Below are 55828 nucleotides of genomic sequence, written 5' to 3'. Positions count from 1 at the left end.
ACGGAGACGCTGTCGTCCTCGACGCACCGCCCGGAACCGTCCCCGTCGCCCAGCAGCACGCCCCCCGCCACCCCGAAGCCGTCCGTGATCTCCTCCCCCGCGCGGTCGCACGCCCCCGCGAGCACGTCCCCGCCCTCGTCCCCGTCCGCCCCATCGGCCACTCCCGCGGGCACGGCGAAGGGCTACTCGACGGACGGCGGCCGGATCGTCTTCGAGCTGGGCGCGGACAGCGCGAAGCTGGTGTCCGCGACGCCGGAGCCGGGATGGTCGATGCGGGTCTGGACGAACTCGACCTGGATCCGGGTGAACTTCGCCCAGGACGACGGCACGACGGTCTCGGTGTTCTGCACCTGGAACGACCATCCGCCGCAGGTCGAGATCGTGAAGTGACCGTGGAACGGCAGCCCGCCCGGAGGCCGCGATCGTGAAGTGACGTGGAGCGGCAGCCCGCCCGGAGGTCACCCGACAGCTTCTCGGCGGCCCCTCGGCGGCCTCTCAGTCGAAGGCCGAGGCGGGCGGCGGCGGTGAGGGCCGGGCGCCGGCGTCGTGCACCGCGGCCGCGCCGCCGGTGAAGTCCGCGAGCGCACGCCCGTGTTCGACGCGCCCCGGATGCGGATCGGTCGCCACCCGGCGGGTCAGCTCCGCGACCTTCGGCTTCACGTCCGAGGCGAGCAGTACGGCGTTGCCGAAGCGGCGGCCGCGGAACACGGTCGGGTCGGCGGCGAGCGCGAGCTCGGGGAAGACGGTCGCGGCGGTGGCGATCTGGCCGCGCAGATGGGCCAGCGGGGGGCCGTCCGCGAGGTTGGCCACGTAGGTCCCGCCGGGCTTCAGGACGCGGCGCACCTCGGCGAGGAACTCGGTGCTGGTGAGGTGGGCGGGGGTCCGGGCCCCGCTGAAGACGTCGGCGATGACCAGGTCGGCCCAGTCGTCCTGGATCTTCCCGAGCCCGGCGCGGGCGTCGGTGGCGCGGACCCTGATCCTGGCCTGCGGGTCCAGCGGCAGTTCCCGGCGCACCAGCTGGACGAGGGCCGCGTCCACCTCGACGATCTGCTGGGTGGAGCGGGGGCGGGTCGCGGCGATGTAGCGGGCGAGCGTGAACGCCCCGCCGCCCAGGTGCACGACGTGCAGCGGCTGGCCGGCGGGCGCGGCCAGATCAGCGATGTGGCCGATCCTGCGCTGGTACTCGAAGGAGAGGTACGCCGGGTCGTCGAGGTCCACGTGGGACTGCGGCGCACCGTCGATCGTCAGCGTCCAGGCGTGCCTGCGCTCCCGGTCGGGCACCAGCTCGGCAAGGCCCCCGTCCACCGGCTCGGAGACGTTGCCGCCGGGGCGCTCGGCGCCGCGTGCCGCCTTGCGGTCGGTTCTGCGGTCCGCGCGCTGCTTGCGGTCGCCCGCTCCGCCGGCGGCTCCTCGACGTGCCACTACCGCTCGTACCTGCTCACTGCTCATCGGGTCCGGGACCGGCCGGGACCGGCCGGGACGGGCGGGTTCCGCTCACCCGCCCCGCGGCCATTATGGGCTCAGCGGCAGTTGTCGGCCGCCTCGATCATCCGGGCGGCCTGGTCGAGCGCGGCCCGCAGCACGGCGGGGTCGGTGACCGAGATGTCGTCGCCGGGGGGCAGCAGCCAGCCGCTGCCGGAGACGGGCGGCTCGGCGGGGATGCGCAGCCCGCGGCCGTCGGTCCGCGTACAGGCGCTGCCCGGTACGTCCCAGGCCTCGGCGGTGCCGGGCGGCACCAGGAAGCCGAGGGTGGCGCACGGGCCGTCGTGGAGGACCGGGCCGACGGCCTCCTGGTCGGCGCCGCGACGCAGGATGTCCACCGCCTCCAGGCCCTGACGGGCGGGGACGGTCACCAGGTCGCAGGGTTCCGCGCCGGGAGGCGGGCCCGGCGCGGCGGGCCCCTCGGCGGGTGCCACGGGGCCGGCCGTCGCGGCCGTCGCGGCCGTCGTCGCGGTTGTCCGCGAGCCGGTCGCCGGATCGAGATGCAACAAGGGACCTCTCCTCTCATCGCCGGGCGGAGCCGGACTCCGTCGCCACATGGACCAACGCGCCGACCGCGTCAACGGCTACGGCCCCACACCGCTGCAAAGGGTGGCAGTTCATGGCGGATCGTGGGCGAGATGCCCGATTCGTCAGCAAACGCAGTGTGTGTGCCTTGTCACAACAGGTACGTTCTTGCTCCGCCGGGACACCGGAGACAAACGCCCGGCTCGCGCCAGAGAGGGCCCGCCATGGTGTCGACACGGGCAGTTCCCAACCTCGCCTTCCGGCGGCTGCGCGGACAGCGCTCCGCCGGGGAGTTCGCTGCCGCGGTACGCAGGTCAGCCCGCGAGATCGGCGAGCAGGTCGCGTGCGACGCCCGGTACATCGGACGCGTGGAATCCGGCGAGATCCGCTGCCCGAACTACGCGTACGAGCGGGTCTTCCTGCACATGTTCCCCGGGGCGGACCTGGCGGACCTGGGCTTCTCGCCGCGTGAATCGGTACGCGGCCGGGGGGCCCGGCCCGCGGCGGACGTCCCTTCGCCCCCGACTTCCCCGCTGCTCGGCAGCGGCACCGACGAGGAGTGCGACGTGCTGCGTCGCGTATTCATGACGAGCGGCTCCACCACGATGGCGGCCGCGTCCCTGAGCCTGGGCCTCGGTGGCATGACCGCCTCCGTGTCCCTGCCCGCGCAGCGCCGGGTCGGCGAGGCGGAGGTGCACGCCGTCGAGAAGGCGGTGCGCCAGATCCGTCTGCTGGACGACCGGCACGGCGGTGACGGCCTCTACCGGCGGGCCGCCCAGCCGTTGCGCGCGGCGTACGCGCTGCTCGACTCCGGGACCGCGGCCCGGCGCTCCACGGCGGACCGGCTGCACAGCGGGGCCGGTGAGCTGGCCATCTCGGTGGGCTGGCTGGCCCATGACTCGGGCCGGTTCGAGGACGCCCGTTCGCACTACGCGGAGGCGCTGGCCACGGCGCGGGTGGCCGGGGACCATGCGCTGGAGGCGCACGCGTTCTGCAACGCGTCGTTCCTGGCCCGGGACACCGGGCGCTCGCGCGAGTCCGTGCGCGCCGCGGAGGCGGGACAGCGGGCCGCCCGGCCGCTGGGCTCACCCAGGCTGATGGCGCTGCTCTCGCTGCGGGAGGCGGGGGGCCGGGCGGGGCTCGGGGACCGTACCGGCTGCGAGCGGGCGATCGGCCGGGCGCACACCGCGTTCGGGCAGGGGCCGTCCGCCGCGGACCCGGAGTGGATGAGCTTCTTCCGGGAGGCGGAGCTGGAGATGCTGGAGGCGCAGTGCTGGTCGGCGCTGGGCGACTGGTCGCGGGCGGCGCGGCACGCACGGCGTGCGACGCGGCTTCAGGATCCGCACTTCACCCGGAACCTGGCGCTGTACCGGGCCGAGCTGACCACGGACCTGGCACGGGCGGGCCTCGCGGAGGAGGCGGCGGCCACGGGCCACCAGGTGCTGGACCTGCTGGACCAGGTCCGGTCCTCCCGGATCAGGGCGATGCTGGCCGGAGCGGTGGCGGTCCTGCGGCCGCGGGGCCGGGGATCGGTCGACATCACGGACTTCCTCGACCGCCACACGGCTTCCGGCACCAAGACGTAGGGCCTGGGTACGTAGGACCTGGGCCTGGGTCGCCCGGGGCGCGCGTGCGGGACCCGCTCACCCCTGGCCCACCCAGCCCGTCCGCGGCGCGTTCGCAAAATCCCACTCACCCCGGGCCCACCCAGCCTGTCCGGCGTTTGAGGACGGAACCCTCCGGCCGGACCGGGGCGCGAAAACCAGCCCTTCCGGCGTTTGAGGACGGAACCCTCTGCCCGGACCGGAGCGCGAAAACCAGCCCGCCCGGCGTTTGAGGGCAAAGGTGGTGACCCCGGACCGGGGTACAGGGTTCCGTCCTCAATCGCCGGACGGGCTGGAATCGTTACCCCGACCGCCAGGTACAGGGTTCCGTCCTCAAACGCCGGACGGGCTGGCGATAACCGGGGCATCCGGGACCGCATCCGGGACCGGGAACCCCGTCAGGGCTACCGCTCCAGGTGCCCCGTGTCGTTCCACCGCTCCAGGGCCGGCGCCCCGTACGCCCACCCCAGCACCGACAGCGACGTCGGATCCAGCCGGACGCGCGCCGCGAACGACACGTCCTCGCCCAGCCAGCGCGCCCCGAGCGCCCGCAGGATGTGGCCGTGGGCGAAGACCAGTACGTCGCGGTCGCGAGAGCGGGCCCACTCGACGATCTCGTCGGCACGGGCCGACAGCTCGGCCAGGGTCTCCCCCTCCGGCACCCCGTCGCGCCAGATGAACCAGTCCGGGCGGATCGCCTTGATCTCGGCCGGGGTCATCCCCTCGTACGCCCCGTAATCCCACTCCATCAGCGCGTCCCACCGCTCGGCCCGCGCGCCGAACCCCGCGAGCTCGCACGTCTCGGCGGCCCGTACGAGCGGGCTGGTCCGGACCTCGAGACCGGGCAGGTCCGCCCACGGCCCCCGGTGCAGCCGCTCGCCGAGCAGCTTGGCGCCCGCGCGCCCGGTGTCGAGCAGCGGGATGTCCGTCCTGCCGGTGTGATTGCCGTTGACGGACCATTCCGTCTGGCCGTGCCGGGCAAGCAGGATTCGCGGTGCCATGTGACGGCTCTCCCTGAAACTGAGACCTCTGATCCTGGATCTGAGATCTTGGACATCGACGGGGACGGAACCGTCCGGCACGCTACGGGGGAACGTTGGGAACGGATCGTCCGGATTTCCATCATCGCGCACCCGCCCGTGAGGCAACCTGGGGGCCCGCACCGGCGTCCCACCCATCGCAGACAAATCCGAACAGCTGAGGGGTGCCGAAGGGCACCCCTGGGGGAATCGCGGCCGACCCGCACCGTACGGTTGACCGTCCGCCGTCGGCCGCATGAACACATGATGGAGAACTTCCGGATGCCGCATGCCACCACCGCGCCCGCGCCGCGACCCCGGCCCCGCTGGTGGACCGAGCTGCCGCTGCTCGCCCTGGTGTACGCGGCGTACTCGGGCGGCAGACTGCTGGTGCGCGGCGACGTGTCGACGGCCGTCGACCACGGACTGCGCATCCTGCACCTGGAACAGTCGCTCCTCCTCAACTTCGAGCACCCCCTCAACCGGCTGCTCACCGCGCACTCCTCCATAGGGATACCCGCCGACTTCGCGTACGCGTCGCTGCACTACCTGGTCACCCCGGCCGTCCTCATATGGATGTTCCGGAGACACTCGGAGGCCTACCGCAGGGCCCGCACCTGGCTGATGACCTCCACCATGCTCGGCCTGATCGGCTTCACGCTGATGCCGACCTGCCCGCCGCGGCTGCTGGCCGCCGGGCACGGCTTCGTCGACACGATGGCGCAGTACAGCTCGTACGGCTGGTGGGGCACCGAGGCGAGCGCCCCGCGCGGCATGGGCGGAATGACCAACCAGTACGCGGCGATGCCGAGTCTGCACGTCGGCTGGGCGCTGTGGTGCGGGATCCTCATATGGCGCCACGCGCGGCACCCGCTCATACGCGCGGCCGGCATCGCGTACCCCCTGATCACCATCTTCGTGGTGATGGGCACGGCCAACCACTACTTCCTCGACGCCGTCGCCGGCGCCGCCGTGATGGGGCTCGGCGCCCTGGTGGCCCGGCCCGTGACCCGCCTCGCCAACCGGGTCGCCGACGCGGTCCTGACCCGCTTCGTACGGGTGAGCGCGGCCACGAAGTCCCCGGATGTCAGTGCCGGATGCAAGACTTCCGCGGGTGAGCGAATCCCCGGCCAGCGGACCTCCTCCGCAGATCCCACCGATGCCGCGGCACCGGCCGGTCCACCTGCCCCGGCCGACGTCCCCGCCTCCGCGGGAAGAGCCGCGGGCGGTGACGCTGCGGCAGCGGCTCGCTGAGCTGAGGGGCCCGGCCGTCGCACCGCGTCCGCTGGACGCCCGCGCACTGGCCGCCCTCGCCGCGAACCCCGGCTGCAAGCGGCGCGCCCTGCTCGACGGGGCAGGCGTCGACAAGGCCGTCCTCGCCACCGCGCTCGGTTCACCGGCCGCTTTCGGCCAGTCCCAGTTCGCCTTCATGCGGGGCAACGCCTTCGAGGCCAAGGTCAAGGCCGACGGCGGTACGGAGCTGATGCGCCTGCTCCACGAGCGGCTCGGCGGGCCCGGTGAGCCGCCGCACGACGTCGCGGTGCCCGATCTGACGGCCGCCGGCCCCGAGGGCCGCGCCGCGCGCACCGCGCTGGCCCTGCGGGAGGCGACGGGGGCGGGCGGCTGGGCGTTGCTGGACCACCCGATGCTGGCCCTGGAGGTGGCGGGCTCGCCCGCCTATCTGGAGCCGGACGCGGTGGTGGTCCACCCCGACGGCACCTGGACCGTCGTCGAGATCAAGTCCTTCCCCATGATCGACGGTTCCGCCGACGCGGCGAAGGTCGGCGCGGCCGCCCGCCAGTCCGCGGTCTACGTACTGGCGCTGGAGCGGATCGCCGAGGTCACCGACGGGGCGGAGGTCGGCCACCGGGTGCTGCTGGTCTGCCCGAAGGACTTCTCCAACCTGCCGGCCGCGTCCGTCGTCGACGTGCGCAAGCAGCGTGCGGTCACCCGCCGCCAGCTGACCAGGCTCACCCGGATCGAGGACATCGCGGCGGCCCTGCCCGAGGGCACCACGTTCGACCCCGAGCGCGCCCCCGAGGAGCTGGACAGCGCCGTCGAGTCGGTCGCGGCGGCCTACGCGCCGGAGTGCCTGGCCGCCTGCGAACTCGCCTTCCACTGCCGGGGCAGGGCCCGCGCGCAGGGCGCGGTGGAGGCGCTGGGGCGCAGCGTGCGGGGCGAGCTCGGCGGGCTGACCACGGTCGGCGCGGTGCTGGCCGCGGCCGCGGGCAAGGAGGGCGATCCGGCGGATCCGACGGTCTCCGCGCTGCGCCGCGCGGCGGCCCTGCGCGCCGAGGCGCTGGAAGGCGGTCCCGCATGTCACTGATCTCCACGCTGGCCCGGCTGGAGGCCGTGGAGAGCGGCCGCGCGCAGCCGCTGGCCACGGTCCGCCACCGCCGTCTCACCGACCGGCCGCTGGTCCTGGTGCCGCTCACCACCGCCGGTGAGGCGGGCGCCCCGCTCGGCGCCCTCGTGGGCAGCGACCGGGACGCGCCGCGGCTGCTGGTCGTGGCGCAGCCGCGCGACCGGGATCTGCGGTTCGCGTTCCTCGCGGAGCTGGCCGAGGCGGTCCTGCCGCACATCGAGTCGTACGCCGATGTGATCGAGCCCGCCGAACGCAGCGAGACCGACCCCGCGACCGGCAAGAAGGTCAAGGTCGAGACCGAGCTGTGCACGGACGCCGCGCAGCTGATCGTGCCGAGCCGGGCGGGCATCGAGTTCGTCCGGCTGCTCGGCCGCTCCATGCGGTTCCGGCGCACCGCCGAGGACGACCCCGACACCCCGTATCCGGCGCCCGCCCGGGTCCCGCTGCTGGGCCGCTGGCTCACGCACTACGGCGAGCGTGCCCGGGTGCCGGGCTCCTCGCTGCTGCTGGCCGGCACCGATCTGCTCGGCCGGCACTGGGCGACCGGCCAGTCCACCCTGGAGGACCAGCATCTGGGCGCCCTGCTGGCCTGGGTCGATCCGCCGGCCGGCGAGTCCGGGGCCGAGGCCGCGTTCCGCGCCGAGCTGGCCCGGGACCGCGAGGGACAGCTGCTGTGCCCGCCCGCCGGACCGGCCACCGACCCGGACTTCGACAACCGGCTGCTGGCCCCCGCGATCGAGAAGTACGACCGTGCGCGCACCTCGCTGGCCGCCGCCGAGGACGGGCTGGCGGCCGATGCCCGGCTCGCCGAACTGACCTCGGCCGAGCGGGAGATCAGAGCGCTGCTGGCGGGCGTGCTGCGGCCCACCTGGGACGCCGTGTGGCGGGGCCTTGACCTGCTGCGGGAGCTGCCCGAGGGAGCCAGGACCGAGGACCGCTGGACCCGCGACCGCTGGTCGTTCACCGGCCACCGCGACCGGGTGCGGTCCGGGGAGCCGCCGCAGCCGCGCCGGGACGACGCGGTGACGGCGGCCCGCAAGCTCGCCTCGCGGGAGACCGCCCAGGCGCAGCTGGAGGCCCAGGAGGCGCTGGACGATCCGCTGGTGCTGGCCGGCCGCCGGCTGGCGGGCGAGGCGTTCCTCGGGGAGGTGACCGGGGTGGAGATGACGTACACCGAGTCGAAGCGCCCCTCGCCGCGCCCGCTGGTCACCGTCCGCACCGACGAGCAGCCGCACCTGGCCGACGGCGTCAAGGTCTACCGCTCGCTGGACGGCAAGCCGCAGACCGCCGAGTTCGCCGGATACGGGCCGCCGGAGGAGGGCGCCGCGCCCGCGCTGGTGCTGCGGATCACCGACCGGATGGGCCGCGGCAGGGAACCGGCCCCCGGTTCGGTGCCGGAGCCCGGTGACCGGATCGCCTGGACCCTGTTCGAGCACGACCAGCGCGGCGGCCCGAAGCTGCCGGACGCGGAGGAGACCCCGTGGACCCACGGCGGTCCGCCCGGCTCCGGTGCGGCTGTCGAGAACCCAGACCCCGTGACCCCGGAGGACCTGCTGTGACCGACGGATTCGACCCGGGGGCCGCGGCGGGCCGGGCCACCGCCCAGATCCTGGACGACACGCTGAACGGCACGGCCCGCGGCATCGTGGTGGACTCCCCGCCGGGTGCGGGCAAGTCGACACTAGTAGTCCGAGCCGCGCTCGAACTCGCCGCGGCCGGGCGCCCGCTGATGGTCGTCGCGCAGACGAACGCCCAGGTCGACGACCTGGTGGTGCGGCTGGCCGAGAAGGACCCCGGACTGCCGGTCGGCCGGCTGCACAGCAGCGACTCCGACCCGTACGACAAGGTGCTGGACGGGCTGGCCAACGTACGGAAGTCGGCGAAGGCGGCGGATCTGGCGGGGCTCGACATCGTCATCTCGACGGCGGCCAAGTGGGCCCATGTGAAGAACGTCGAGCCGTGGGGGCACGCGATCGTCGACGAGGCGTACCAGATGCGCTCGGACGCGCTGCTGGCCGTCGCCGGACTCTTCGAACGGGCCCTGTTCGTGGGCGATCCGGGCCAGCTGGACCCGTTCTCGATCGTGGGCGCGGATCAGTGGGCGGGGCTGAGTTACGACCCGTCGGCGAGCGCGGTCTCCACCCTGCTGGCGCACAATCCGGAGCTGCCGCAGCGCCGGCTGCCGGTCTCCTGGCGGCTGCCCGCTTCGGCCGCGCAACTGGTCTCGGACGCGTTCTACCCGTACACCCCGTTCCGCAGCGGTACGGACCACGGGGACCGGCTGCTGTCGTTCGGCGTCGGGTCCGACGGCTCGGCGGCCGACCGGGTGCTGGACGAGGCCGCGGAGTCCGGCTGGGGCCTGCTGGAGCTTCCGGCCCGGCACACCCCGCGCACGGACCCCGAGGCGGTCCGGGCGGTGGCCGCGGTGGTGCGCCGGCTCCTGGACCGGGGCGGCGCGGCCACCAGTGAGCGTTCCCCGGACCCGGCTCCGGTCACGGCGGACCGGGTCGCGGTCGGCACGGCCCACCGCGACCAGGCCGCGGCGGTGCGGGCGGCGCTCGCGGAGCTGGGGGTGACGGGCGTGGCGGTGGACACGGCGAACCGGCTCCAGGGCCGCGAGTTCGACGTGACGGTGGTCCTGCACCCGCTCTCCGGCCGGCCGGACGCCACCGCGTTCCACCTGGAGACGGGCCGCCTGTGCGTACTGGCCTCCCGCCACCGCCACGCCTGCGTGGTGGTCTGCCGCGCGGGCGTCGCCGAGCTGCTGGACGAGCACCCGTCGACGGAGCCGGTCCAGCTGGGCGTCACGGTGAAGTTCCCGGACGGCTGGGAGGCGAATCACCGGGTGCTGGCGCACCTGGCGGAACACCGCGTGCGATGGGGGCGTTGAGTGCGGGGGCGCGTCGGGGCGCGGCTGCCGCGAGCGGATCGGCGCACGCCCCCGTGAGCGCCCTTGCGGCGGGTTGGACAATGGAGGGTGGCCGTCGGGCCCACCTGAGGAGGAACAACCACATGGCACAACCCGAGCGGAACGAGCGGCAGCGGCTGCGCCCCGCGCCCCTGCTCTTCGAGCCGTCGGCGGCGGTCGCCGATCCCGAGCACTTCTTCGACCTGGAGTCGATGGACGATCCGAAGGAGCTGCTGAGGCGTTCCACCGAACTGGCCCTGGCGTTCCGCGCCGCGACCGACCGGGCGGTCGAGTTCCAGGCGGTCGCGGCCGCTCAGCTGGCCGATCCGCGCCGGTTCGACCGGCTCACGACGGCGGATATCGCGCGGCGGGCGGAGTGGACCGAGGACTACGCGGCGAAGATGATCGAGTTCGGCCGAAGCCTGCTGAACGCCCCCACGCCCTGACGGGCCCTGCCGGGCCCCGCCGTCCCGGCTTCCCGACCGCGGACCGGCTCCCCCGCTGCCGGGTCCGGCGCCGGCTGGTGCCGGCCGATGCCGAGGCCGGTGCTGAGGCCGGTGCTGAGGCCGGTGCTGACTGTGGGTAGAACCACTGGCATATGCCTGGGGGCAAGATACTCCTCGTCACCCCAAGCTGTCCCGGTTTCCGGCAACTCTCGGAATCCGCTCGATCACTCCCGGTAGACCTGTGTGCATGACCGCATGGCTGCCAGACGAAACGACTCTGCATCACGGCGACGGCCCCTACCGGGAAGCCGACGTCTTCGCCGTCCTGCGCCGGCAGGCCGGTAATCAGACGGCTCAGGTGACGGCGGCCGGCGCCGCCTGGCTGGCCGGCGCCGCGGCGTATCCGCGCAGTGCCCTGACCCAGTGGGAGTCGCACCCCTCCGCTCCCGGGGTCCTGCCGTGCGGCTCGTCCTTCGACGTGGTGAACGTGCCCACGCTCTTCGGACGCCGGATGCTCGAACACCTCTGGTCGGACGGTCCGGGCTCCGGACCGGTCGCCACGCACCGCGGCCGGATGCTGCTGTTCGCCTCCCCCGGGACCGCCCAGCGGCTGCCCTCGTTGCTGGACTGGGAGGAGTGGGGGGCGGGTGCCGCGTCCCGGTCCGGAGGGGACCTGGCGGGGCAGGACGAGAGCGGCCGGAAGGTGCCCCCACTGCTCTGTCACGGCACCGGTGACGCGGTGACCGTGCCGCCCCTGACCTGCGAACCGAATGCCTCCGGACCCCGTTGGGTGGTCGCCCCCGACACCCGCAGCCCCTGGCTGCCGGGGCCCGACGTACTGCTCTGGGCATGTGTGCGGGTGGCCCGGTCGGTGCCCTCGTCGGGGCCTCGTATTTCGATTTTTCCTCCCGTCGATCAGGGTGCTAAGGTCTACGACGTCAGCAGGCGCCGCTAGCTCAGTTGGTTAGAGCAGCTGACTCTTAATCAGCGGGTCCGGGGTTCGAGTCCCTGGCGGCGCACAGACACAGGAAGCCCCCTCGCGAGAGCGAGGGGGCTTCTTCGTCGTGGCCGGCCCGCCGCCGCTACGTCCCGGTGGTGATCCGGACCGTCCAGGCGCCCGAGGGGGTCCGGTCGGCGACCTCGATCGTGGTGTGTCCGCCGGGGACGGAGAACGTCTCGCCGACCCGCAGCGGGGCGTCCGCGAGCGGCGGATAGACCGACCGGTCCCAGCAGGCGTCGGTGTCGGGGTGGGTGTCGATGACATCGACCGGCCCGCCGCCCGACGGGGTCTCGTTACGGATCCGGTAGAGCAGCACTCCCTCGCCGCAGGTCGAGCGGTCGTTGCCGGTGGCGCTGCGGGCCTCGATCGCCACGGCGCTGCCCTCGCCCGTTCTGATCACCGCGAGCCGGGTCCCGATGGACGCGCCGGGCGCGGGCACGGCCGCCATCGACTCCAGGGTGACGACCCGGTCGCTCTGGATGCAGGTCACCTGCCGGTCGTCCAGCCAGCCCAGCTTCCACTTGTGCCAGCCGAAGAGATCGGGCGCGAGTCCGAACTGGCTGCCCATCACGTCCCAGTCGCCCACGTAGGTGTCCCAGTCGCCCTTGCCGTCCGAGGGCCGGTGGTAGAGGTCGGGCAGGTCGAAGACGTGTCCGGTCTCGTGGGCCAGCACGTTGTGGTCCGGCGGGTGCTGTTCGAAGACGGTGACGACGCGCCTGATGTCCGTACCGTCGGCGTGCAGCGGCCGGTCGAAGTTGACGACCTTGGTGGCGTCCGAGTCGACGCCAGGGGCGTCCGGGTCGGCGACGAGATAGACGATGTCGTACTTCGAGAAGTCCACCTCGGGGTCGGCCGCGTCGATCGCGTCGTGCAGGTAGGCGTTGCGCCGGTCGTTGGACCAGTCACGCTTTATGCCGTACCAGACCGACGGCCTGGGCATCTGGATCCACTGCTTCTCTGGGTGCGGGCGCAGGGTGAACTTCCCGTACGAGGCGCGCTGGAAGAACCTGGTGGTGGCGGGGAAGTAGTCGGAGGTGAGCTCGGCGGGGGTGGTGACGGGCCGGGCGTCGGGGAACGAGAGGAAGACCATGACCGCGTCGAGCGGATGGTCGGGGCGCGGGTAGGCGTTGTTCCACTCGTCCAGGCCCAGCGAGTGGTGGGCCTGGGTCCGGGGCAGCGCACAGGCGTCGGCCGCACCGGTTGCGGCCACGGCGGGTCCCGCGACGAGCGATGTGGCGGCGACCGCCAGGAGGGAAATCAGCCCGGCCGTCACGGCGCGCGGACTCGGTCTCACCACTCCTCCGGGTCCGTGCTGACGCGGCACATCTACCTCCGGGTGCGGGGTGCGGACGCCTGGGATCTTCAGCACCCTCCCGACCACCCTGTGGCGATTCAGGCGTTACGTCCTGTTGAGCTGCCCCACTCGGGTCAGCGCCCCATCCGCGCGCCTCCTTCACAGACAGTCACAATCGATCACCGATGCAACGCGAGAGAACAGAGCCGCGCAGAAACGATCAGTCATGGGCAAACCGGATCTGCGCGCGAATGGCCCATGCGCATCGGGCGCGGGGTCCGGAACCGTCGGGGCGCTGGAACGGCCGAGCCGCCAGCCTCTATGCTTCACCTCGCTTTCCTCCGCGCTTTCCGCCCCTGACAACGGCGCTCCACGCGGCGGGCCAGTCCGACCAGACCTGTCCGGGACAGAACTGCATGGCGGGAGCGAATGGTGAGCGCAACCTCCGATGGGCCGAGGCCCCCGGCAGGCACAGCACCCTCTTCCCCACGACCATCGGTCACGGAGCGTCATCGGTCATGGCCCACCGAGGGGCCCGCCGAAGGGCCCCCGGAGGGCGTCACCGGGGAACGCGCCCCGGACGCCACCGATGACATCGCCGCGGACGCCGCTTCGGACGCCTCCCCGGAGGCGGCCGTCTCCGGGCCGCACGACTACCGGGCGGCCTTCCGGGCCGCCACGGTCCCGATGGCCGTCGTCGACCACGAGGGGCTGATCGTCACCGCGAACGAGGCCCTGGCCGCCCTGGTCGGCATCGCCGCACCGGCGCTCACCGCCCAGTCCGCCTCCGATCTGGTCGACCTCGCGGCGGACGCCCGCACCTGGCACGCGTACCGCGAGGTGCTGCACGGCCGGCGCTCCCGCTTCCGCTGCACCCGCCGGCTCAAGCACCCCGACGGGCGCTCGATGTGGGCCGAGATCACCGTCGTACCGATGCCCGCGACGGAGGCGGGAGCGGAGGCGGAGGCGGACCGGGACAGCGGCGGCGAAGGTGACAGCAGCCGCGACGGCGGCACACGGGGAACGGACGGCGGGAACCGCCCGCCCGGCCAGGTGCTGCTCTCCGTCGCGGACGTCAGCGACCGGCGCGAGCTCCAGAAGCGGCTGCGCCATCTCCAGATGCACGACCCGGTGACCCGGCTGCCCAACCGCACGCTGTTCTTCGAGCGGCTCTCCGCCGTCCTGGAGACCTCTCCGTACCAGGACGACACCCACCCAGGACGGGGCAGGATCGGGCTCTGCTACCTCGACCTGGACGGCTTCAAGGCCGTCAACGACACCCTGGGCCACCGGATCGGCGACCGGCTGCTCGCCGCCGTCGCCGCCCGGCTCACCGACTGCGCCGAGCGGGAGGGCCCGCACCCCACCGGTGCCCCTCTGGTGGCGCGCCTCGGCGGGGACGAGTTCGCGATCCTGGTCGAGGAGTCCACCGGTACGCAGCAGCTGACCGACCTCGCCCGCAGCGTGCTGGCCGCGCTCCAGAAGCCCTTCGACCTGGCCGGGCAGCGGCTCTCCGTCTCGGCGTCGATCGGCGTGGTCGAGCGGCCGGTCGCCGGCACCTCGGCCACCGGCCTGATGCAGGCGGCCGATACGACGCTGTACTGGGCGAAGGCCGACGGGAAGGCGCGCTGGACCGTCTTCGACCCGGAGCGCAACGCCCACCGGATGACTCGCCAGGCCCTCTCGTCCAACCTCCGCCCGGCCGTCGAACGCGGCGAGTTCACCATCGAGTACCAGCCGCTGGTCGGCATGGCCGACGGGGTCGTGCTCGGGGTGGAGGCGCTGGTCCGCTGGAACCACCCGCAGTTCGGCATGCTCTCGCCGAACCGGTTCGTCGCGATCGCCGAGGAGGACGGCTCGATCGTGCAGCTCGGCCGCTGGGTGCTGCGGGCGGCGTGCCGTCAGGCCAGGCGCTGGCAGCTCGACCACCCGGCCGAGCCGCCGCTGTTCATCAGCGTCAATGTCGCGGTCCGCCAGGTCTGGGACTCCGACCTGGTCACCGATGTGGCGGAGATCCTCGCGGAGACCGGGCTCGACCCGGCGCTGTTGCAGCTGGAGCTGACCGAGTCCGCGGTGATGGGATCGGCGGGCCGCCCGCTCCAGGCCCTCCAGTCGCTCAGCGACATGGGCGTCCGGATCGCCATCGACGACTTCGGGACCGGCTACTCCAACCTCGCCTACCTGAGCCGCCTGCCGGTCTCCGTACTGAAGCTGGACGGCGCCTTCGTGCGCGGCTTCCGCTACGAGGACGGCACGCACCCCAGCCCCGCCGACGAGACGATCGTCGAGGCCATGGTCCAGTTGGCGCACCGGCTGGGCCTGACCGTCACCGCGGAGTGCGTGGAGACGGCCGGCCAGGCGGAGCGGCTGCGCCGGATCGGCTGCGACACCGGGCAGGGCTGGCTCTACTCCCGGGCGGTCGCCCCCGAGCGCATCGCCGAACTGCTCGGCGCCCGCGCGCTGGAGGCCTGAGGCGGCGGCCGCCGCCCCCGGCGGTCAGCCGGCGTCCGGGTCAGGCCCCCGGCAGCCCGTACGCGTCCGCGATGAGTCCGTAGCTGTGCAGGCGGGCGTCGCCGCCGTGGGCGTTGGCGGTGATCATCAGCTCGTCGGCGCCGGTGCGCTTGGCCAGGTCGTCGAGGCCGGTGCGGACCTCGTCCGGGGTGCCGTGGACGATGTTGACGAGCCAGTTGTCGACGAACTCGCGCTCCATCGGGGTGAAGGCGTACGCCTCCGCCTCCTCGGGCGTCGGGACCAGTCCGGGGCGGCCGGAGCGCAGGCGGAGCATCGACAGGGCCCCGGTGAGGACCTGGCGGCGGGCCTCGCGCTCGTCGTCGGCGGCCAGGGCCGCGACGCCGATCAGGGCGTACGGGGCGTCCAGGACCGCGGACGGCTTGAAGGACTCCCGGTACAGCTCCAGGGCCGGCACGGTGTTCTGGGCCGAGAAGTGGTGGGCGAAGGCGAAGGGCAGGCCGAGCATGCCGGCCAGCCGGGCGCTGAAGCCGGAGGAGCCGAGCAGCCACAGGGGCGGGCGGGCCGGGGACTGGACGCCGCCCTCGGAGGTCGCCTGGACGGGGCCGGGGACCGCGTGGATGCGGGCGTAGGGGTGGCCGTCGGGGAAGTCGTCGTCCAGGAAGCGGGTCAGCTCGGCGAGCTGCTGCGGAAAGTCGTCCGCGCCCTCGTTCAGCCGGTCGGTGCGGCGCAGGGCGGCGGCGGTGGCGCCGTCGGTGCCGGGGGCGCGGCCGAGGCCGAGGTCGACGCGGCCGGGGGCCATGGCCTCCAGCGTGCCGAACTGCTCGGCGATGACGAGCGGGGCGTGGTTGGGCAGCATGACGCCGCCGGAGCCGAGCCGGATGCGTTCGGTGTGGGCGGCGGTGTGGGCCAGGATCACGGCCGGCGAGGAGGAGGCGACGCCGGGCATGGAGTGGTGTTCGGCGACCCAGTAGCGGTGGAAGCCGCGCCGCTCGGCGAGTTGCGCGATCTCGACCCCGGTGCGCAGGGCCTGGCTCGCGGTGCCGCCCTGGCCCACGGTCACCAGGTCGAGCACGGAGAGCGGAACGGGTGCCGTTCCCTCCGCCTTGCCACGGATCTCGTCGCCTCGAATCTCGTCCACGTCCTGACCTCTCCGATGGTGCTCGTAGTCCCTCGTACGTGCCTGGTACATGCCTCGTACGTCCCGAGAACACGAACAGGAGGATGGCTCCGTTTATTCCGGGGGCGGCTCGGGACCCGCCCCCGGGACCTACTGCCCGGAGGATCCGGATCCGCGGCCGTAGGCGTTCTGGCCGTGGGCGTACTTGCGTCCGCTCCCCCAGATCCCCCGGGCCGGCGGCGCGGCCGGGGCCGGCGGCGCCTCCCGGGCCGCGAAGAGCGTGCCCAGCCTCTCGGCCCAGGCGTGGCGGTCGGCCAGGCGCAGGGCCTCCCGGACGGCCACCTGGTTCGCGGTGAGGACCGGTTTGCCGAGCAGCTCCTCCAGCTCCGCGAGGTGGCTGACCGTGCGCAGGGCCGTGTCCGGCAGCAGTACCGCGTCCGCGTCCGGGCGGTCGGCCGCGGTGACCAGCTCCTTGAGCCGGTCCGGGCCCCACGACGCGGCCTCGGCCGCCGTGGCGGCACCGGCCGCGTGGGTGACGAGCACCTCGACGCCCTCGTCCTCCAGGAACGCGGTGAAGCGCGCGGCGATCTCCTCGGGGTACGTCGCGGCCACCGCGACCCGGGCGGCGCCCAGCTTCCGTACCGCGTGGACGAAGCCGATGGAGGTGCTGGAGACGGGCACGCCCAGCGCGCGGGCGACGGCCGCGGCCTGGGTGCGGGCTCCCTGCGGGCCGTACAGGAAGCTGCCGCCGTCGCAGGCCCAGACGACGGACTCGACCCCGGAGCGCTGTAGCTCCTCGGCACCGGCCGCGAGCCGTTCGGGGGTGCCCAGTGCCCGCAGGGCGCCCTCGCGGTAGGCGTCGTCGGGGCACTCGGTGTGGTTGACGACGAGTCTGATGGTGCTGTCGAGCAGGATCTCCATCCGCGGGAAGTCGTCCTCCGCGAAATGGCCCGGGTAGAGGAAACCGACGGTCGTCATGTCCACCCTTCCTGTGGTCCGGAACTCCCCCGCCTCTGTTCAAGTATTCCCCCATCCGCCCCGGCCATCGCCCTGACCTGTTGACGGGGGCGGGAGCGGCTGCGAGCGTGGTGGTGCGCCCACCTCGGCCGACGCGGGAGGAACCGTCCCCCATGCCGGAGCCCGTCCTGCTCGTCCTGGACGCCGATCCGCCGCCCCGGCTCGGCCGGCTGGCCGGACGGGTCCGGGTCCGCCATGCCGACGCGGCCACTCTGGCCGCGCAGCTCCCCCGTGCCGATGTCCTGCTGGTCTGGGACTTCACCTCCGACGCGGTGCGGGAGGCCTGGCCGGGTGACGGGCCGCGTCCGGTCTGGGTGCATACGGCGAGCGCGGGCGTGGACCGGCTGCTCTGCCCGGAGCTGGTGGAGTGCGACACCGTGGTGACCAACGCCCGGGGTGTCTTCGAGCAGCCGATCGCCGAGTACGTGGCGGGGCTGGTGCTGGCGTTCGCGAAGGACCTCCCCGGCACGCTGGAGCTCCAGCACCGGCGGCGGTGGCGCCACCGCGAGAGCGCCCCGGTCGCGGGCTCCCGCGCCGTGGTCGTCGGCGCCGGGCCGGTCGGGCGCGCCGTCACCCGGCTGCTGATGGCGCTGGGCGTCGAGGTGGCGCTGGTGGGACGCACGGCCCGGCGCACGATCCACGGAGCGGGCGATCTGGACCGGCTGGCGGCGCTGGCCGACTGGGTGATCTGCGCGGCGCCGCTGACCCCGCGGACGTACGGGATGTTCGACACCCGGTTCTTCGGGCTGATGCAGCCCTCGGCCCGGTTCATCAACGTGGGGCGCGGAGCGATGGTCGTCGAGAGCGATCTGGTGGACGCGCTGCGCAAGCGGTGGATCGCGGGGGCTGCACTCGATGTGTTCGAGCGGGAACCGCTCGGCCCGCGGAGCCCGCTCTGGGACGTGCCCGGTCTGATCGTGTCGCCCCACATGAGCGGTGACACGGTGGGCTGGCGGGACCGGCTGGGTGAGCAGTTCGTCGCGATGTACGAACGGTGGGCGGCCGGAGAGCCGTTGCCGAACGTGGTGGACAAGCGGCTCGGCTACATCCCGGGGACCGATCCGGGCGAGTGATCCCAACCCGGCCCGTTCGATACCGATTTCGCCACCTCATTACGGACATCTGCCGATAACACCCCGTCATCTGCCGCATCCCGCAAGGAAATACGCCCCGCACACATCTCGTCGCGCTCCGCCCAACTTCGGACACGGGAAGGTCACCCTCCGGCCGCTGTTCGGTTACATGCGGGCTCTTCCTGAATAGACGTACGGGAGCGGGCAGGCGTTCACCCTGTCCGGACTGTTCGACCCTTCCAGGAGACTGCGAACCATGGCTGACTTCCCGAACCTGTCCCGCCGGGGCTTTCTCAACCGATCGGCAGCCGTGGGCGGTCTGCTCGTCGTCCCCGGCCTGCTCACCGCTTGCAGCAAGACCGGCGCCGACTCCGCGGACGGCGAGGGAGCCCTCGCCAAGCTCCGCAAGCAGGGTTTCGTCCGGGTCGCGTACGCCGACGAGGCCCCGTACGGCTACATGGACGGCAAGCAGCTCAAGGGCGAGGCGCCCGCCCTGCACCGGGAGATCTTCAAGGCCCTGGGTGTCGACGAGCTGCGGCCCACCCTCTCCGAGTGGGACGGGCTGATCCCGGGCCTCCAGGCCAGCAAGTACGACGTGGTCAGCGCCGGTATGGCGATCACCCCCGAGCGCTGCGCCAACGCGCTCTTCTCGGAGCCCGAGTTCATCTCGCCGACCGCGATGATGGTGAAGAAGGGCAACCCGAAGAACATCACCGACCTGGCGTCCGCGAAGGCGGCCGGGGTCACGATCGGTGTGATGGCGGGTGCCGTCGAGGGCTCGTACGCCGAGGGCGCCGGAATCTCCAAGGGCAAGATCAAGACGCTGCAGAAGCCGCAGGACGGCGCGGACGCGGTCAAGGGCGGCCGGGTCGACGCGTTCCTGCTGACCGGCATCTCGCTGCGCTGGCTCGCCAAGACCAACGCGGGCACCGAGGTCACCGAGGCCTTCCTGCCCGAGCTCAAGGGCGAGAAGCAGTACAGCCCCGGCGGCGCCGTCTTCCGCAAGGGCAACGAGGAGCTGCGGGACGCCTTCAACCGCGAGCTGAAGAAGATCGTCTCCGACAAGTCGCGTTACGTGAGCCTGCTCCAGGACTACGGCTTCGGGGCCACCGAACTCCCGCCCGCCACCCTGAAGACGGCCGATCTGTGCAAGGGCTGACAGGGACGGAACCCACCGCATGAGTGATTTCTTCTCCGCCTTCATGGACGATCTCCCACAGTTGCGCTCGGGTCTGTGGGTGACCCTGGAGGCCACGATCCTGGGCGCGCTGCTGGCCCTGGTGCTGTCGTTCGTCCTCGGCCTGATGTCGATCAGCCGGCTGCTGCTGTCGCGCGGCGTCTCCCGTGTGGTCGTGGAGTTCTTCCGCGGCACCTCGCTGTACGTCCAGCTGTTCTGGTTCTACTACGCGATGCCGCCGCTCACGGGGTACGAACTGTCGCCGCTGCTCTGCGGCGTCCTCGCCTTCGGCCTCAACTACGGGGCGTACGGGGCCGAGGTGGTGCGCGGGGCGATCAACTCCGTGCCGCGCGCCCAGTACGAGGCGACCATCGCGCTGAACATGAGCCCGCTGCACCGGATGCGCAAGGTGATCCTCCCGCAGGCCTGGGTGCAGATGCTCCCCTCCCTCACCAACCTGCTGATCCAGCTGCTGAAGTGCACGCCGCTGCTGTGGCTCATCTCCGCGGCCGACCTGATGACCGCGGTCGAGAAGCTGCGCAGCCGTACGGGTGAGACCCTCACCGCGTACGTGACCCTGCTGGCCTGCTACTTCGTGCTGGCGTACGCGCTGACCCTGCTGATGAACCTGCTGGAGCGCTCCGCCAAACGCCGGCTCGGCATGGAGACCGGCGGGCGCAGCCTGCTGAAGTCCCGCAGCGCCGTGACGGCCGCGGCCGCCGGAGGTGCCCGGTGAACGAGGGATTCGACTGGAACGCCGTCGGCGAGGCCCTGCCCCTGCTCCTTCAGGGGTTCAAGGTCACCTTGCTGGCCACCCTGCTGGGCACCGTGGTCGCCGCGGTGCTCGGGCTGGCGATCGCGGTCGCCGGACGGGCTCCGAGCCGGTTCGTGACCGTGCCGGTGAAGGTGGTGATGGAGTTCATCCGCTCCACCCCGCTGCTGATCCAACTCGTCGGCGCGGCTGCCGTGTTCAGTTCGGTGGAGCCGCTGTACATCGGCATCGTGGTGCTGGGCGTCCACTACGCCACGTACACCTCCGAGGTGTACCGCGCCGGGATCGACAGCGTCCCGAAGGGGCAGTGGGAAGCCTGCCGGGCACTGTCGATGTCACCCCGGCGGACCTGGCAGGCCGTGATCCTGCCGCAGGCGGTGCGCAACGTACTGCCGGCCCTCGGGAACTACGCGATCCTGATGTTCAAGGAGACCCCGTTCCTCGCCGTGATCACGGTGCAGGAGATGGTCTTCAAAGCCCGTGAGTACGGGGCCGAGCACTTCGTGTACACCGAGGTGTTCACGCTCGCCGGGGTGCTCTTCCTGGTCGCGAGCTACCCGACCTCGCTGTTGATGAGAAAGCTGGAGAAGCGCCTTGGCCACTGAACCTCTCCCCCTGCAGAAGACCGCGGCCACGGCGCCCGAGGACGTCGTGGCGGCCCCCGGTTCCAAGGACGGCGGGCATCCGCTGGTCCGCTTCGACAAGGTGGTCAAGCAGTACGGCGACCATGTCGTCCTCGACCAGCTGGACTTCTCGGTCGAGCGCGGCGAGCACGTCACCCTGATCGGGCCCAGCGGCTCGGGCAAGACCACGATCCTGCGGCTGCTGATGACGCTGGAGAAGGTCAGCGACGGCGTGATCCGGATCAACGGCGACCCGCTGACGCACATGGTCGCGGCGGACGGCTCGCTGAAGCCGGCGTCCGAGAAGCATCTGCGCGAGGCGCGGAAGAAGATCGGAATGGTCTTCCAGCAGTTCAACCTCTTCCCCAACATGAAGGTGCTCCAGAACATCACCGAGGCGCCGGTCAACGTCCTGGGCATGGACCGCGAGAAGGCGGAGACCCGGGCCAAGGAGCTCCTCGACCTGGTCGGCCTCTCGGCGAAGATCGACGCCCACCCCTCCCAGCTCTCCGGCGGCCAGCAGCAGCGGGTCGCGATCGCGCGGGCGCTGGCGATGGAACCGGAGATCCTGCTCCTGGACGAGGTGACGTCCGCGCTCGACCCGGAGCTGGTGGCGGGTGTACTGGAGCTGCTGGGCGACATCGCCCGGAACACCGACATCACCATGCTCTGTGTGACCCACGAGATGAACTTCGCCCGGGACGTCTCGGAGAAGGTGCTGATGTTCGACGCCGGGCGGGTCGTGGAGTCGGGTTCGCCCGAAAAAATCTTCACCGATCCGGAGCACGAACGTACGCGCGAATTCCTCAACGCGGTGCTGTGACCTCGGCATCCGTCGATCGCCAATGACTCTGGCATATGCCAGGCGGGTGCACCCCAGCTCGCAGAGCCGGGGTGCACCACCGAGTCGTCAACACCCGCCCCTGAACCGGCCATTGGCGGCTATCGTGAGGGCAGAGCTTGCGGTCACAACCTGGTAGGGGGAAACCGTGGCGTTGAAGCCCGAACCGACCGCACCGTTCCATTCGGTGCAGTACGCCCTTCGTGTTCTCGAAACGGTCTCCAAGCACGGCAACGGTGTGGCGGACGACCAGATCGCCCGGGAGACGGGACTGCCCGTCGGGCATCTCGCCTCCCTCCTGCTGATGCTGCGCCGCGAGGGGTACGTCGAGCAGATCACCGACGGCGCGTATGTGATCGGCGCCTCGCTGTTGCTGCTCGGCTCCGGTGCGGCGCGCAGACAGGCCGTGGAGGTCCGGCTCCAGCAGGCGCTGGTCCAGCTGCGCGACTCGGTCGGCGCGGCGGTCTACCTCAGCCGGTACGTGGACGGCGAGATCCGCGTCACCCAGTGCGCCGACGGTCCGGGCACCCCGGCGGTCAACGAGTGGGTGGACTTCCGCTCCGCGGCGCACGCCTCGGCGATCGGCAAGTGCCTGCTGACCCAGCTGGACCAGAACGGGCGCCGCGACCACATCTCGCGGCACAAGACCGCGCGGCTGACGTCGCGGACCATCACGAGCGAGAAGGTCCTCTTCTCCAAGCTGGACAGCCAGCCGGCGACGGTCCCGGTGCTCGACCTCCAGGAGTACGCGGTCGGCACGGTGTGCGCGGCGGTCCCGCTGACCGCCGGGGCGTCGGCGGGATGCCTGGCGCTTTCGCTGCCGGTCGAGGACGCGCACCGGCTGCGCGAGGCGGCGGACACCCTGAACCGGCGCGCGGCACCGGTGCTGCTGTCCCTGGCCCTTTAGGACCTGTGCCGGACACGTGTCAGAGGCACCCCTGAGGACCAGGTATTATTTTCGAGTCAGCACGCGCCGCTAGCTCAGTTGGTTAGAGCAGCTGACTCTTAATCAGCGGGTCCGGGGTTCGAGTCCCTGGCGGCGCACAGACAACGCATGAGGCGGTCTCCGTTCCACGGAGGCCGCCTCATGCGTTTTCGGCATGCGTGTTCCCGGTACGAGATCCGTTCTCCCCGTATTAGGACACGCCCTGTCCGCTACCTCCGCCATCGTGGCGTACGAGCACCGGACACGTACAGCAGCCGAAGGAAGCGGGTCACATGCCGACGCGAAAGCCCGGGAACACCAGGACCGTCCTCGACAACCGCGCCCTCAACCGCGCCACCCTCGCCCGTCAGCACCTGCTCACGCGCAGCGGTGCGTCCGTGCCCGAGGCGGTGGCCCACCTGTGCGGCCTCCAGGCGCAGGAACCGCAGGAACCGTTCACCGGGCTGTGGTCGCGCCTGGCCGCGTTCGAGCCCGGACAGCTGGACGACGCGCTGACCGGCCGCGCGGTGGTGCGCACCCACCTGATGCGCCGCACCGTCCACCTCGTCACCCGCGACGACGCGCTCGCCTGGCGGGGCCGCCACGACGCCATGCTGCGCCAGCGGGTGCTGGGCACCTACCGGCGCGAACTGGCCGGCATCGACGTGGACGAGGTCGCCGCCGCCGGCCGCGCGGTCATGGCCGACGGGCAGCCCCGCACCATGGGCGAGCTCGTCCGCACGCTTGAGGACCGCTGGCCCGGCCCACCGCGCCGCGTCCTGGGCGAGCTGCTCGTGGCAGCGCTCATCCCCATGGCCCAGCTCCCGCCCCGCGGCCTCTGGCGCCAGACCTCCGGCGTACGCAACCTGCCGTTGGCCACCTGGCTGGGACGCGACATCGACCCCCTGCCCACCGGGGACGACGATCCCGTGGGGCAGCGGCTGCTGCGCCGCTACCTCGCCGCCCACGGGCCCGCCGCGAGCGCGGACCTGCGCGCCTGGTGCGGCCTCGCCGGTCTGCCCGCCGCGGTCGGAGCCGTCCGGGATGAACTCGTCGCCTTCCGCGACGAACGCGGCCGCGAACTGCTCGATCTGCCCGACGCGCCCCGCCCCCACCCCGACACCCCGGCCCCTGTCCGGTTCCTGCCGGCCTTCGACAACGCGATCCTCGGCTACCACGACCGCGGCCGCATCATCGACGCCCGCCACCTCGGCCTGTCCGTCGCGGGCCACCGCACGGTCCTCGTCGACGGCCGCGTCACCGCCACCTGGGCCGTACGCGACCATCTCCTGCGCATCAGCCCCCTGCGCCCCCTCACCGCCCCGGAGCAGGAGGCGGTCCGCGCCGAGGCCCAGGACCTGACCGCGTTCCTGGACGAGGACATCGAGCACGTGCGGCTCGACACCGAGGACTGACGGCCAACGACTGACGAGCAAGGACTGACGACCAAGGTATACAGATGTTTTACACATGCGTACTAGACGCATGTTTTAAACGCTCGTATATTTCCTGGCATGACAACACCTACGAGCACCGCCACCCCACCCGGCGAGCGCGCCGGCCGCAGGGAGTGGACCGCCTTCGTGGTCCTGCTGCTCCCCCTCCTCCTGGTCTCGATGGACGTGTCCGTCCTCTTCTTCGCCATCCCGTCCATCGACCGGGACCTCGCGCCCAGCGCCACCCAGCAGCTCTGGATCTTCGACGTGTACGGCTTCGCCCTCTCCGGACTGCTCATCACGATGGGCTCGCTCGGCGACCGGATCGGCCGCCGCAAGCTGCTGATGATCGGCGCCTTCGCCTTCAGCGCGGCCTCGGTCGGCGCCGCCTACGCCTCCAGCCCCGAGATGCTCATCGTGGCCCGCGCCCTGCTGGGGATCGGCGGGGCGACGCTGATGCCGTCGACGATGGGCCTGGTGCGCGACATGTTCCGCGACGAGCGGCAGCGCAGCCGGGCCATCGGCATCTGGTCCGGTGCCATGGCGGGCGGGATCGCGCTCGGCTCGGTGCTCAGCGGCGCCATGCTGGAGCACTTCTGGTGGGGTTCGGTCTTCCTGATCAACGTGCCGGCGATGGTGCTGCTGCTGGTCCTGGTGCCGGTGCTGGTGCCGGAGTTCAAGGACCCGCGCCCCGGGCGGTTCGACCTCCTCAGCGTGCCCCTGTCGATGGGTTCGGTGCTGCCGGTCGTCTACGGGGTCAAGGAGAGCGCCGCCCATGGCATGGACGCGCGCAACGGGCTGATCATCCTCGCCGGGCTCGCAGTCGGCTGGGTCTTCGTCCGCCGCCAGCGCGGCCGTAGCGACGCGATGATCAGCCGGGAGCTGTTCCGCGGCCGGGGCTTCGCCGCCGGGATCGGCCTGAACGCACTGGCGTCCTTCGCGATGATGGGCTCCGCCTTCTTCACCACCCAGTACCTCCAGTCGGTGCTCGGGATGGGCACGATGGAGGCCTCGCTGTGGAGCCTGGCACCGTCGCTGGCGGTCGGTGCGGCCGCTCCGGCGGCCACGGCCGTCGCCCAGCGGACCGAGCGCGGCCATGTCGTCTGCGCCGGGTTCGTCATCGCGGCGGCCGGATTCGGGATCCTCGCCCTGTCGGGCACCGACTCGCTGTGGCTGCTGCTCGTCGGATCGGCCGTGATGAGCAGTGGCATCGTGACCGTGATGGCGCTCGTCTCGGACCTGGCGCTGTCCAGCAGCCCGCCGGAGAAGGCCAGTTCGGCCGCCTCGCTGCTGGAGACCGGGCAGGAGTTCGGCGGCGCGATGGGGATGGCTCTCCTGGGTGCGGTGGCGACCGCGGTCTACACCGCCGAGATGCCGGACTCGGCGCCGGAGGTGGCCCGCAAGACGCTGCCGGGCGCGCTGTCCACCGGCGACGGTTCGCTGATCTCGGCCGGCAGGGAGGCCTTCGTGCACAGCATGCAGTTCGCGTCGGTCGCGGGGTCACTGCTCCTGCTGGCGGGCGCCGTCCTGGCCGTGACGCAGCTGCGGCGGGCGGTCCTCTCACGCCCGTCCGGCGTCTGAGGACAGCAGCGCGGTGCGCCCGTGCTCCTCGAACTCCTCGGTGAGGGCGGCCAGGTGTTCCTCCCCGAACGGTACGTACGTCCCCTCCCGGTCCCGGCACCACACAGCGGACCCGGACCAGAATCCCTCCAGGCGCAGCCCGACCCGGTGGACCTTGTTCGTCGCCGTCACCGGCATCGCGCGCACGATCCGTACGAACCGGGGCGCCATCTTCGTACCCAGGTCGGGCTGATCCCTGAGGAACGCGGCGAACGCGGCCGGATCGAAGCCGGCCCCGTCGCGCAGCGCCAGCGCCGCCATCACCTGGTCCCCCGCGACCGGGTCGGGCACGGCGTAGACCGCCACGGCCGCCGCGTCCGCCCAGCGGGCGAGGATGTTCTCGATCATCGCGGCCGCCAGGTTCTCGCTGTCGACCCGCAGCCGGTCCTCCGTACGGCCCGCGAAGTAGAGGAAGCCGTCGGGGTCGCGGAAGAAGAGGTCACCGGTCCAGTACCAGCCGCCGCGCATCCGGGCCGCGTCCGCCTCCTCGTTGCGCCAGTAGCCCTCGAACGGGGTCCGGCCGCGGTTGACCAGCTCCCCTATCGCGGCGGCGCCATTGAGCAGCTTCCCGCCCTCGTCGAAGACCGCGGCGACCCGCTCGCGGCCCGTTTCCGGGTCGACGACGGCGAGGTCGTCGCGGTCCGAGGCCCGGCCGATCGCGCCCGTCGGGGTGTCCGGGGTCCGCTGGATCGCCGCACCGCCCTCCGACGAGCCGTAGCCCTCGACCAGCCGCACCCCGAACCGCTCGCGGAAGCGGGCCGCGTCCACGGCGCCCGCCTCGGTGCCGAAGCCGATGCGCAGCGGGTGCTCCCGGTCGTCGGGGCGCTCGGGGGTGGCCAGCAGGTACTGCACGGCACGGCCGACATAGGTGAAGTACGTGGCCCCGTGGGCGCGTACGTCGTCCAGGAAGCCGGAGGCCGAGAAGCGGCGGCGCAGGGCGACGGCGGCGCCGCCGGCCAGTGCGGGTGCCCAGTCGGCGATCACCGCGTTGCCGTGGAACATCGGCATGCAGATGTAGTGGACGTCCTCGCGCCCGATGCCGAAGTGCTCGACGAGCGACTGTCCGGCCGCGGCGAGCCGCCCCTGGGTGCAGACGGCGGCCTTGGGCGCGCCGGTGGAGCCCGAGGTGAAGTAGAGAAGCATCCGCGTTCCGGGCGCGGGGCGGCGAAGGACGGCGTCGCCCGGCTCCGCCCCGGCGTAGGGGGCGAGCAGCGCGGCGTACGCCTCGGTGTCGGCGACCAGCACCCGGACGCCCGGCAGCTCCAGGCCGTCGAGCAGCGGCAGATGGGCGCGCTCGGTGATCAGCACCCGGCATTCGGTGTGCAGGATGTCACGGGCCAGTTCGGCGCCGCGACGGGTGGGGTTGATGCCGGCGACGGCGGCCCCGGACAGGGCCGCCGCGCTCAACCACAGCGGAAATTCAGGGGTGTTGTCCAGCAGCACCCCGAGGTGCGGTTCGCTGCCCGCCGGCAGCAGATCCGCCAGGAGCGCGGCCCGTGCGGCAGCGCCCGAGGCGACCTGGTGGTGGCTGAGGACGGTGTCCTCGTGCCTCAATCCGGGCCGGTGGTCGCCCCATTGGCGCTGTACGAGCTCCGCGACGGTGCCTGCGCTCCTCATGGCGCCGCACGGTAACTGACTACACGTCAGAACTGAACATCGGAGCACGAGTAGAACGCGTTGGCCGTGTCCGCGATGTTCCAGACGCTCAGGATGATGTGCTTCCCGGTCTTCTGGGTGGGGATGGTGCCCTGCTGGGTCAGCGTGGCCGGGGGCTGCTGGTTGCCGTACGGCACCGTCATGAACGGCTGCGACTCCAGGTCGGCGCGCTTGAGCGGCTTGGTGGGGTCCCAGCCGTTCTTGGTGATGTAGTAGCGGAAGTCCGTCGTGGCGTGCCGGGCGGTGAACTGCCAGCGGAAGCTGAAGCCCTGACCGGCGGTGACGTGGGTGGCGGGCCAGTTGCCGCCACGCGGGTCGTCGAGCTGCGCGAACTCGCCGTGTCCGCCGGAACAGATCGCGCCGTCGGCGGGGCCGGCCGCCGGGAAGCCCTTGGGGCCCTCGACGCTCTGCGGCTCCCACTGGATGTTGCCGCAGCCGGTCACCGTGCCGTTGGCGCAGAGCTTCTGACGGCTGATGGGGTTGTCGGTGTAGCCGTGGCTGCTGGCGCTGCTGGTCGCGAACATCGAGACGCCCGCTACCGCAAGGCCCACCAGGGCCGCACCTGTCTTCTTACGCATTGCTGAAGCTCCTCGGATACGTGGGGGAGGTTCCATGAGCACTGCTGCGCGCGTGTCGTGCGGTCTAGACCAAGGCCTAGATTATTGACGGATCATGAACATGTCCAGACCAATGGGAGTTCGATTCCGGTTGGCCCCGGAAGAGCCCGCCGAGCCGTCTCAGACACTGTCCCCACCACCGCGTCCGGTGTAGAAGGCCACGGTCAAGTCCTTCACCAGAGACTTCCGTTCGTAGTCGTCGAGTTCCACGAGCCCTCGGGCGGTCAGCCGGTTGACCGTGTCGTCCACGGCGTCCACCACCGAAGTCAGCACGCTGTCGCGGTGTTTGGCGTCGATGGCCGCGACCCGGCACCGCTGCATCGCCGCGGCCACCTCCGGCGCGTACTCGATTCCGGTCGGCTGCGCGGAGTACACCTCGACGCCGACCGGCTCGCAGTCCGCCTTCAGCATCCGGGTCAGCGCGTCGCCGACGGCCTCGGCGTTGCGCAGGGTGTGGGCGTCCTCGTGGAAGGCGTCGGCGGGCAGCTGGGAGAGGACCCGCGCCATCGCCGCCTCGACCTGCTCCCGCAGATACTCCTCGTGGTCGGCGATCCCCAGCGTCGCCCGCGCGGTGTCCTTGACCCGCCACACGACGAGGACGACGACCCGCAGCGCGGTGCCGTTGGCGTCCACCGCGGGCAGCGGTTCGCTGCGCCAGTGCCGCAGCCGTACGTCGACCCGGCGGCGCAGCAGCAGCGGGCTGACCCACATCAGTCCGGTGCGCCGCACGCTGCCGCGGTACCGGCCGAAGAGGGTGAGCACCCAGGCGTACCCGACCCGGCCTCGGGTCAGGCCGCCGAGCGCGAAGAGCACCGTGGTCAGCAGCAGGGCGAGTGCCGCCCAGGCGCCCAGGCCGATGCCGTCGTACGGCCGCGGGCCGAGCCCGAGCCGGGCCGGCACCCCGCCCGGCAGCGCACCCGTCCACCACAGGACCCCGCCCGCGGCGACGAGCCCGCCGAGACCGGCGAGCAGGGCGGCCCAGCCGGGCAGCGCGGGGCCGGGCCGTTCGTGCAGCCGCGGGTCGGCGACCGGTGCGGGCCGGGTGGAGGGCCGCACCTGCGGCGACCGCGGCACCGGCGGCCGCCGGAAACCGGCCGTCTGCTCGATCCCGGCCGCCCTCCGCACGACGGTCGCGGGCAGCGCGGCGGCGTCCGCGGCGACCTCGGGATCGTCACGGAAGAGCAGGTGCACCGGGATGGAAGCGGTGCGCTCGTTGGCGATGACCGAGTGATGCCGGCCGGAGTCCACCCGCACCTCGGTGCGGAGCTCGCCGGTGTCGGCGCCGCCGAAGGACAGCGAGAGGGAGGGCGCGGCGTCCCGGCGGGCCGGGGAGAGCTCCGGCCCGGGGAGGAACGGAGGACCCGCCAGGGCGGGTTGCCCCGGATGCCCCGGATGCCCCGGATGCCCCAGTTGTTCCAGTGGTTCCAGCCGTTCCAGTGGCTCCAGTGGCTCCAGCGGTTCCAGATCGTGCACGTCCTCGCGCACCTCCTCACGTACGTCCTCGCGCACCTCCTCACGTACGCCCGAATCGGTGGCCGCAGCAACGGCCGGGGCCGCGCCCGACACCGACACCGACGCCGAGGTCGCGCCGAACGCGGAGCCCCCGCGCTCGCCCTCGCCCGGCATCAGGTCGAGCACCAGATCGACCACGGACCCCGAACCGGGCCCCGACGCCGACCAGCCCAGAGGACGCCCGGTCACCGCGTCCGGACCCGGCCCGTCCGGACCCGGCGGGGCGTCCGCGCGGGCCGACGCGTCCGCGTCGCGCCCCGGCCGGTCCGGTACGGCCCACTCCCGCACCGGGAGCGCCCCGTACCTCTCCTCGCCGTTCTCCGGGTTCGCCCCGTTCTCCGAGGTCTCCCCGTTCTCCGGGTTCCCGGAGCTGTCCGACACCGTGGATCGCATTCCCGCCTCCGTCATGTGCGTCGTGATCACGCGAAGAGTCGCCGCCAGGTCTCCGGACCCGGATAGCCGTCGGCCTCCGCACCCCGCCAGCCCTGCGCCTTCTGGAAGGCCTCGACATTGCGCCGGTCCGCCTCGGTCCACCGGGGTCCGGGGCCCGACACGTAGTACTTGCCGTATCCCTTCTTCACCAACTGTTTCCCGAGCCTGTCGACATGGCTGTTGGACTGACCCGACCGGAAATAGCCCCGTCCGGGGAAGGCGGGCACGGCGGTCGAGCCGCCCTGGCCGGTTCCGCCCGCCGCGGGGATGTCGCGGCCGGTTGCGGTGGTGAGCAGGCGCCAGGTGTCGGGGCCGGGGATGCCGTCGGCCTCCTTGCCCTTCCAGCCCTGGGCCTTCTGGAACGCCTGGGTCGCCTGCTGGTCGGCGCTGCCCCAGGCGGGGCCGGGGCCGACCTTGTAGAAGCGCTTGCCGCCCCGCCCGACGAGCAGCTTGCCGAGCTGGGTGACGTAGGCGTTGTTCGCACCCGGACCGAACTTCCCGGCCCCCGGGAACGTCGTCGTCGAGCCGCTGCCGCCGGTTCCGGTGTTCAGCCCCTTGTAGCGGTACGCGACGTAGCTGCCCGAGTTGGACCAGTACGCCATGGGCGTCGTCTGCTTGCGGGTGTGCGGCGAGGTCTGCTCGTACGCCGTGTAATGGGTGTGCGTGGAGTCCGTCCAGCCGCCGAAGATCGTGACGTGCGAGCCCTTCGCGGGGTCGGCCGGGTTGTGGAAGAGCAGGATGTCGCCGGGCTGGAGATCCTCCCGGGCGATCCGCGTGCCGTACGAGGCGAGGCTGCCGGTCCACTCGTTGCCGGCCAGGTTCCAGGCCATCGACACATAGCCGGAGCAGTCCTGGCGGTACCCGTCCGACCAGTACTTGCTCATGCTGTACGGGACCTGCGCGGTGACCCACTTCTTCGCGCGGTTGATGATGTCGGCCCGGCTGGTCGTGCGCAGTACGGGCGCACTCGCCTGCGAGGCCGGCGGGCCGGAGGCCCCCGCGCCCTGCAACGGGCCCGGTCCGCCCTGCGGGCTCTCCGGTCCCGGGTCGGCCGGATCGGCCGCGTCCTCCGGTTCGGCCGGCATGACCAGGTCCGCCGGAACCGCTCCGGCGGCCGGAGCGGGAGCGGTCACCGGATCCGGATCGGCCACCAGGGCCGGATCGGTCACCGGGGCGGGGTCGGCCGCCGCGGTCGCCGCTTCCGCGAGACCGGCGCTCAGCACCACTCCGGCAGCGGTGACCAGCACCAGCGCGCGCCGCGCGCCGTGCGCGGCCGGATGTCCTCCCTGCCGCGTCGGCAGTGCCGCGGCTGCGGTTCGCCGTTGTACGGCGCACCCCGCACAGGTGCAGTCGATGGCGGGTACGTACTCCTCGAAGGCCGGCACAGTCATGCGATTCCCTCCGCAGTCGTCAAGATCTTTGGGCGCATCTGTACGGGCGTCAGTGTCTCAACTCTCCGGACATATCGCATTTTGACGGATAGAAGAGAAAAAACGACCATCCGACAGGCCGGGACAGCGGGGAAATGGTCGGGACCACCACCCCGGATCGGGTAGAGTTCTCCAGGTCAGCAGGCGCCGCTAGCTCAGTTGGTTAGAGCAGCTGACTCTTAATCAGCGGGTCCGGGGTTCGAGTCCCTGGCGGCGCACGCAAAGTCAAGGCCCCCTCACCACGCGTGAGGGGGCCTTGTCCGTTCTCCGGCATCTCGCACAGACACCTCACAGTGAATACCTTGCTCACGCACAGCTCACTCACACCCGACGGACAGTCACCGATTGGTCACCCGGCGGTGCGAGAGTGCTTCGCGGTCACCCCAGTTACCTCCCATTACGCCCCGGCGCCCCCTCGCCGCAAGGGCCCCACAAATCGTGCGTATGAGCGGTTAACCACCCGTTTCGCCCTTGCGGTCACCGCTCGGGTCGGCCAACCTGTCTGGGGCCACCGGCGCCAACCAGGCCGATGGCCGGAGCAGTTGGGGGCATGTGAGGGAGATGTTCCGGTTGTGCGCGTGGTGAGGTGGGGGCCTCGCACACGAGCAAATGCCGAACAGGCATCATGCAACCGGAAGGGTGCCGTTCCGTGTCTCAGGAAAGGTGGCCCGCCACTGAGCCGTCGGTCGCGTTCCAGGGGGGCACGCGGCAGGCGAAAGGACCGACCGACCACGCAGCCCGCCTGTGTGCAGGGGGATGAGCCATGACGTCGACGCCGCCAGGCGCCCGGCAGAACAACGACCCTTCCCGGACCACGCAGCTCCGGATACCCCCGCAGCTCCGGCCCGGGGGCCACCGGCGGCGCCCGAAGAAGGAGCTGCCGCGCTACGACTACGAGCACTACAGCCGGCTCGCCGGGCCACTGACCCAGCCCGATCCGGCCAAGCCGTACACCGTGCGCTACCGCTCGCTCCTCTCCCAGGAGCCGCACCGGATACGCGCGGCACTCCTGCTGGGCGCCGCGCCGCTCGTCTCGCTCGGCCTGTTCGCCTGGCTGATGCAGCCCGAGCACTGGACGCAGCGCGACCCGAACCTCAAGAACGACACGCTGCTGATCCTCGACATCGTGATGCTGGTGTCGATCGGTCTCATCGAGCTTTTCCGTACCCTGAATGTTCTCTCCAACGCACACGCCACACTTGTCGCACGTGATCCGGTGCCGGTCGTGCCGGAGAACGGCACCAGGGTCGCCTTCCTCACCTCCTTCGTCCCGGGCAAGGAGCCCCTGGAGATGGTGACGAAGACCCTGGAGGCCGCCGTCCGCATCCGCCACCGCGGACTGATGCACGTCTGGCTGCTCGACGAGGGCGACGACCCCGCCGTCAAGGAGGTCTGCCAACGCCTCGGGGTGCACCACTTCTCCCGCAAGGGCGTGGCGCGCTGGAACCAGGCCAAGGGCCCGCACCGCGCGAAGACCAAGCACGGCAACTACAACGCCTGGCTCGACGCGCACGGCGACACCTACGACTTCTTCGCATCCGTCGACACCGACCATGTCCCGATGCCCAACTATCTGGAGCGGATGCTCGGCTACTTCCGCGACCCGGACGTCGGCTTCGTCATCGGCCCGCAGGTGTACGGCAACTACGACACCTTCGTCACCAAGGCCGCCGAGTCGCAGCAGTTCCTCTTCCACGCGCTGATCCAGCGCGCGGGCAACCGCTACGGCGCCCCGATGTTCGTCGGCACCAGCAACGCGGTACGGATCTCGGCCCTCAAGCAGATCGGCGGTCTGTACGACTCGATCACCGAGGACATGGCGACCGGCTTCGAGATGCACCGCGCCCGCAACCCGCGCACCGGCCACAAGTGGCGCTCCGTGTACACCCCGGACGTACTGGCCGTGGGCGAGGGCCCGACCGCGTGGACCGACTTCTTCACCCAGCAGCTGCGCTGGTCGCGCGGGACGTACGAGACGATCCTCAAGCAGTACTGGAAGGGCGTCTACTCACTGCCCGTGGGCAAGCTCTTCAACTACACCATGATGATCATCTTCTACCCGATGTCCGCCATGAACTGGATCCTCGCGGCACTCAGTTGCGCGCTGTTCCTGGGGATGGGCGCCTCGGGTGTGCAGATCGACCCGGTCGTCTGGATGATGCTGTACGGCAACGCGTCCGCGCTCCAGATCGGCCTGTACATCTGGAACCGCCGGCACAACGTCTCGCCGCACGAGCCCGAGGGCTCCGGCGGCCTGGCCGGCATGATGATGTCCGCGCTCTCCGCGCCGATCTACGCGCGCTCGCTGATGGACGCCGTGCTGCGCCGCAAGAGCTCGTTCGTGGTCACGCCCAAGGGCGACTCCTCCAGCCCGGACACCCTCTTCGGGACCTTCCGCATCCATCTCTTCTTCATCCTGGTCTTCGGCGGCTCGATCGTGGCCTCGTTCGTTCTCGGCCACAGCCACCCGGCGATGCTCACCTGGGCCGCACTGGCGCTGCTGATCACCGCGGCGCCGATCTTCGGCTGGCGGTACACCGTGCGGGCGGAGAAGAAGAAGCGGCGCGCGGGACCACCGCCGCCGAGCGGCCCGCCCGCCCACGCCCGGCAGGAGAAGCCCGGCTGGGACGGCAACGAACAGACCATGCAGATCGCCCTTGGGGGACGTAAACCATGAAGTACCGTCCGAGCCGCCGTACCCGCCGCATGGCGATCAGTACGGCGGTGGTTCTCGCGCTCGCGGGAGCGAACGGGCCGTGGCTGTACCGCTTCAGCACCGAGCGCTACCACGACTACAAGATCAACAAGTCCGATTACAAGGCCGCCAACGGCCACTGGGACTTCCTGGACATCCCGTCCGAGTACAAGATCAACACGATCCACGCGGCGCTGCTGCACACCGGCAAGGTGCTGCTCGTCGCGGGCTCGGGCAACAACCAGAAGAACTTCGACGCGAAGAGCTTCCGGTCGGTGCTGTGGGACCCGAAGACCAGCGAGTTCAAGAACATACCCACGCCCAAGGACATGTTCTGCGCCGGTCACACCCAGCTGCCCGACGGGAAGCTGCTCATAGCCGGCGGTACGAAGCGGTACGAGAAGCTCAAGGGCGACGTCACCAAGGCGGGCGGCCTGATGATCGTCCACAACGAGGACCCGGACAAGCCGATCACGCTTCCGGCGGGCACCAGGTTCACCGGCAAGGGCAACGGCAAGACCTTCGTCACCAAGGACCCCGTCCTGGTGGAGAAGGCCAAAAAGGTCTTCGACAAGAACACCGGCGCGTTCCTGCGCAACGACCCCGGACTCGGCCGGATCTACGTCGAGGCGCAGAAGTCCGGCACGAAGTACGAGACGGGCACCGAGGACAACTACCGCATCGCGGGCCTGTCCGGCTCCGACACGCGCAACGTGTACGGGATCGCCCAGAAGCTCGCCCTCGACAAGAAGGACTTCCAGGGCATCCGGGAGGCCTTCGAGTTCGATCCGGTGGCGGAGAAGTACATCACCGTCGACCCGATGAACGAGGCCCGCTGGTACCCGACGCTGACCACGCTCAAGGACGGCAAGGTCCTCGCCCTCTCCGGCCTGGACGAGATCGGGCAGATCGTGCCCGGCAAGGACGAGGTCTACGACCCGAAGACCAAGAAGTGGGAGTACACCGGCATCATCCGGAAGTTCCCCACCTACCCGGCGGTCTTCCTCCTCGACGACGGCAAGCTCTTCTACTCCGGCTCGAACGCGGGCTACGGCCCCGCCGACGTCGGCCGGGCACCCGGCGTCTGGGACCTGGCGACGAACAAGTTCACCAAGATCCCCGGCCTGAGCGACCCGGACCAGATGGAGACCTCGGCGACGGTACGGCTCCCCCCGGCCCAGGACGAGAAGTTCATGGTGATCGGCGGCGGCGGTGTCGGCGAGTCCGACAAGTCCAGCGAGAAGTCCCGGCTGGTCGACCTCAAGGACGCCGATCCGAGGTTCAAGGACGGCGCCTCCCTGGACGAGGGCACCCGCTACCCGAGCGCGTCCCTGCTCCCCGACGACTCCCTGCTGGTCACCGGCGGCTCCGAGGACTACCGGGGCCGCAGCGGCTCCAACGTCCTCCAGGCCCGGCTGTACGACGCCGCCTCGGACACGTACAAGCGGGTCGCCGACCCGGCGGTGGGCCGCAACTACCACTCGGGGTCGGTGCTGCTGCCCGACGGCCGGGTCATGATCTTCGGCTCGGACTCGCTCTACTCCGACAAGGCGAACACCCGGCCGGGCGTCTTCGAGCAGCGCATCGAGATCTACACCCCGCCGTACCTGTACCGCGACTCACGGCCCGAGCTGACCGCCGGGCCGAAGAGCGTGAAGCGCGGCGGCACCGCGATGTTCACGACCAACCAGGCCTCGACGATCAAGTCGGCGAAGCTGATGCGGCCGAGCGCGGTCACCCATGTCACGGACACGGACCAGCGGTCGGTGGCGCTGGACCTGAAGCAGACGGACGGCGGGATCTCGGTGACGGTGCCGAAGAACCGGGCGCTGGTGCCGTCGGGCTGGTACATGCTCTTCGTCACCGACGACAAGGGCACACCGTCCGAGGGAACGTGGGTGGAGGTCCCGTAGGGCCTGTCGTCAGACTGCCGCGGCCACGTCGCGCGGCACCGGACAGGACCCCGTCCTATTCGGTGCCGCGGGCCAGGCCGAGGGCGTACTCGGGCCACCAGTCGCCGGCCTTCGGTCCGCCCCGGCAGTCGCCGTCGGACTCCCCCGGGCGCTTGATCCAGAGGTACGCGTCGACCAGCTCGTCGCCCGTGGACGTCGTCGGCGTCGCGCCGAGGGCCCGTCCCGGCGGATTGCACCAGCTCTTGGCGGGGTCGCCGCCGGTGTACGGGCCGTTGCCGTTGCGGCTGGTGTCGATGACGAACGGCTTGCCGCCCACCTTCGCCGACAGCCGCTTGCCGAAGTCCTCGCTGACCTCGGTGGTCTGGAAGTTCGAGACGTTCACCGCGAAGCCGTCGGCCGCGTCGATGCCCGCCTGCCGCAGCGGCTGGAAGAGCGCGTCCGGGGTGTGCCAGCCCGCGTTGCCCGCGTCCAGGTAGACGCGGGTGCCCGGCAGCCGCTTGAGCCGCTCCACCGCGCCCTTGAGCAGGTCGTAGCGCTCCTCGTGGAACTCCTGCGGGGTGCATCCGTCGACCAGGTGCAGCACCGCGTCCGGCTCCAGGACCACCGTGGCGCCGCGGTCACCGATGCCCTTGGCCACGCCGTCCAGCCAGTCGCGGTAGGCGTCGCCGTCGGCCGCGCCGCCCTTGGAGAACTGTCCGCAGTCGCGGTGCGGGATGTTGTAGAGGACGAGCAGCGCCTCGCGGCCGGCCTTCGCGGCGGCCTCCGTGAAGCCCTTCGCCTCGGCCTCCGGACTGTCCGGGCCGATCCATTCGCCGACCGGCTGCCGCGCGATCCTCCGGACCAGGGCGGCGTTCTCCGTGTTGCCGTCCTCGGTGTACCGGGCGACCTGCCGGGCGGCGTTCCCGTCGGGGTTGACCCAGTACGGATCGGTGCCCTTGGGCTGCTGGCCGATGGCCGCGGGGTTCTTCCCCGCACCGCCGGAGTCCTTGTCGCCGTCGCCGGAGGAGGAACATCCCGCGAGCAGCAGCGCGGCGCCGATCACGGCCACGCCCGCTCCCCGCATGCCGAACCGGCCGTTGTGGCTGCCGTACATCCACTCCCCCTCGGACGCGACGGCGGTGCGCTGTCGCATCGCCGCCCATCCTGGCACAGGGCCCGGAAGCGGCCCGGCCCCTCACGACTTCACCGAAGAGCCGTTACGGCGGGTTCACCACGCTCTGCCCGGCTTGACCGCGTGCGGAGCGTGACTGGTTATCGACGTGCTGTCAGACCCCAGGTGGGCGTGGGCGGTTCGGCGTCCTACAGTGGGCGTTCGGCGACCCCGGACGCCACCGACCTCCCGTGTCCGGGCCGGGCCACTCCCGCGGCCCGCGCCCCGCGGTCGAGGACCGGCCCGGCCGGCGCCCGGAGAAACCGGGCGGCCGGCCGGGCCGTGTACCGACGGGCTGACGGGCTGACGGCGGCGACGGGATCAGCCGCCGCTCCCGGCGCCCGCCTTCCCGCCCGCCTTCCCGCTCGTCTGCTCCGCCGGTTTCTCGCCGGTCAGATACGCCGAGACGACCACGTTCGCGGTGTACTCGTGCGAGGCACGGTCGTACGTACCGCCGCAGGTGATCAGCCGGAGCTCCGCCCGGCCGTCCTCGCGGGGGCCGTACGCCTTCTGGGCGTCGAAGCGTTCGCGGGTGAAGACCTGGACGTCGTCGATGGTGAACTCGGCGGTCGTGCCGTCGGTCCGGGTCACCTCGACCTTGGCGCCGGGGCGGGCGGCGCTGAGCCCGTAGAAGACGGCCGGTTTGGTCTCGGTGTCGACGTGGCCGACGAACAGCGCCGGCCCCTTGGCCCCAGGCTCGGTGCCACTGCCGTACCAGCCGACCGTCTGGGGCGTGTCGAAGGACGGCGGTGCGATCGCCCCGGCCTCGTCCAGGCCGCGGGACACGACGGGGGCCCGGACGCCGATCGACGGAATCTCCACGCTCCGCGGCGCGACGCCCTTGATCGGGTCGTGTGCCGGAGGCAGCGGTACGCCGAGCGGGCGTCCGACCGCGGCGACGTCCCCGGTGGTCGGGGCGGAGCCGATGCCGGAACCGTCGGTGATGCCGCGGCCCCAGAGCCACAGGCCCAGCAGGAGCACGGCCCAGGCCACCCCGGTGAGCAGCCTGCCGTGCCCCGGCGAGGAGTCCGAGGAGGACATGTCAGCCGGTGGCCGGGCGGCGGCGGCGCACGCTGCGGAAGGCGACCGCGACGGCGGCGACGGCGGCCAGGGCGAGGCCGATCACCGCGTGGACGGTGCCGGGGCCCTCCTGCTGGGCGGCCTGGTCCGCGAGTACGGCGGTGCCGCCGCCGCCCGCGCGGACCGGGGCGACGGGCATGGGCCGGCTGCGGTGGACGACGGTGACGACGGCGGACACCTTGGTGTGCTTGTCGTCCTTGCACACCGCCTGGACGTCGTAGTCGCCGGCCTCGGCGTCGGAGCGGATCCGGGCCTCGGCGAAGAGCGCCTTGCCGTCACCGGGCGAGAAGCGCGCCTCGGAGACGAAGGCGTCGGAGTTCCCCTTGGCCTCCTTGCCCTTGCAGCCGTCGACCTCCAGGTCGACCTCACCGCCCGGGGCGATGGAGGACGGGGAGACCGAGAGGGTGGCCCGGCCCCGCGAGTCCTGGTCGTGGTCGGAACCGGAGCTGGCCAGTGCGACGGAAGCGGGCATCAGGGTCGCCGCGGCCACCGCGACGGCACAGAACGTGAGGGGTATTGAACGCATCGTGAACCTCCTTATGGAAGGTTCACGCGTGCGGCGGCTTTCCGCATCCGCAGGGGCCGCGGCACTGGGCCGGTGGAGTGCGGGGGTGCGTACGCGGCGCGCACGCTCCCCCGCCCCCGGACCGGGCGTCAGCCCAGGTCGACGAGGTTCACGAGGTCGGCGATGGAGTCGACGACCGTGGACGGCCGGAACGGGTACTTGTCGATGTCCGCCACCGTGGTGAGCCCGGTGAGCACCAGGAACGTCTGCATGCCCGCCTCCAGGCCGGCCAGCACGTCGGTGTCCATCCGGTCACCGATCATGGCGCTGGACTCGGAGTGGGCGCCGATCGCGTTGAGCCCGGTGCGCATCATCAGCGGGTTGGGCTTGCCCGCGAAGTACGGGGCTTTGCCGGTGGCCTTGGTGATGAGGGCGGCGACGGACCCGGTCGCGGGCAGCGGGCCCTCGGCGGACGGGCCGGTCTCGTCCGGGTTGGTGCAGATGAAGCGGGCGCCGCCGTTGATCAGCCGGATCGCCTTGGTGAGCGCCTCGAAGGAGTACGTACGGGTCTCCCCGAGTACGACGTAGTCGGGGTCGTGGTCGGTGAGGACGTAGCCGATGTCGTGCAGTGCGGTGGTCAGCCCGGCCTCACCGATGACGTACGCCGTGCCGCCGGGCCGCTGGTCGTCCAGGAACTGGGCGGTGGCGAGCGCGGAGGTCCAGATGTTCTCGACGGGCACGTCGAGGCCCATCCGGCTGAGCCGGGCGTGCAGGTCGCGGGCGGTGTAGATCGAGTTGTTCGTGAGGACCAGGAAGGGCAGCCCCGACTCCCGCAGCCGCTTGATGAAGGCATCGGCACCGGGGATCGGGGTCCCCTCGTGGATGAGGACTCCGTCCATGTCGGTGAGCCAGGACGAGATCGGCTTGCGCTCTGCCATGCGGGACTCCTGATTTGCCGTACGCCGGGTGCGGGGACGCCGGCGGCACCGCGCTGTGCAGCGCCGACGTCCCCGATTTTAGGCTGCCCGTTCGACCGGCGGGTACTGCCTGCTCACCAGTACCCGATCATGGCGCCGGATCAGCCGGAGGTGATCCTCACACCGTCGACCACCCGGAACCAGTTCTCGCCCCCTGCGTACCGACGTGGGACCAGACCCGTTATCTCTTCGCGACACTCCACCGGAGGTCCGGACTCCCGAGGTGAATCGTCCGGCAACGGTCAGCTGCGGGATGCCGGAGCGGATCGGTGCGCCAGGTGCCTGGTCGTGCGGGTAGTCCACGCCCCGATGGTGGCAGACGGACATGAACACCGGTGGACGGCCGGGCCCGGAGCGGCTCGAAGTCAGCGGCGGGCGCGGCGCATCCGGCGGGACCGGAGCACCACGGCTCCGCCGCCGATCAGGAAGCCGGAGACGGTGAGACCGGACAGCGGCAACGACACGGGGATACCGGTCCTGGCCAGCTCCGGGACCCCGGCGGGGTCCCGGCCGGGTGCGACGGGGCGCGGGGTGCCGGTGGTGGTGCCGCCGGGCCGGGTCCCGTCGGGGAGGCGGCCGGACTCCTCGCCCGTACCGTCGCTCTCCCTGCCGGTGCCACCGGTCTCGCGGCCCTTGCCGACCTCGCCGGTGCCGTCCTGCTCCTTGCCGGTCCCGTTGCTGTCCACGCCTTCTCCCCCGCCGTCCTCGACCACGGTGAACGGATAGTCCCCGGACTCTCCGACCCACTCCCCGTCACTGCCCTCCGGCACTGTGCCGCTGTCGCTCGTACCGCTGTCGTTCCCGCCGCTGTCGCCCGTGCCGCCCGCCGGGTGCTTCCGCTGGACGATCGCGGCGTTGGCGGTGATCCGGCCGGGGCTGGTGTCGGAGGTGAACGCGAGCCTGACCTGGACGGTGACGGTGTGGCCGGCGGGCACGGTGAAGCCCCCGAAGGCGTCGCCACCGACGCCGCCGAAGACGCCGATGTGTTCGTCCCGGTCGGTCGTCTCCCAGGTGACGCGGTGTTCCACGTCCGGATGCGCGCGCTCGGAGAACTTCAGCTGGATCTGGTCCGAGGTCAGCTTGCGGTCGGCGTCGGTGAGGACCAGGACCGGGTGGATGGAGCCGCAGGACCGCGAGGTGGTGTTGGTCAGGTCCAGGAACCAGGTGCCGTAGCCGCCGCCGGAGGCGTAGGTGTCGGGGCCGCCGTGGATCCGGGTGTCGATCGGGAACTCGGCCGCCTCCGGATCACCGCAGGCCGGCTGCTGGTCGGCGGTGACGGCGACCGGCGCGGACGCCGCCGAGGCCGCCAGTGCCGCTAATGCCGCGGTCAGCGGGGTGGCCGGGGTGGAGGCCGGATTGTGCTGCGGGGCCGCCGACGCGTTCCCCGCCCCGCCGAGCACGACGGCGGGGACCACACTGGCGGCGGCCAGCCCGAGCGCGAGCCCGTGCCCGTGCCGGGGCCGCCCGGCGGATGCGGGCGGGCACGTCGGCGCGGGGTGTTCCGGGGGTGTGGCGGGCGGGGGCGGGGTGGGGGGCACGGAGGGCATGAGGGGCGGCCTTCGCTGCTCGCGGAAACGGTCGGCTCGCCCCGGACCCGGAGTTCACCGGTATGGACCCGCGACGCTGCCACGCCCGGGGGGCCGCCCCCGCGCAGACATGCCGCGGGCCCGCCCGGCCGGCGGCGGCGAACCCCTCGATCAGCCGAGCCGGGGCGGCTCCGGGTCGCCCTCCCCGTGGTCATCCGGCTCCGGGTGGCCGTCCCGCTCCCGCTCCGGGGCGTCGCTGCCGCCGACGCGGCCGAACAGCGGGGCGAGGACCAGTTGCGCCGCCCCTTCCGCGACCGGCCGGTCGCCTCCCCCGGCGGTGACCTCCGGTACCGGCACCCCGCCGACGCCCTCGCGCCGGGCCCGCTCGTCGAGCACGGCGCGCACTCCCCGGACGTACGCGTCGGGGTCGGCGGCGACGGTACGTCCGCCCAGCACCACCCGGTCGATGCCGAGCAGCCCGACCAGGTTGGCGGCGCCGGTGCCGAGCACCCGCGCGGCCTCGGCGACATCGCCGCGGGCGACGGCCGCCAGGCAGAGCGCCTCGATGCAGCCACGTCCGCCGCAGCCGCACCGCGCCCCGTCCAGCTGAACCGTCTGGTGGCCGAACTCACCGGCCCCGGTACGGGCCCCGCGGTGCAGCGCCCCGCCGAGCACCAGCCCCGCGCCGAGCCCGGTCCCGAGGTGGAGGTACGCGAAGTCGCCCGGACCCGGCGCCTGGAGGGCGAGCCCGAGGGCCGCGGCGTTGGTGTCCTTGTCGATGACGACGGGCAGCCCGGTCCGCGCGGCGAGGGCGTCCCCGAGCCGGTAGCCGTCCCACTGCGGGAATCCGGTGACGCGGTGCAGCACCCCGCCCCGGTGGTCGAGCGGCCCCGGTACCGCGGCCCCCACGCCGAGCACCGGCCGCGTGCCGTCGCCGCGCACGGCGGCGACCGCGCCGGCCGCCGCCGCGACCACCTCGTCGGCCGGGGCGCCGAAGTCCAGTGGGGCCGTACGGCTCGCGACCACCGTGCCCGCGAGGTCGACGAGCACCACGGTGAGCCCGTCGCGGTCCAGATGCAGCCCCACCGCGTGGCCGGCGTCCGGGACCAGCCGCAGCACGGTCCGGGGCTTGCCGCCCGTGGAGGCGCGGTGGCCCGCCCCGGCCGCCAGCCCCTCGGCCCGCAGCCGGGCGGTGATCTTGCTGACGGCCTGCGGGGTGAGCCCCGTCCGCTCGGCGAGTTCGAGCCGGCTGATCCCGCGCTCGCCCGCGACCCGCAGCAGGTCCAGCACGAGCGCCCCGTTGTGGCTGCGCAGCGTCGGCAGGTTGGCGCCGCTATTACTTCTGTTCACCGACCCATTGTCGCCGCCGCTTGCACTTTGGCAACAGCGTTGCCAAAGTGGAACGCATGACTGCCCACGCGACTCACGAGCCCTCCGGAACGGCCCCGACCCCCCTGCGCGTCGGACTCGTCGGCTACGGCCTGGCGGGTTCCGTGTTCCACGCCCCGCTGATCGCCGCGACCGACGGTCTCGTCCTGGACACGGTCGTCACGTCGAACGAGGACCGGCGGGAGCAGGCCCGCGCCGAATTCCCCGGCGTACGGTTCGCCGCCTCGCCGGACGAGCTGTGGCAGCGGGCGGACGAACTCGACCTGATCGTGATCGCGTCGCCGAACAGGACCCATGTCCCGATCGCCGCCGCCGCGATCAGGGCCGGCCTGCCGGTGGTCGTGGACAAGCCGATCGCCGGTACGGCAGCCGAGGCGCGGGAGCTGGCGGCCCTGGCCGAGGAGCACGGGGTGCTGCTCTCGGTCTTCCAGAACCGCCGCTGGGACAACGACTTCCGCACCCTGCGCGCGCTGATCGCGGACGGTGAGCTGGGCGAGGTGCAGCGCTTCGAGTCCCGCTTCGAGCGGTGGCGCCCGCAGACAAAGGGCGGCTGGCGCGAGTCGGGCGACCCGCAGGAGATCGGCGGGCTGCTGTTCGACCTGGGCAGCCATGTCGTCGACCAGGCGCTGGTCCTGTTCGGTCCGGCGGTGCGGGTGTACGCGGAGTCGGACGTACGCCGGCCGGGCGCGGCGGCCGACGACGACACGTTCCTGGCGATCACCCACGAGAGCGGGGTCCGCTCGCACCTGTACGTCAGCGCGACGACGGCCCAGCTCGGCCCGCGTTTCCGGGTGCTCGGCTCCACCGCCGGCTATGTGAAGTACGGCCTCGACCCCCAGGAGGCCGCCCTGCGCGAGGGCGCCCGCCCGTCGGCGGACGAGCCGTGGGGAGAGGAGGCCGAGGAGCTGTGGGGCCGGCTCGGCTCGGGCGAGTCCCCGCTCACGGGCGGCGGCACCCCGGTCCGTACGCTGCCGGGCGACTACCCCGCGTACTACGCGGCGGTCACCGACGCGCTGCGCGGAAAGGGCGAGAATCCGGTGACCGCCCTCCAGGCCGCCGCGGCCCTGGACGTCCTGGAGGCCGCCCGCCGCTCGGCCCGCGAGGGCGTCACCGTCACCCTGCCCGCGACCCCCGGATCCCCCACCGAGGAGCAGTCCGCATGAACCCCACCGCTCCGACCATCTCCGAGCTGATCGCGCAGGAGCGCCGGCTGACGCTGCCGCACTTCGGCTACGACGACGCGTACGCGCTCGGCGGCCTGCTCGTCTCCCTGGCCCGCGAACGGCACGCACCGGTCGCGATCGACATCCGGCGCGGGGCGCAGCAGCTGTTCCACGCCGCGCTGCCGGGTTCGAGTGCGGACAACGACGCCTGGATCGACCGCAAGCGCAGGGTCGTCGAACGGTACGGAGAGAGCTCCTACCTGGTCGGCACCCGGTTCCGGGCCAAGGGGACGACGTTCGACGACGCCTCGCGCCTGAACCCGGGCACGTACGCCGCGCACGGCGGCTCGTTCCCGATCTCGGTCGAGGGCGCGGGCGTCATCGGCTCGGTCACGGTCTCGGGCCTGCCCCAGGCGGAGGACCACGCGCTGGTGGTCGAGGCCCTGGAACAGTTCGCGACGACGATCACCGCCTGACCCGCCCGGAGGGGCGGGCCCACTGTCACCGACAGCCCCCACCCCTCCGATGTTTCAACAGAGAGCTCAACCACTTCAAGCCCGAGCCCGGCACATCAGGCCCGAGCCACGGCACATCGAGCCCGAGCCCGGCATATCAAGCCCGTCCGGCGATTGAGGACAAAGCGGCCCCCCGGGCGCACCCGGGCAGAACCACCCCACCTTGCCCCCCTACGCCCCCTTCAGCTCCTGCCGCTGCCGCCCCAACCCCGCGATCTCCAGCTCCACGACATCCCCGGCCCGAAGATACGGCTTAGGCTCGGGCTGCCCCATCGCCACCCCCGCCGGCGTCCCGGTGTTGATCACGTCGCCCGGGTACAGCGTCATGAAGTGGCTCAGGTAGCGCACCACCTCACCGACCGGGAAGATCTGCTCGGCCGTCGTACCGTCCTGCTTCAGCTCACCGTTGACCCAGAGCTTCATCGGCAGCGCCTGCGGGTCGGCCACCTCGTCGGCCGTCACCAGCCACGGCCCCAGCGGGTTGAACGTCTCGCAGTTCTTGCCCTTGTCCCAGGTGCCGCCGCGCTCGATCTGGAACTCGCGCTCGGAGACGTCGTGCGCGACCGCGTACCCGGCGACGTGCGCGAGCCCGTCCTCGGCGGAGTCCAGGTAGCGGGCGGTGCGCCCGATGACGACCGCGAGCTCGACCTCCCAGTCGGTCTTCTCGCTGCCGCGCGGCACGAGCACCGTGTCCTCGGGCCCGACGACGGTGTCCGGTGCCTTGAAGAACAGGATCGGCTCGCCCGGGATCTGCGCGCCGGTCTCCGTGGCGTGGTCGTGGTAGTTCAGCCCGATGCACACGATCTTGCCGATCCGGGCGAGCGGCGGACCCACCCGCAGCCCCTCGGCGTCGAGCACCGGCAGCTCGCCGGGCGCGGCCGCGGCTGCCCGGACCCGGGCCAGCGCGTCCTCGTCGGCGAGCAGCGCGCTGTCGATGTCGGGGACGACTCCCGACAGGTCACGCAGGGTTCCGTCCTCATCCAGCAGTGCCGGTCGTTCCGCGCCTGCCGTACCCACACGAAGCAGCTTCAACGGTCTGTCTCCCCTTGGTCGAGATCGGGCCCGTCGGATGGGTTGCGGCCATCGCAGGCTTGTCCGATCCTCCAAGACATCCGATCACTCCGCAAGACCCTGTTCACACACTGGACCCGCGCACCCGCACCCCTGATCCACACGACACCCCTAGGCGGCAGTGGCCATGGCGGCGCCCGCGGCCGGCATGTCGCGGTACAGGTAGGCCCGTTCGACCGCGGTCCACGTGGTGCTGGTGACGACGTACAGGGCGGCGGCCAGCGGCACGAAGGCCACGGTGAAGAGAGTGAAGAAGGACATCAGCGGCATCACCTTCGTCATCGCCCCCATGCCCGGGACCGGCTGTCCGTCGGGGCCGGCGGTCGGGGTGACGGGGTTGACGGCCATCTGTCGCTTCGTACGCCCGTAGTTGAACGTGGCGACCGCAGCGACGATCACGAACAGCCCCACGTACACGAGGCCCTGCGCCCCGAACATCCCGCCGTGCGCGAGCGCGTCGCGCCAGCGCTCGCCCAGCGGGGCACCGAAGAGCTCGTGGCCGAGGAGCTCGTTGGCGTGGCTGCCGATCTTCTGGCTGGAGAAGAGGTGGTAGAGCAGGAAGAAGGCCGGCATCTGGAGCAGGCTGGGCAGGCAGCCGGAGAGCGGCGAGACCTTCTCCTCCTTGTGCAGCTCCATGAGCGCCTTCTGCATCCGGTCGGGGTTCTTGCGGTGCTTCTTGCGCAGTTCGGCGATCTGCGGCTGGAGTCGGCGCTGCGCCTTCTGTCCGCGTGCCGCGGCCCGCGAGAGGGGGTGCACGGCGAGCCGTACGAGGGCGGTGAACAGCACGATCGCGGCAGCGGTGGACGCGGTCTGGAAGAACGGGTGGAGCAGATCGGCGAAGGCGCCGACCAGGCTGGCGAAAGCGGACATGAAGGCGGACATGGATGAGCCCTCCGGGGGTCTCGTCGTGCCGGGAAGTGGATCAGCTTCGGCATGACGATCCGCGCGGGGCGCCCACGCGTACGCGCACACGGCGTACGCACCTGGACGAAGGAGGGAAGAAAAGGAGAGGGGAGCCCTACGCGGCCGTCAGGAGGACACGGCCGGGAGCTCGGGGGCGCCTGCGCCCCTTGGCGTCGGGGTCTCGCTGCGGAAGGAACGCGGTGCGTTTCTCCCGGTCGCGCATGGCGGTACGGACCCGGGTGCGGGGCACCGGGACGGCGCAGCGGGCGCTGATGACCGAGCAGGCGACGAGTGCGGTACCGGCGGCCGCGGTGGCGGCGAGCGCGACCGCGGCGGAGAGGCTGCCGCCCTCGGCGAGCAGGACCTCGGTGAGGAAGAAGAGCAGGAGTCCGGCGGGACGGAGCAGCCGGGCGAGGGCGCCGCGCAGGCGGTTCATGGCACCTGCGTCCATGGGTCCTCCCCCTCTCGCGTTCCGGCGGCCGCGACCGCGACCGCGCTGTGAAACGGCACTTCAACCTTTAACCGTTATACACGATCGCCGTCAACCGGCCTCAGGCGCGATCAGCCCCGATCGGCCCCGATCGGCCTCGATCGGCAGCAGGAGTCGGCGGGGCCGGAGCAGTGCGCGGCAGACCGGATTGTCCGGATCCAGGTCCAGCCCGTCACCGGGCCGCATCTCGACGTCCTCGGGCGGTACGGGCACGGCGCAGACCGGGCACTCGCCGTACGCCCCCAGTTCGGTGCCGCAGGCGGCGTGGACGAAGACACGCATCGGGAGCGTGCCGGGGATGTGGTCGCGCCCCCATGCGCCGAGGCTGCGGACGACCGGCCAGAGGGCCTTGCCGCTGTCCGTGAGGACGTACTCCTCGCGCGGCGGCGACTCCTGGTACCGGCGCTTCTCCAGCACCCCGGCCTCGATGAGGGACTGGAGGCGGGTGGCCAGGACGGCACGCGGGACGCTGAGGTGGACGAGGAAGTCGTTGTACCGGCGTACGCCGTAGAAGGCGTCGCGCACCACGAGGAGCGTCCAGCGCTCGCCGATCACTTCGAGTGCGCGGGCGATGGAGCACTGCTGGTTCGAGTAGTCCTTGCCGAGTGCCATGGGGTCACTTTACTCCCGTGGGTTCGATGAACGAACCGACCGTGCTAGCGTCAGCGCATCGACACGGGTTCATTCACTGAACCCACCGCGTGTGCGGCCTGCTGCCCGCGCAACCACCGCTTGCGCGAACCACGTTCATGCGACCCACCGCCCTCGCAACCCACCACGTGCGCGACCCACCACGTACGTAACCCACCACGTGCGTAACCCACCCGACGGACGCGAACTCCGGAGCGATGCCATGGCCCAGCCCGTACGCCCCCGTTCCCGCACCGGCCCCGCGCCCGTCACCCCACAAGCGGAGCCGGAGCCGCACCCGCGCCCACCGCGTCCGGACACGCACCACCACTCCCGCTCCCGCTCCCGCTCCCGCTCCCACCCCCATCCCCGCCCCGGCCCGACGCTCGCGATCACCGCCGCCGCCACCGCCGTGGCGCTGATGAACTACACCTCGCCGATGACGACGGTCCCCGGCATCTCCGCGGCCCTCGCCACCCCGCCCTCCGGCCAGGCCTGGCTGCTCAACGGCACCCCGCTCGGCCTCGCCGCCGTCCTGCTGGTGGCGGGCAGCCTCGCCGACGACTACGGCCGCCGCAGGCTCTTCCTGATCGGGACGCTGGCCCTCGGCATCACCACCGCGCTCGGCGCCCTGGCGACCGACACCCTCACCTTCACGCTGGCCCGGATCGCCCAGGGGGCGGCGAGCGCGGCGATCCTGGCCACCAGCCTGGGGCTGCTGGTCGGCGCGTTCCCCGCCGGGGCGGCGAGGATCAGGGCGACGGGGATCTGGGGCGCGTTCGTGAGCGCGGGGATCGCGCTGGGCCCGCTGCTGGCGGGTTCGCTCGGGTCCGTCGACTGGCGGCTGCCGTACGCGGTGCTGAGCCTCGCCGCCCTCGTGACGGCCGCCCTCGCGTTCCGTACGCTCACCGAGTCCCGGGCCCCGCGCGGCGGCCGGCCGGATCTGGCGGGCGCCGCGGTGCTGGGCCTGGCGATGACGGCACTGCTGACGGCGCTCACGCTCGGCCGGGACGGCTGGCTGCGGGCGCCGATCGGACTGCTGCTGCTCGCCGCGCTCGCGCTGACCCTCGGGTTCCTGGCGGTGGAGCGCCGGGCGGCGGCCCCGCTGATCGATCTGTCGCTGCTGCGCAGCCGCCCCTTCCTGGCCTCGGCGGCCGGCGGGCTGTTCACCGGCCTCGCGGTGATCGGCCTGTTCAGCTATCTGCCGACGCTGCTCCAGCAGGCGCTCGGTCTGTCGGCGCTCAACTCGGCGTGGCTGTTCCTGCTCTGGTCGGGCACGGCGTTCCTGGTGGCGCTGCAGGCACGCCGGCTGACGGGCCGGGTCATGCCCCGCCACCAACTGGCCGTGGGCTTCGCGCTGCACGCGGTGGCCGTGCTGTCCCTGCTCGGCACGCTGGGAGTCACCGCGCACCCCGGTCCGGCGGTATGGCTGCGGCTGGTCCCGGCACTGGTCGTGTCGGGCGCCGGCAGCGGGCTGCTGAACGCCGCGCTGCCCCGGCTGGCGGTCGAGTCGGTGCCGCCGGAACGGGCGGCGATGGGCTCGGGCGCGAACAACACGGCCCGCTACATCGGCTCGTCGGCGGGCGTGGCGGTGACGATCGCGATCGCCACGACGGGCACGGGTGCGAACGGCGCGCTGCTGCTGTCGGTGGGACTGGCGCTGCTGGCGACGGTCACGGTCCTGCTGCTGCGGGAGCGCGACTGATTCCGCGCACGCCCCCTCATCCCACCGCCACCGCGCGCTCCTCGTCCCCGGTCCCGTCGATCTCGTCCCGTGCGAGCACGTCCTCGTCCGGCCGCTCGTCGTGCTCGCGCGGCCCCGCGTACGTCACCGCCAGCGCGACGGCCAGATTCGCGCCGAGCGCGACGATGCCCGCGTTCACGCCCCACACCGGATCGTTCTCCGTGAAGACGAACCCGCACACCACGCCCACCCCGACGACCAGCCCGCTCACCGCCCCGAGCAGCGTCAGCCGCCGCCACATCAGCCCGAGCAGCACCATGGGCAGCAGCTGCGCCATCCCCTCGTACGAGATCAGCGAGAGCCGCACGAGGGTGTTCGGGGCGGTGTAGGTGAGCAGCAGGGCCAGGCTGCCGGCGATCACGACGACCACCTGGGCCGCGCCCTTCTGCCGCTGCTCCCAGCGCGGTACGAGCGAGAGCACGCTGCGTCCCCACATCGTGCCGATGACCAGCATGAAGACGGCCATCGGCACGATCGAGGAGAGGGCGGCCGCGACGCCGATGACCCCGACCGACCAGGCCGGCAGCGAGTCCACGACCAGCTTGAACAGGGCCAGGTTGGACTCGGCCCCGACCAGCCCCGGCACGACGAACAGGGCCGCCATGCCGAGCAGCATCGGTACGAACAGCAGGACGTTGTAGGCGGGCAGCCACATCGCGTTGCGCCGCAGCACGTCGGCGTTCTTCGCGCCGAGGTAGCCGGCGACGGTCGTCGGGAAGATCACGACGGTGAGGGAGTTGAGGAACGAGGTGGTGATGAACCAGGCCTGCCCGAGCCCGCTGTCCCCGTGCCCGGGGAAGGTCAGCCACTCGCTCTTCTCGGTGACGAGCCGGTCGAGGAAGGGCCCGTAGCCGTCGAAGTAGTGCGTCGGTACGTAGACGGCGAGGAAGCCGAGCGTGGCGATCACCATCACGTCCTTCAGCACGGACACCCACGCGCTGCCGCGCAGCCCGCTGACGACGACGAAGCCGGTGGTGACGGCGAAGGCGATGAAATAGGCCCAGTTCAGGCTGATCGCGCCGTAGGAGATCGTCGAGACGACCACGCCCATGCCGGTGATCTGGAGCTGGATGTACGGGAGCAGGAAGACGGTCGCGAGGACGGCGACGAGCGCCCCGAGCCAGGGCCGTGCGAAGCGGTGCGCGACCATGTCGGTGATCCCGACGAGGCCGTGCTTGCGCGCGTACGCCCAGAGCATGGGCCCGACGACATAGCCGACGGCGTAGCCGCAGGACATGTACGCCACCACGTAGAGCACCGGCGCCCCGTAGTTGTAGCCCCAGCCCGCGGCGCCGAGATAGCTGAAGCTGGTGTAGCCCTCGCCGGCCATCAGCACCCAGATGAAGACGGTCCCCAGACTGCGCCCGCCCACCGACCACTCGGCGAGCCCACCGCCCTCTCCCCCGCCCCTGCCGCGGCGCCCGCGCACGGCGAACAGCCCGAGGGCGACGGTGGCGACCATGAAGACCCCGAAGACGGAGGTCGCGACGGCGGCGTTCACCGGCGGTCCCCCCGCCGGGTCAGCCAGACGGCGACGGGGGTCAGCACCGTCGCCCCGAGCAGCCAGAAGAAGAGGAACGGCAGCCCGAGAACCACGGGACGGACCCGGTTCACCAGCGGCAGCGCCCCCAGGTACAGCACGTAGGGAACCAGCAACCACAACAACTGCGGACGTCGTCTGAGCACGTCAGGAAAGTCTAGTTAAACCGCCCCGTCCGCACACCACCGCCCAACGCCTGCCCCGACATTCACCCCAGTCCCCCCACCTCCCCCGACATTCACCCCAGTTCCCCCCTCCCCCGCCTACCTCCCCCGCACATCCGTCAGCTTCCCCCACACGACAAGGCGGTACCGGGAGGTGAACTCGGGCGTGCACGTCGTCAACGTCACATAGGACCCGGCCGCCCGGTACCCGACGTACGGCTTCACGTTGCTGCGCGGCACGGCGGCCACGACCCCGCCGTCCCCCGCACCGGTCTGGGGGAGGGTCTTGTCGACGGTGTACGTGTAGACGGTGTCCCGGGTCTCGACGGTGACCCGGTCGCCGCGGCGCAGCCGGTTGATGTAGCGGAACGGTTCGCCGTGGGTGTTGCGGTGGGCGGCGAGCGCGAAGTTCCCGGAACCGCCGGGCTGCGCGGTGCCGGGGTAGTGGCCGACGTACCCCTTGTCGAGGACGCCGCTCCTGCTGATGCCCTGGGCGACGGGTGCGGTGAGCCCGATGCGCGGGATCCGGATGACGGCGTAGGCCTGGGACCGGCCGGGCGCGGTGGCGTTGGTGGCCGGGGCCGCACCCCGGCCCTTGGTGTCGCCCGTCGACACGGCGGGGCTGTCGTCCGCGGGCTGCTCCGGCTCCGCGTCCGCCCCCGACGGCTCGGGCGCCGGATCTCCCCAGTCCCGTTGGAGGGCCTGCACGGTGTGGGCGGCGCCGGCGCGGGCCTGCCGGTTGGTCCACCACAGCTGATGGGCGACGAGCAGCAGCACGACGACGCCGAGGGTCACCACCAGCTCGGCGCTCGTCCACAGCCCGCGCACAGCGGCCTGCCGCCCTCGCGAGTTCCGCTGCACCACCACAGGTATCCGCTCACGCACGGCCCGCACGATAGGGCCAAGCCCCGTAACTCTCCAGAGCTGGAACAACTCTCCGTGCCGCGGCCGTACAGCAGTACGGTGTGTTTCATGCGCCCCGACACGCCTGCCGACCACACCACCGAAGCCGAGCGCCTGCTGCGCACCGCGGCGCAGTACCCCGAGGACCACGAGCCGCTGCTCCTCCAGGCCGCCGCCCATCTGGAGCTCGCCGGCGACCGCGCCCGCGCCACGACGCTCTACGACGAGCTGCTCAGCACCCCCGGCACCGAACACCCGCACCTGGTCAAGGCGCTCAACGCCGCCAACCTGTGGGAGTACGGCCATGAGGCCGAAGCCCGCGCGATCATCGACGGCATCCGCGCGGCGGGCCCGCTGGAGGCGGCTCCCTGGGAGATCGCGGCGGAGACCCTGGAGGCCCACGACGAGCTGGAGGCGGCCCACGACTACTTCTCCACGGCCCTCACCCTGCTCATCGCACCGGGCGAGGAAGTCCCTTACGCCACGCAGTCGTTGCTGACCGGCCGCCACCGGGTGCGCCGTCTGATGGGCGTCCGGCACGACGCCTGGGACGAGCTGGCCGACACCCTGCACACGGCGGCCGTCCCGCTGGACGAACTCCACGACCCGAAGCGCCTGTGGGCCCTGGGCTCCTCGGACCCGGGCGAGCTGCGCGCCGAGATCACCCGCCTCCGCGCCGAACTCGGCACCTACCGCACCGCTCTCTCCCGCCCCTTCCCGGTGGCGGTGCTGCACTGGCCGGAAGCCGAACTGAGCGAGCTCCTCACCGCGTACCCGAGCCTCGGCAGCGAGTACGCCTCCCACCCGGACCACCTGGCCCGCCTGGAGACGGCCCTGCGCGACCTCCATGCGACGGGCACCCCGAACCTCGGCATCGTGAGGGGGACGGTCCCGTCGTACGAGGCGTTCGCCGCCTCCGAGGCCGCCTCCCCGGCCGACCCGGACCTGCTCCCCCAGTACGCCACCACCCTCGCGGCCCGCGGCCGCGCGGTCCCGTGGCCCCCGGCGAGGAGCGCGGCCTGCTGGTGCGGCACGGGCCGCCCGTACCGCGACTGCCACGGGGGCGCGCTGTAGGAGGCGGGGCCGGGGGCAGCAGCACGATCGCGCCAATAACCGGATGCGGGGCGCAACCCGACTGACTACGGTCCCGCCATGCCCTCCACGTCCTCCATACCCACCACGTCCTCCGTGCCCTCCGTGCCCTCCGTGCCCGAACTGCGGCGGCTGCGCGCCGACCACGCCCCGGCCCTCCTCACGTTCGAGCAGGAGAACCGCGCGTTCTTCGCGGCCTCGGTGCCGGACCGCGGCGACGACTACTTCACCGACTTCGCCGCCCGCCACGAGGCCCTCCTCGCCGAGCAGGCGGCCGGCACCTGCCACTTCCACCTCCTGGTGGCGGAGGACGGCGAGGTGCTGGGCCGCTTCAACCTGGTCGACGCGGCGAACGGCACGGCGGACCTGGGCTTCCGCCTGGCGGAGAGGGCCACGGGCCGCGGCCTGGCCACGGCGGCGGTCCGCCACCTCTTCACCCTCTGCACGACGGCGTACGCCCTGACCACGCTCCGCGCGTCGGCCACCGTCTCCAACACGGCCTCACGATCCGTCCTGACGCGGACGGGGTTCGTCGCGACGGGCGAGGAGGTACTGCTGAACGGGAAGCGGGGGCTGGGGTACGTACGGGAGCTGACCCCGGAAGCAACGACGCCCGCGCCGGGACCCGCGTAACCCGGTGGGAAGTGGCCGACTTACCTGTGGCCAAACGCGCACCGCCCGCCGATCATGGCCTCGTGAACTGTGGACCACTTCGGGGGAAGGCCACCAGATGAGCACGGACGACCCGGGCACGCCGGACAGCACACGGGCCAACGGAGACCAGGACCCAGGAGAAGCACTCCGCCCACCCGGCCCCGGCAGCCCCGGCAGCACCCCGCCGCCCGCCGCCGGTCAGATGCCCGGCACGGTCAGCGGCCTGCGCGTCATGATGATGACCCTCGCCGGCCTCCAAGCCGTACTCGGCCTCGCCCTCATCACCGACAGCGCCGACGTCGCGACCTCCCTCTGGAACGAGGCGCGCTCAGGCAGGGTGATCTTCACCGGAGCGCTACTGGTGGCGCTGGCCGCCTGGGGCATCACCACCGCCCTCAAATTCCCGACACGCCACCCCCGCGTACGCACTTCAGCCGTCGCGTACAGCTGGACGGGCCTCCCCTTCGCCCTGGCCGCCTTCCAGGTGACCCCGATCCTCGGCGCACTCGTGCTCATCCTGGCAATCCTGCTCACGGTCCGGCCGAACCAGCCGGAGAGCCGGGCCTGGTTCAGCGGGCGGAGGGTCTGACGCCCGCGGGCAGCGGTCTTGTCACCGGGACTCCTTCTGTCCCATCTTTGCAATACCATCACATTCAGAATATTCATCTCCAGGGCCACACCTCCCCACGCAGGTCTCAGCTCTGTGCGCGGGAGGAAACCTTCATGCCGCCTTATCAGCACTCTGCCGGCTGGCAGTTCGAGGTCCCGACCACCGGTACCAAGCAGCTCCCGCCCGCCGCCCGGTATGTCGAGTCGCTGACACATCAGGGGTACGGCTTCGAGGCGGCCATCGCCGACCTGGTCGACAACTCCATCGACGCGGGGGCTCGTAACGTCGTTGTCAGCTTCCTGCGTGACGACGACCGTCTCGTCAGCCTCCTCGTCATCGACGACGGCCATGGCATGGGCGACGACGCCCTGGACACGGCGATGACGGTCGGCGGCCGCGAAGGCTACGACGATTCCGCCCTCGGCCACTTCGGTGCCGGTCTCAAGGCCGCGTCCCTCTCGCACGCCGATTCGCTGACCGTGATCAGCCGCACCAAGCGCAGTCCGTCCACCGGCCGTCGCTGGCTGACGGCCCGCGCCCAGGTGGACTTCAGCTGCGACATCGTGGATCCCGGCTACTGCCAGGAACTCGTCGACCGTTACGACGGCCTGATCGAGTGGCACGGCACGATCGTCCGCTGGGACCGGGTCCGCGCGTTCGACACCATCACGCAGGGCCAGGCGGACCGCTACCTCAACGACGCGATCGAGAAGCTGGAGACCCATCTCGGGCTCTATCTCCACCGGTTCCTCGCCCGCGAGGACTTCAACATAGACATCGTCGTCGAGGACGTACGGACCACGGAGGAGCTGGACCACCGGGGCGTCGAACCGATCGACCCGTTCGGCTACCGGGTACCCGGCCGGGCCGGCTTCCCACGTACCTATAGCGCACCGGTCGAGGGCGTCGGCGAGGTCGCGCTCGCCGCCCACATCTGGCCCCCGAAATCGCCCCTGGTCAGCTACCGGGGCATCGGCCCGCTCGCCGAACGCCAGGGTTTCTACATCTACCGCAACGACCGGCTCGTCCAGGCGGGCGGCTGGAACAGCACCCGCAGCCCGGAGGGACACCTCGCCCTCGCCCGGATCGCCGTGGATCTGCCGCCCGAGCCGAACGACGTCTTCAGCCTCACGGTGAAGAAGGACGGCGTCACCGTCACGCCCGCGTTCGCACGCGGCCTGGAACAGGCGGTGGACGGTACGGGCCACGCCTTCGGCGCATACGTGCAGGAGGCGGCAGTCACGTACCGGGAGGCAGCCAAGCGTGCCACCGAACCGCAGCGCAAGGCCGTCCTGCCGGCCGGCAAAGGCCTGGACCCCAAGCTGCGGCGCACCCTGCGCGATGAACTGCCGGAGCTGGAGGGCGAGGACCCGATCGCCTTCCGCTGGGACACCCTGCCGTCGGACGTCTTCTTCGAACTCGACCGTGAGCAGCGGGAAGTGAGGCTCAACAAGGAGTACCGGCAGGTACTGAACGGCGGCCGCCGAGGTGGACTGAACGACGCCCCGATGGTCAAGAGCATGCTCTACCTCATGGTCAACGAGATCTTCCAGAAGGAGCGGGTCCGGGCCGTCCACACCGACAATGTGGCGCTGTGGAACAGCGTCCTGGTGACGGCGGCGCGCTGCGAACTCGCGCGCTGAGCCACCGCCCCGCAGCGCCCGCCCCGACCGGAGGAATCCGCACGTCATGACCGACCACCTGTTCACCCTGCACGGCGATGTGCTGGCGGCGATGCGACGTGGCCCTAA

50 protein-coding genes and 3 tRNA genes (2 of these 53 cut by a window edge) are annotated in these 55828 nt (G+C 72.0%); 30 read left to right on the top strand and 23 right to left on the bottom strand.

Annotated elements, in window-relative coordinates:
• A protein-coding gene (locus ACZ6S6_RS12400; protein ID WP_469705345.1) for a hypothetical protein crosses the window boundary here: on the top strand, positions 1-390 show its 3' portion. The gene continues 177 nt to the left of window position 1, outside the view; the window shows 390 of its 567 coding nt (coding positions 178-567); the start codon falls outside the window, past its left edge; its stop codon occupies positions 388-390.
• A 105-nt stretch (positions 391-495) separates the two neighbouring features.
• On the opposite strand, the gene ACZ6S6_RS12395 is transcribed toward ACZ6S6_RS12400, so the two are convergent.
• Both ACZ6S6_RS12395 and ACZ6S6_RS12390 read right to left on the bottom strand, forming a co-directional pair.
• A complete protein-coding gene (locus tag ACZ6S6_RS12395) occupies positions 496-1422 on the bottom strand; it encodes a spermidine synthase (RefSeq protein WP_469705343.1) in 927 nt (308 codons plus the stop codon).
• Between the two features lie 98 nt (positions 1423-1520).
• A complete protein-coding gene (locus ACZ6S6_RS12390; RefSeq protein ID WP_469705614.1) occupies positions 1521-1988 on the bottom strand; it encodes a hypothetical protein in 468 nt (155 codons plus the stop codon).
• Between the two features lie 243 nt (positions 1989-2231).
• Here ACZ6S6_RS12390 and ACZ6S6_RS12385 point away from each other — a divergent pair, with 243 nt between their 5' ends.
• On the top strand, positions 2232-3593 hold the full coding sequence (locus ACZ6S6_RS12385; protein WP_469705340.1) for a tetratricopeptide repeat protein: 1362 nt from the start codon (positions 2232-2234) through the stop codon (positions 3591-3593).
• Between the two features lie 422 nt (positions 3594-4015).
• Here the strand turns inward: ACZ6S6_RS12385 and ACZ6S6_RS12380 are convergent, their stop codons facing one another.
• Complete coding sequence (locus ACZ6S6_RS12380; RefSeq protein ID WP_469705338.1) at positions 4016-4612, bottom strand: histidine phosphatase family protein; 597 nt, start codon at positions 4610-4612, stop codon at positions 4016-4018.
• A 300-nt stretch (positions 4613-4912) separates the two neighbouring features.
• Here ACZ6S6_RS12380 and ACZ6S6_RS12375 point away from each other — a divergent pair, with 300 nt between their 5' ends.
• The 7 genes from ACZ6S6_RS12375 to ACZ6S6_RS12345 all read left to right on the top strand — a co-directional run bounded on the left by ACZ6S6_RS12375 (position 4913) and on the right by ACZ6S6_RS12345 (position 11368).
• A complete protein-coding gene (locus ACZ6S6_RS12375) occupies positions 4913-5884 on the top strand; it encodes a phosphatase PAP2 family protein (protein WP_469705612.1) in 972 nt (323 codons plus the stop codon).
• A complete protein-coding gene (locus ACZ6S6_RS12370; RefSeq protein ID WP_469705336.1) occupies positions 5790-6956 on the top strand; it encodes a hypothetical protein in 1167 nt (388 codons plus the stop codon). Before ACZ6S6_RS12375 ends, ACZ6S6_RS12370 begins: the two co-directional genes overlap by 95 nt.
• Positions 6947-8554, top strand: coding sequence for a hypothetical protein (locus ACZ6S6_RS12365; protein ID WP_469705334.1), 1608 nt, complete (start codon positions 6947-6949; stop codon positions 8552-8554). The genes ACZ6S6_RS12370 and ACZ6S6_RS12365 overlap by 10 nt, the downstream gene beginning before the upstream one ends.
• Positions 8551-9885 (top strand): AAA domain-containing protein, encoded by a 1335-nt coding sequence (locus tag ACZ6S6_RS12360; protein ID WP_469705332.1) that lies wholly within the window; start codon positions 8551-8553, stop codon positions 9883-9885. Before ACZ6S6_RS12365 ends, ACZ6S6_RS12360 begins: the two co-directional genes overlap by 4 nt.
• Before the next feature lie 122 nt (positions 9886-10007).
• Positions 10008-10349 carry a hypothetical protein gene (locus ACZ6S6_RS12355; RefSeq protein ID WP_469705330.1) on the top strand — a complete coding sequence of 114 codons (342 nt, stop codon included), beginning with the start codon at positions 10008-10010 and terminating at the stop codon, positions 10347-10349.
• A 247-nt stretch (positions 10350-10596) separates the two neighbouring features.
• Positions 10597-11304, top strand: coding sequence for a bifunctional DNA primase/polymerase (locus ACZ6S6_RS12350; RefSeq protein WP_362957687.1), 708 nt, complete (start codon positions 10597-10599; stop codon positions 11302-11304).
• A tRNA-Lys gene (locus ACZ6S6_RS12345) sits at positions 11295-11368 on the top strand. The genes ACZ6S6_RS12350 and ACZ6S6_RS12345 overlap by 10 nt, the downstream gene beginning before the upstream one ends.
• Positions 11369-11431: 63 nt before the next feature.
• On the opposite strand, the gene ACZ6S6_RS12340 is transcribed toward ACZ6S6_RS12345, so the two are convergent.
• Entirely contained in the window at positions 11432-12673 is a 1242-nt protein-coding gene (locus ACZ6S6_RS12340) for a M6 family metalloprotease domain-containing protein (protein WP_469705610.1), read from the bottom strand.
• Between the two features lie 402 nt (positions 12674-13075).
• Here ACZ6S6_RS12340 and ACZ6S6_RS12335 point away from each other — a divergent pair, with 402 nt between their 5' ends.
• Entirely contained in the window at positions 13076-15115 is a 2040-nt protein-coding gene (locus ACZ6S6_RS12335; protein WP_469705328.1) for a putative bifunctional diguanylate cyclase/phosphodiesterase, read from the top strand.
• A gap of 40 nt (positions 15116-15155) precedes the next feature.
• Here ACZ6S6_RS12335 and ACZ6S6_RS12330 read toward each other — a convergent pair whose 3' ends face one another.
• Positions 15156-16253, bottom strand: coding sequence for an LLM class flavin-dependent oxidoreductase (locus ACZ6S6_RS12330; RefSeq protein WP_469705326.1), 1098 nt, complete (start codon positions 16251-16253; stop codon positions 15156-15158).
• Between the two features lie 129 nt (positions 16254-16382).
• The gene (locus ACZ6S6_RS12325) at positions 16383-17210 is read right to left on the bottom strand and encodes a maleate cis-trans isomerase family protein (protein WP_469705323.1); all 828 of its coding nucleotides are present in this window, start codon (positions 17208-17210) and stop codon (positions 16383-16385) included.
• A gap of 152 nt (positions 17211-17362) precedes the next feature.
• Here ACZ6S6_RS12325 and ACZ6S6_RS12320 point away from each other — a divergent pair, with 152 nt between their 5' ends.
• From ACZ6S6_RS12320 to ACZ6S6_RS12280, 9 genes are all read left to right on the top strand, one after another.
• Complete coding sequence (locus ACZ6S6_RS12320) at positions 17363-18322, top strand: D-2-hydroxyacid dehydrogenase (RefSeq protein ID WP_362957699.1); 960 nt, start codon at positions 17363-17365, stop codon at positions 18320-18322.
• 256 nt (positions 18323-18578) lie between these two features.
• Positions 18579-19481 carry an ectoine/hydroxyectoine ABC transporter substrate-binding protein EhuB gene (ehuB, locus tag ACZ6S6_RS12315; protein ID WP_362957702.1) on the top strand — a complete coding sequence of 301 codons (903 nt, stop codon included), beginning with the start codon at positions 18579-18581 and terminating at the stop codon, positions 19479-19481.
• A 19-nt stretch (positions 19482-19500) separates the two neighbouring features.
• Positions 19501-20235, top strand: coding sequence for an ectoine/hydroxyectoine ABC transporter permease subunit EhuC (gene ehuC, locus ACZ6S6_RS12310; protein WP_362957705.1), 735 nt, complete (start codon positions 19501-19503; stop codon positions 20233-20235).
• The gene (gene ehuD / locus ACZ6S6_RS12305; protein ID WP_362957708.1) at positions 20232-20876 is read left to right on the top strand and encodes an ectoine/hydroxyectoine ABC transporter permease subunit EhuD; all 645 of its coding nucleotides are present in this window, start codon (positions 20232-20234) and stop codon (positions 20874-20876) included. Before ehuC ends, ehuD begins: the two co-directional genes overlap by 4 nt.
• Positions 20866-21717, top strand: a complete 852-nt coding sequence (gene ehuA, locus ACZ6S6_RS12300) for an ectoine/hydroxyectoine ABC transporter ATP-binding protein EhuA (RefSeq protein WP_362957711.1) — start codon at positions 20866-20868, stop codon at positions 21715-21717. The genes ehuD and ehuA overlap by 11 nt, the downstream gene beginning before the upstream one ends.
• A gap of 166 nt (positions 21718-21883) precedes the next feature.
• Positions 21884-22642 (top strand): IclR family transcriptional regulator, encoded by a 759-nt coding sequence (locus tag ACZ6S6_RS12295; protein ID WP_362957714.1) that lies wholly within the window; start codon positions 21884-21886, stop codon positions 22640-22642.
• Between the two features lie 63 nt (positions 22643-22705).
• Positions 22706-22779 (top strand) — tRNA-Lys (locus tag ACZ6S6_RS12290).
• A 174-nt stretch (positions 22780-22953) separates the two neighbouring features.
• On the top strand, positions 22954-24075 hold the full coding sequence (locus ACZ6S6_RS12285) for a winged helix DNA-binding domain-containing protein (protein ID WP_469705317.1): 1122 nt from the start codon (positions 22954-22956) through the stop codon (positions 24073-24075).
• A gap of 99 nt (positions 24076-24174) precedes the next feature.
• Positions 24175-25677, top strand: coding sequence for an MFS transporter (locus ACZ6S6_RS12280; RefSeq protein WP_469705314.1), 1503 nt, complete (start codon positions 24175-24177; stop codon positions 25675-25677).
• Here the strand turns inward: ACZ6S6_RS12280 and ACZ6S6_RS12275 are convergent.
• From ACZ6S6_RS12275 to ACZ6S6_RS12260, 4 genes are all read right to left on the bottom strand, one after another.
• Positions 25657-27333, bottom strand: coding sequence for an AMP-binding protein (locus ACZ6S6_RS12275; protein ID WP_469705312.1), 1677 nt, complete (start codon positions 27331-27333; stop codon positions 25657-25659). The genes ACZ6S6_RS12280 and ACZ6S6_RS12275 overlap by 21 nt on opposite strands.
• A 26-nt stretch (positions 27334-27359) precedes the next feature.
• Positions 27360-27950, bottom strand: coding sequence for a lytic polysaccharide monooxygenase auxiliary activity family 9 protein (locus ACZ6S6_RS12270; RefSeq protein WP_362957725.1), 591 nt, complete (start codon positions 27948-27950; stop codon positions 27360-27362).
• A 159-nt stretch (positions 27951-28109) separates the two neighbouring features.
• Positions 28110-29894: an SPFH domain-containing protein gene (locus ACZ6S6_RS12265; protein ID WP_469705309.1), complete on the bottom strand. Its 1785-nt coding sequence runs from the start codon at positions 29892-29894 to the stop codon at positions 28110-28112.
• 26 nt (positions 29895-29920) lie between these two features.
• Positions 29921-31324, bottom strand: a complete 1404-nt coding sequence (locus tag ACZ6S6_RS12260) for a peptidoglycan-binding protein (RefSeq protein WP_469705307.1) — start codon at positions 31322-31324, stop codon at positions 29921-29923.
• Positions 31325-31507: 183 nt separating this feature from the next.
• On the opposite strand from ACZ6S6_RS12260, the gene ACZ6S6_RS12255 reads away from it, so the two are divergent.
• The 3 genes from ACZ6S6_RS12255 to glxA all read left to right on the top strand — a co-directional run bounded on the left by ACZ6S6_RS12255 (position 31508) and on the right by glxA (position 35971).
• Positions 31508-31581: transfer RNA gene (locus ACZ6S6_RS12255), tRNA-Lys, on the top strand.
• 545 nt (positions 31582-32126) lie between these two features.
• Positions 32127-34040 (top strand): glycosyltransferase family 2 protein, encoded by a 1914-nt coding sequence (locus ACZ6S6_RS12250; RefSeq protein WP_362957734.1) that lies wholly within the window; start codon positions 32127-32129, stop codon positions 34038-34040.
• The gene (gene glxA / locus ACZ6S6_RS12245) at positions 34037-35971 is read left to right on the top strand and encodes a radical copper oxidase GlxA (protein WP_469705304.1); all 1935 of its coding nucleotides are present in this window, start codon (positions 34037-34039) and stop codon (positions 35969-35971) included. Before ACZ6S6_RS12250 ends, glxA begins: the two co-directional genes overlap by 4 nt.
• A 55-nt stretch (positions 35972-36026) precedes the next feature.
• Here the strand turns inward: glxA and ACZ6S6_RS12240 are convergent, their stop codons facing one another.
• The 6 genes from ACZ6S6_RS12240 to ACZ6S6_RS12215 all read right to left on the bottom strand — a co-directional run bounded on the left by ACZ6S6_RS12240 (position 36027) and on the right by ACZ6S6_RS12215 (position 42559).
• Positions 36027-37064 (bottom strand): glycoside hydrolase family 6 protein, encoded by a 1038-nt coding sequence (locus ACZ6S6_RS12240; protein ID WP_362957896.1) that lies wholly within the window; start codon positions 37062-37064, stop codon positions 36027-36029.
• Between the two features lie 378 nt (positions 37065-37442).
• Entirely contained in the window at positions 37443-38162 is a 720-nt protein-coding gene (locus ACZ6S6_RS12235; protein WP_469705302.1) for a class F sortase, read from the bottom strand.
• 1 nt (position 38163) lies between these two features.
• Positions 38164-38727 carry a hypothetical protein gene (locus tag ACZ6S6_RS12230; RefSeq protein ID WP_469705299.1) on the bottom strand — a complete coding sequence of 188 codons (564 nt, stop codon included), beginning with the start codon at positions 38725-38727 and terminating at the stop codon, positions 38164-38166.
• Positions 38728-38855: 128 nt separating this feature from the next.
• The gene (locus ACZ6S6_RS12225; protein ID WP_362957744.1) at positions 38856-39644 is read right to left on the bottom strand and encodes an HAD-IIA family hydrolase; all 789 of its coding nucleotides are present in this window, start codon (positions 39642-39644) and stop codon (positions 38856-38858) included.
• A 404-nt stretch (positions 39645-40048) separates the two neighbouring features.
• Entirely contained in the window at positions 40049-41230 is a 1182-nt protein-coding gene (locus tag ACZ6S6_RS12220) for a hypothetical protein (protein WP_469705297.1), read from the bottom strand.
• A gap of 150 nt (positions 41231-41380) precedes the next feature.
• Positions 41381-42559, bottom strand: coding sequence for an ROK family transcriptional regulator (locus tag ACZ6S6_RS12215; RefSeq protein ID WP_469705295.1), 1179 nt, complete (start codon positions 42557-42559; stop codon positions 41381-41383).
• 56 nt (positions 42560-42615) lie between these two features.
• Here ACZ6S6_RS12215 and ACZ6S6_RS12210 point away from each other — a divergent pair, with 56 nt between their 5' ends.
• Together ACZ6S6_RS12210 and ACZ6S6_RS12205 are read left to right on the top strand one after the other, a co-directional pair.
• Complete coding sequence (locus ACZ6S6_RS12210) at positions 42616-43761, top strand: Gfo/Idh/MocA family oxidoreductase (RefSeq protein ID WP_469705293.1); 1146 nt, start codon at positions 42616-42618, stop codon at positions 43759-43761.
• A complete protein-coding gene (locus ACZ6S6_RS12205) occupies positions 43758-44237 on the top strand; it encodes a heme-degrading domain-containing protein (protein WP_362957754.1) in 480 nt (159 codons plus the stop codon). Before ACZ6S6_RS12210 ends, ACZ6S6_RS12205 begins: the two co-directional genes overlap by 4 nt.
• 210 nt (positions 44238-44447) lie before the next feature.
• Here ACZ6S6_RS12205 and ACZ6S6_RS12200 read toward each other — a convergent pair whose 3' ends face one another.
• The 4 genes from ACZ6S6_RS12200 to ACZ6S6_RS12185 all read right to left on the bottom strand — a co-directional run bounded on the left by ACZ6S6_RS12200 (position 44448) and on the right by ACZ6S6_RS12185 (position 47352).
• Positions 44448-45308 carry a fumarylacetoacetate hydrolase family protein gene (locus ACZ6S6_RS12200; RefSeq protein ID WP_469705291.1) on the bottom strand — a complete coding sequence of 287 codons (861 nt, stop codon included), beginning with the start codon at positions 45306-45308 and terminating at the stop codon, positions 44448-44450.
• Between the two features lie 150 nt (positions 45309-45458).
• Positions 45459-46229: a YidC/Oxa1 family membrane protein insertase gene (locus tag ACZ6S6_RS12195; protein WP_362957760.1), complete on the bottom strand. Its 771-nt coding sequence runs from the start codon at positions 46227-46229 to the stop codon at positions 45459-45461.
• Positions 46230-46365: 136 nt separating this feature from the next.
• Positions 46366-46701 (bottom strand): DUF6412 domain-containing protein, encoded by a 336-nt coding sequence (locus ACZ6S6_RS12190; RefSeq protein ID WP_469705288.1) that lies wholly within the window; start codon positions 46699-46701, stop codon positions 46366-46368.
• A gap of 90 nt (positions 46702-46791) precedes the next feature.
• Positions 46792-47352, bottom strand: a complete 561-nt coding sequence (locus tag ACZ6S6_RS12185; RefSeq protein ID WP_469705286.1) for a winged helix-turn-helix transcriptional regulator — start codon at positions 47350-47352, stop codon at positions 46792-46794.
• Between the two features lie 241 nt (positions 47353-47593).
• Between ACZ6S6_RS12185 and ACZ6S6_RS12180 the strand changes: the two genes are divergently transcribed.
• Complete coding sequence (locus tag ACZ6S6_RS12180) at positions 47594-49075, top strand: MFS transporter (RefSeq protein ID WP_469705284.1); 1482 nt, start codon at positions 47594-47596, stop codon at positions 49073-49075.
• 16 nt (positions 49076-49091) lie between these two features.
• Here the strand turns inward: ACZ6S6_RS12180 and ACZ6S6_RS12175 are convergent, their stop codons facing one another.
• The 3 genes from ACZ6S6_RS12175 to ACZ6S6_RS12165 form a co-directional block, all read right to left on the bottom strand.
• Positions 49092-50615 carry a sodium:solute symporter family protein gene (locus ACZ6S6_RS12175; RefSeq protein ID WP_469705282.1) on the bottom strand — a complete coding sequence of 508 codons (1524 nt, stop codon included), beginning with the start codon at positions 50613-50615 and terminating at the stop codon, positions 49092-49094.
• A complete protein-coding gene (locus ACZ6S6_RS12170) occupies positions 50612-50770 on the bottom strand; it encodes a DUF3311 domain-containing protein (protein ID WP_167523716.1) in 159 nt (52 codons plus the stop codon). The genes ACZ6S6_RS12175 and ACZ6S6_RS12170 overlap by 4 nt, the downstream gene beginning before the upstream one ends.
• A gap of 147 nt (positions 50771-50917) precedes the next feature.
• On the bottom strand, positions 50918-51703 hold the full coding sequence (locus ACZ6S6_RS12165; RefSeq protein WP_469705280.1) for a class E sortase: 786 nt from the start codon (positions 51701-51703) through the stop codon (positions 50918-50920).
• 87 nt (positions 51704-51790) lie between these two features.
• Here ACZ6S6_RS12165 and ACZ6S6_RS12160 point away from each other — a divergent pair, with 87 nt between their 5' ends.
• From ACZ6S6_RS12160 to ACZ6S6_RS12140, 5 genes are all read left to right on the top strand, one after another.
• Positions 51791-52795: an SEC-C domain-containing protein gene (locus tag ACZ6S6_RS12160; protein ID WP_362957776.1), complete on the top strand. Its 1005-nt coding sequence runs from the start codon at positions 51791-51793 to the stop codon at positions 52793-52795.
• 132 nt (positions 52796-52927) lie between these two features.
• Positions 52928-53446, top strand: coding sequence for a GNAT family N-acetyltransferase (locus tag ACZ6S6_RS12155; protein WP_469705607.1), 519 nt, complete (start codon positions 52928-52930; stop codon positions 53444-53446).
• A gap of 97 nt (positions 53447-53543) precedes the next feature.
• Complete coding sequence (locus tag ACZ6S6_RS12150; protein WP_469705277.1) at positions 53544-54056, top strand: hypothetical protein; 513 nt, start codon at positions 53544-53546, stop codon at positions 54054-54056.
• A 134-nt stretch (positions 54057-54190) separates the two neighbouring features.
• Positions 54191-55720, top strand: a complete 1530-nt coding sequence (locus ACZ6S6_RS12145) for an ATP-binding protein (RefSeq protein ID WP_469705275.1) — start codon at positions 54191-54193, stop codon at positions 55718-55720.
• A 46-nt stretch (positions 55721-55766) separates the two neighbouring features.
• Positions 55767-55828: the start of a Z1 domain-containing protein gene (locus tag ACZ6S6_RS12140; protein WP_469705273.1), read on the top strand. 2869 nt of this gene lie beyond the right edge of the window; the window shows 62 of its 2931 coding nt (coding positions 1-62); its start codon is at positions 55767-55769; the stop codon falls past the right edge of the window.

This window comes from Streptomyces sp. NPDC048671 (assembly GCF_055587045.1).
Note: the sequence above shows the minus strand (reverse complement) of the source record. Positions and strands in the feature narration are given on the sequence as shown.

Excerpts from the sequence above, each read along its gene's own strand:
- ACZ6S6_RS12385 (WP_469705340.1), top strand. The coding sequence starts at position 2,232 with ATGGTGTCGACACGGGCAGTTCCCAACCTCGCCTTCCGGCGGCTGCGC.
- ACZ6S6_RS12380 (WP_469705338.1), bottom strand. The coding sequence starts at position 4,612 with ATGGCACCGCGAATCCTGCTTGCCCGGCACGGCCAGACGGAATGGTCC.
- ACZ6S6_RS12375 (WP_469705612.1), top strand. The coding sequence starts at position 4,913 with ATGCCGCATGCCACCACCGCGCCCGCGCCGCGACCCCGGCCCCGCTGG.
- ACZ6S6_RS12370 (WP_469705336.1), top strand. The coding sequence starts at position 5,790 with ATGCCGCGGCACCGGCCGGTCCACCTGCCCCGGCCGACGTCCCCGCCT.
- ACZ6S6_RS12365 (WP_469705334.1), top strand. The coding sequence starts at position 6,947 with ATGTCACTGATCTCCACGCTGGCCCGGCTGGAGGCCGTGGAGAGCGGC.
- ACZ6S6_RS12355 (WP_469705330.1), top strand. The coding sequence starts at position 10,008 with ATGGCACAACCCGAGCGGAACGAGCGGCAGCGGCTGCGCCCCGCGCCC.
- ACZ6S6_RS12350 (WP_362957687.1), top strand. The coding sequence starts at position 10,597 with ATGACCGCATGGCTGCCAGACGAAACGACTCTGCATCACGGCGACGGC.
- ACZ6S6_RS12325 (WP_469705323.1), bottom strand. The coding sequence starts at position 17,210 with ATGACGACCGTCGGTTTCCTCTACCCGGGCCATTTCGCGGAGGACGAC.
- ACZ6S6_RS12320 (WP_362957699.1), top strand. The coding sequence starts at position 17,363 with ATGCCGGAGCCCGTCCTGCTCGTCCTGGACGCCGATCCGCCGCCCCGG.
- ehuB (WP_362957702.1), top strand. The coding sequence starts at position 18,579 with ATGGCTGACTTCCCGAACCTGTCCCGCCGGGGCTTTCTCAACCGATCG.
- ehuC (WP_362957705.1), top strand. The coding sequence starts at position 19,501 with ATGAGTGATTTCTTCTCCGCCTTCATGGACGATCTCCCACAGTTGCGC.
- ACZ6S6_RS12285 (WP_469705317.1), top strand. The coding sequence starts at position 22,954 with ATGCCGACGCGAAAGCCCGGGAACACCAGGACCGTCCTCGACAACCGC.
- ACZ6S6_RS12280 (WP_469705314.1), top strand. The coding sequence starts at position 24,175 with ATGACAACACCTACGAGCACCGCCACCCCACCCGGCGAGCGCGCCGGC.
- ACZ6S6_RS12275 (WP_469705312.1), bottom strand. The coding sequence starts at position 27,333 with ATGAGGAGCGCAGGCACCGTCGCGGAGCTCGTACAGCGCCAATGGGGC.
- ACZ6S6_RS12270 (WP_362957725.1), bottom strand. The coding sequence starts at position 27,950 with ATGCGTAAGAAGACAGGTGCGGCCCTGGTGGGCCTTGCGGTAGCGGGC.
- ACZ6S6_RS12265 (WP_469705309.1), bottom strand. The coding sequence starts at position 29,894 with ATGCGATCCACGGTGTCGGACAGCTCCGGGAACCCGGAGAACGGGGAG.
- ACZ6S6_RS12260 (WP_469705307.1), bottom strand. The coding sequence starts at position 31,324 with ATGACTGTGCCGGCCTTCGAGGAGTACGTACCCGCCATCGACTGCACC.
- ACZ6S6_RS12250 (WP_362957734.1), top strand. The coding sequence starts at position 32,127 with ATGACGTCGACGCCGCCAGGCGCCCGGCAGAACAACGACCCTTCCCGG.
- glxA (WP_469705304.1), top strand. The coding sequence starts at position 34,037 with ATGAAGTACCGTCCGAGCCGCCGTACCCGCCGCATGGCGATCAGTACG.
- ACZ6S6_RS12240 (WP_362957896.1), bottom strand. The coding sequence starts at position 37,064 with ATGTACGGCAGCCACAACGGCCGGTTCGGCATGCGGGGAGCGGGCGTG.
- ACZ6S6_RS12235 (WP_469705302.1), bottom strand. The coding sequence starts at position 38,162 with ATGTCCTCCTCGGACTCCTCGCCGGGGCACGGCAGGCTGCTCACCGGG.
- ACZ6S6_RS12230 (WP_469705299.1), bottom strand. The coding sequence starts at position 38,727 with ATGCGTTCAATACCCCTCACGTTCTGTGCCGTCGCGGTGGCCGCGGCG.
- ACZ6S6_RS12225 (WP_362957744.1), bottom strand. The coding sequence starts at position 39,644 with ATGGCAGAGCGCAAGCCGATCTCGTCCTGGCTCACCGACATGGACGGA.
- ACZ6S6_RS12220 (WP_469705297.1), bottom strand. The coding sequence starts at position 41,230 with ATGCCCTCCGTGCCCCCCACCCCGCCCCCGCCCGCCACACCCCCGGAA.
- ACZ6S6_RS12210 (WP_469705293.1), top strand. The coding sequence starts at position 42,616 with ATGACTGCCCACGCGACTCACGAGCCCTCCGGAACGGCCCCGACCCCC.
- ACZ6S6_RS12205 (WP_362957754.1), top strand. The coding sequence starts at position 43,758 with ATGAACCCCACCGCTCCGACCATCTCCGAGCTGATCGCGCAGGAGCGC.
- ACZ6S6_RS12195 (WP_362957760.1), bottom strand. The coding sequence starts at position 46,229 with ATGTCCGCCTTCATGTCCGCTTTCGCCAGCCTGGTCGGCGCCTTCGCC.
- ACZ6S6_RS12190 (WP_469705288.1), bottom strand. The coding sequence starts at position 46,701 with ATGGACGCAGGTGCCATGAACCGCCTGCGCGGCGCCCTCGCCCGGCTG.
- ACZ6S6_RS12185 (WP_469705286.1), bottom strand. The coding sequence starts at position 47,352 with ATGGCACTCGGCAAGGACTACTCGAACCAGCAGTGCTCCATCGCCCGC.
- ACZ6S6_RS12180 (WP_469705284.1), top strand. The coding sequence starts at position 47,594 with ATGGCCCAGCCCGTACGCCCCCGTTCCCGCACCGGCCCCGCGCCCGTC.
- ACZ6S6_RS12160 (WP_362957776.1), top strand. The coding sequence starts at position 51,791 with ATGCGCCCCGACACGCCTGCCGACCACACCACCGAAGCCGAGCGCCTG.
- ACZ6S6_RS12150 (WP_469705277.1), top strand. The coding sequence starts at position 53,544 with ATGAGCACGGACGACCCGGGCACGCCGGACAGCACACGGGCCAACGGA.
- ACZ6S6_RS12145 (WP_469705275.1), top strand. The coding sequence starts at position 54,191 with ATGCCGCCTTATCAGCACTCTGCCGGCTGGCAGTTCGAGGTCCCGACC.